61 protein-coding genes and 1 tRNA gene (1 of these 62 cut by a window edge) are annotated in these 55615 nt (G+C 74.7%); 15 read left to right on the forward strand and 47 right to left on the reverse strand.

Annotated elements, in window-relative coordinates; translation table 11 throughout:
• Positions 1 to 95 precede the first annotated feature (95 nt).
• The 12 genes from KC207_RS08365 to KC207_RS08420 all read right to left on the reverse strand — a co-directional run bounded on the left by KC207_RS08365 (position 96) and on the right by KC207_RS08420 (position 12079).
• The gene (locus KC207_RS08365; protein ID WP_249138646.1) at positions 96 to 1379 is read right to left on the reverse strand and encodes a hypothetical protein; all 1284 of its coding nucleotides are present in this window, start codon (positions 1377 to 1379) and stop codon (positions 96 to 98) included.
• A gap of 111 nt (positions 1380 to 1490) precedes the next feature.
• Entirely contained in the window at positions 1491 to 2414 is a 924-nt protein-coding gene (gene hemB, locus KC207_RS08370) for a porphobilinogen synthase (protein WP_249138653.1), read from the reverse strand.
• Positions 2415 to 2482: 68 nt separating this feature from the next.
• The gene (locus tag KC207_RS08375) at positions 2483 to 4102 is read right to left on the reverse strand and encodes a bifunctional uroporphyrinogen-III C-methyltransferase/uroporphyrinogen-III synthase (RefSeq protein ID WP_211602567.1); all 1620 of its coding nucleotides are present in this window, start codon (positions 4100 to 4102) and stop codon (positions 2483 to 2485) included.
• Complete coding sequence (gene hemC / locus KC207_RS08380; protein WP_211602568.1) at positions 4099 to 5049, reverse strand: hydroxymethylbilane synthase; 951 nt, start codon at positions 5047 to 5049, stop codon at positions 4099 to 4101. The genes KC207_RS08375 and hemC overlap by 4 nt, the downstream gene beginning before the upstream one ends.
• Entirely contained in the window at positions 5046 to 6356 is a 1311-nt protein-coding gene (locus KC207_RS08385) for a glutamyl-tRNA reductase (protein WP_211602569.1), read from the reverse strand. The genes hemC and KC207_RS08385 overlap by 4 nt, the downstream gene beginning before the upstream one ends.
• Complete coding sequence (locus KC207_RS08390; protein ID WP_211602570.1) at positions 6353 to 7018, reverse strand: redox-sensing transcriptional repressor Rex; 666 nt, start codon at positions 7016 to 7018, stop codon at positions 6353 to 6355. The genes KC207_RS08385 and KC207_RS08390 overlap by 4 nt, the downstream gene beginning before the upstream one ends.
• Before the next feature lie 132 nt (positions 7019 to 7150).
• The gene (locus KC207_RS08395; RefSeq protein ID WP_367616039.1) at positions 7151 to 7480 is read right to left on the reverse strand and encodes a glutaredoxin family protein; all 330 of its coding nucleotides are present in this window, start codon (positions 7478 to 7480) and stop codon (positions 7151 to 7153) included.
• A gap of 1 nt (position 7481) precedes the next feature.
• A complete protein-coding gene (locus KC207_RS17030) occupies positions 7482 to 9017 on the reverse strand; it encodes a lysophospholipid acyltransferase family protein (RefSeq protein WP_282958962.1) in 1536 nt (511 codons plus the stop codon).
• Positions 9017 to 10066, reverse strand: coding sequence for an NAD-dependent epimerase/dehydratase family protein (locus KC207_RS08405; RefSeq protein ID WP_211602571.1), 1050 nt, complete (start codon positions 10064 to 10066; stop codon positions 9017 to 9019). The genes KC207_RS17030 and KC207_RS08405 overlap by 1 nt, the downstream gene beginning before the upstream one ends.
• Positions 10067 to 10220: 154 nt before the next feature.
• A complete protein-coding gene (locus tag KC207_RS08410; protein WP_003792170.1) occupies positions 10221 to 10319 on the reverse strand; it encodes a 30S ribosomal protein bS22 in 99 nt (32 codons plus the stop codon).
• A 151-nt stretch (positions 10320 to 10470) separates the two neighbouring features.
• On the reverse strand, positions 10471 to 10671 hold the full coding sequence (locus tag KC207_RS08415) for a helix-turn-helix domain-containing protein (RefSeq protein WP_211602654.1): 201 nt from the start codon (positions 10669 to 10671) through the stop codon (positions 10471 to 10473).
• A 217-nt stretch (positions 10672 to 10888) separates the two neighbouring features.
• The gene (locus tag KC207_RS08420) at positions 10889 to 12079 is read right to left on the reverse strand and encodes an acetoin utilization protein AcuC (RefSeq protein ID WP_211602572.1); all 1191 of its coding nucleotides are present in this window, start codon (positions 12077 to 12079) and stop codon (positions 10889 to 10891) included.
• 71 nt (positions 12080 to 12150) lie between these two features.
• Here KC207_RS08420 and KC207_RS08425 point away from each other — a divergent pair, with 71 nt between their 5' ends.
• Positions 12151 to 12819 carry a potassium channel family protein gene (locus KC207_RS08425; protein WP_211602573.1) on the forward strand — a complete coding sequence of 223 codons (669 nt, stop codon included), beginning with the start codon at positions 12151 to 12153 and terminating at the stop codon, positions 12817 to 12819.
• A gap of 43 nt (positions 12820 to 12862) precedes the next feature.
• Here KC207_RS08425 and KC207_RS08430 read toward each other — a convergent pair whose 3' ends face one another.
• From KC207_RS08430 to KC207_RS08465, 8 genes are all read right to left on the reverse strand, one after another.
• Entirely contained in the window at positions 12863 to 13387 is a 525-nt protein-coding gene (locus KC207_RS08430) for a GNAT family N-acetyltransferase (RefSeq protein WP_211602574.1), read from the reverse strand.
• A 108-nt stretch (positions 13388 to 13495) separates the two neighbouring features.
• Complete coding sequence (locus KC207_RS08435) at positions 13496 to 14023, reverse strand: GNAT family N-acetyltransferase (protein WP_211602575.1); 528 nt, start codon at positions 14021 to 14023, stop codon at positions 13496 to 13498.
• On the reverse strand, positions 14016 to 14816 hold the full coding sequence (gene proC / locus KC207_RS08440; protein ID WP_211602576.1) for a pyrroline-5-carboxylate reductase: 801 nt from the start codon (positions 14814 to 14816) through the stop codon (positions 14016 to 14018). The genes KC207_RS08435 and proC overlap by 8 nt, the downstream gene beginning before the upstream one ends.
• A 43-nt stretch (positions 14817 to 14859) precedes the next feature.
• Positions 14860 to 15810: a proline dehydrogenase family protein gene (locus tag KC207_RS08445; RefSeq protein ID WP_211602577.1), complete on the reverse strand. Its 951-nt coding sequence runs from the start codon at positions 15808 to 15810 to the stop codon at positions 14860 to 14862.
• Positions 15811 to 15855: 45 nt separating this feature from the next.
• Positions 15856 to 16596: an ABC transporter permease gene (locus KC207_RS08450; RefSeq protein ID WP_211602578.1), complete on the reverse strand. Its 741-nt coding sequence runs from the start codon at positions 16594 to 16596 to the stop codon at positions 15856 to 15858.
• Complete coding sequence (locus KC207_RS08455; protein WP_211602579.1) at positions 16593 to 17333, reverse strand: ABC transporter ATP-binding protein; 741 nt, start codon at positions 17331 to 17333, stop codon at positions 16593 to 16595. The genes KC207_RS08450 and KC207_RS08455 overlap by 4 nt, the downstream gene beginning before the upstream one ends.
• Before the next feature lie 53 nt (positions 17334 to 17386).
• Positions 17387 to 18142 carry a sugar phosphate isomerase/epimerase family protein gene (locus tag KC207_RS08460; protein ID WP_211602580.1) on the reverse strand — a complete coding sequence of 252 codons (756 nt, stop codon included), beginning with the start codon at positions 18140 to 18142 and terminating at the stop codon, positions 17387 to 17389.
• Between the two features lie 71 nt (positions 18143 to 18213).
• Entirely contained in the window at positions 18214 to 19140 is a 927-nt protein-coding gene (locus KC207_RS08465; RefSeq protein ID WP_211602581.1) for a Ppx/GppA family phosphatase, read from the reverse strand.
• 67 nt (positions 19141 to 19207) lie between these two features.
• Between KC207_RS08465 and KC207_RS08470 the strand changes: the two genes are divergently transcribed.
• From KC207_RS08470 to KC207_RS08480, 3 genes are all read left to right on the forward strand, one after another.
• On the forward strand, positions 19208 to 20104 hold the full coding sequence (locus tag KC207_RS08470; RefSeq protein ID WP_249138647.1) for a DUF3109 family protein: 897 nt from the start codon (positions 19208 to 19210) through the stop codon (positions 20102 to 20104).
• A gap of 15 nt (positions 20105 to 20119) precedes the next feature.
• A complete protein-coding gene (locus KC207_RS08475; RefSeq protein WP_211602582.1) occupies positions 20120 to 20800 on the forward strand; it encodes a class I SAM-dependent methyltransferase in 681 nt (226 codons plus the stop codon).
• A 285-nt stretch (positions 20801 to 21085) separates the two neighbouring features.
• On the forward strand, positions 21086 to 21397 hold the full coding sequence (locus KC207_RS08480; protein ID WP_211602583.1) for a hypothetical protein: 312 nt from the start codon (positions 21086 to 21088) through the stop codon (positions 21395 to 21397).
• A gap of 45 nt (positions 21398 to 21442) precedes the next feature.
• Here the strand turns inward: KC207_RS08480 and KC207_RS08485 are convergent, their stop codons facing one another.
• The 4 genes from KC207_RS08485 to KC207_RS08500 form a co-directional block, all read right to left on the reverse strand.
• The gene (locus KC207_RS08485; protein WP_211602584.1) at positions 21443 to 23119 is read right to left on the reverse strand and encodes an HNH endonuclease signature motif containing protein; all 1677 of its coding nucleotides are present in this window, start codon (positions 23117 to 23119) and stop codon (positions 21443 to 21445) included.
• A 29-nt stretch (positions 23120 to 23148) separates the two neighbouring features.
• The gene (locus KC207_RS08490) at positions 23149 to 23739 is read right to left on the reverse strand and encodes a hypothetical protein (RefSeq protein WP_211602585.1); all 591 of its coding nucleotides are present in this window, start codon (positions 23737 to 23739) and stop codon (positions 23149 to 23151) included.
• 72 nt (positions 23740 to 23811) lie between these two features.
• Positions 23812 to 24276 carry an NUDIX hydrolase gene (locus KC207_RS08495; RefSeq protein WP_211602586.1) on the reverse strand — a complete coding sequence of 155 codons (465 nt, stop codon included), beginning with the start codon at positions 24274 to 24276 and terminating at the stop codon, positions 23812 to 23814.
• A gap of 5 nt (positions 24277 to 24281) precedes the next feature.
• Complete coding sequence (locus KC207_RS08500) at positions 24282 to 24911, reverse strand: flavin reductase family protein (protein ID WP_211602587.1); 630 nt, start codon at positions 24909 to 24911, stop codon at positions 24282 to 24284.
• Between the two features lie 54 nt (positions 24912 to 24965).
• On the opposite strand from KC207_RS08500, the gene KC207_RS08505 reads away from it, so the two are divergent.
• A complete protein-coding gene (locus KC207_RS08505; protein WP_211602588.1) occupies positions 24966 to 25331 on the forward strand; it encodes a VOC family protein in 366 nt (121 codons plus the stop codon).
• Positions 25332 to 25344: 13 nt separating this feature from the next.
• On the opposite strand, the gene nadC is transcribed toward KC207_RS08505, so the two are convergent.
• The 4 genes from nadC to KC207_RS08525 are packed head-to-tail and all read right to left on the reverse strand — an operon-like array spanning position 25345 to position 29772.
• The gene (nadC, locus tag KC207_RS08510) at positions 25345 to 26265 is read right to left on the reverse strand and encodes a carboxylating nicotinate-nucleotide diphosphorylase (protein WP_211602589.1); all 921 of its coding nucleotides are present in this window, start codon (positions 26263 to 26265) and stop codon (positions 25345 to 25347) included.
• Positions 26262 to 27968, reverse strand: coding sequence for an L-aspartate oxidase (locus KC207_RS08515; protein WP_211602590.1), 1707 nt, complete (start codon positions 27966 to 27968; stop codon positions 26262 to 26264). The genes nadC and KC207_RS08515 overlap by 4 nt, the downstream gene beginning before the upstream one ends.
• Positions 27965 to 28891: a pantoate--beta-alanine ligase gene (gene panC / locus KC207_RS08520; RefSeq protein WP_211602591.1), complete on the reverse strand. Its 927-nt coding sequence runs from the start codon at positions 28889 to 28891 to the stop codon at positions 27965 to 27967. The genes KC207_RS08515 and panC overlap by 4 nt, the downstream gene beginning before the upstream one ends.
• Positions 28888 to 29772, reverse strand: a complete 885-nt coding sequence (locus KC207_RS08525; RefSeq protein WP_211602655.1) for a Rossmann-like and DUF2520 domain-containing protein — start codon at positions 29770 to 29772, stop codon at positions 28888 to 28890. The genes panC and KC207_RS08525 overlap by 4 nt, the downstream gene beginning before the upstream one ends.
• 112 nt (positions 29773 to 29884) lie before the next feature.
• On the opposite strand from KC207_RS08525, the gene KC207_RS08530 reads away from it, so the two are divergent.
• Genes KC207_RS08530 through KC207_RS08550 form a run of 5 tightly spaced genes read left to right on the forward strand, consistent with a single transcriptional unit; the run spans position 29885 to position 33358 of the window.
• Entirely contained in the window at positions 29885 to 30283 is a 399-nt protein-coding gene (locus KC207_RS08530) for a hypothetical protein (RefSeq protein ID WP_211602592.1), read from the forward strand.
• Between the two features lie 3 nt (positions 30284 to 30286).
• Positions 30287 to 30496: a helix-turn-helix transcriptional regulator gene (locus KC207_RS08535; RefSeq protein WP_211602593.1), complete on the forward strand. Its 210-nt coding sequence runs from the start codon at positions 30287 to 30289 to the stop codon at positions 30494 to 30496.
• Positions 30489 to 31466: an SAM-dependent methyltransferase gene (locus KC207_RS08540; RefSeq protein WP_211602594.1), complete on the forward strand. Its 978-nt coding sequence runs from the start codon at positions 30489 to 30491 to the stop codon at positions 31464 to 31466. Before KC207_RS08535 ends, KC207_RS08540 begins: the two co-directional genes overlap by 8 nt.
• A gap of 4 nt (positions 31467 to 31470) precedes the next feature.
• Positions 31471 to 32646 (forward strand): NADH-quinone oxidoreductase subunit D, encoded by a 1176-nt coding sequence (locus KC207_RS08545; protein WP_211602595.1) that lies wholly within the window; start codon positions 31471 to 31473, stop codon positions 32644 to 32646.
• Between the two features lie 16 nt (positions 32647 to 32662).
• Complete coding sequence (locus tag KC207_RS08550; RefSeq protein ID WP_211602596.1) at positions 32663 to 33358, forward strand: nucleoside/nucleotide kinase family protein; 696 nt, start codon at positions 32663 to 32665, stop codon at positions 33356 to 33358.
• Here KC207_RS08550 and KC207_RS08555 read toward each other — a convergent pair whose 3' ends face one another.
• The 9 genes from KC207_RS08555 to KC207_RS08595 form a co-directional block, all read right to left on the reverse strand.
• Complete coding sequence (locus KC207_RS08555) at positions 33359 to 33844, reverse strand: DUF3180 domain-containing protein (RefSeq protein ID WP_211602597.1); 486 nt, start codon at positions 33842 to 33844, stop codon at positions 33359 to 33361.
• Positions 33841 to 34749 (reverse strand): dihydroneopterin aldolase, encoded by a 909-nt coding sequence (gene folB / locus KC207_RS08560; protein ID WP_211602598.1) that lies wholly within the window; start codon positions 34747 to 34749, stop codon positions 33841 to 33843. Before folB ends, KC207_RS08555 begins: the two co-directional genes overlap by 4 nt.
• A complete protein-coding gene (folP, locus tag KC207_RS08565; RefSeq protein WP_211602656.1) occupies positions 34749 to 35540 on the reverse strand; it encodes a dihydropteroate synthase in 792 nt (263 codons plus the stop codon). The genes folB and folP overlap by 1 nt, the downstream gene beginning before the upstream one ends.
• Before the next feature lie 41 nt (positions 35541 to 35581).
• Positions 35582 to 36202, reverse strand: coding sequence for a GTP cyclohydrolase I FolE (folE, locus tag KC207_RS08570; RefSeq protein ID WP_211602599.1), 621 nt, complete (start codon positions 36200 to 36202; stop codon positions 35582 to 35584).
• A complete protein-coding gene (gene ftsH, locus KC207_RS08575; RefSeq protein ID WP_211602600.1) occupies positions 36186 to 38291 on the reverse strand; it encodes an ATP-dependent zinc metalloprotease FtsH in 2106 nt (701 codons plus the stop codon). The genes folE and ftsH overlap by 17 nt, the downstream gene beginning before the upstream one ends.
• 163 nt (positions 38292 to 38454) lie before the next feature.
• Entirely contained in the window at positions 38455 to 39006 is a 552-nt protein-coding gene (gene hpt / locus KC207_RS08580; RefSeq protein ID WP_211602601.1) for a hypoxanthine phosphoribosyltransferase, read from the reverse strand.
• A 34-nt stretch (positions 39007 to 39040) separates the two neighbouring features.
• Complete coding sequence (gene tilS, locus KC207_RS08585; RefSeq protein WP_211602602.1) at positions 39041 to 40033, reverse strand: tRNA lysidine(34) synthetase TilS; 993 nt, start codon at positions 40031 to 40033, stop codon at positions 39041 to 39043.
• Between the two features lie 4 nt (positions 40034 to 40037).
• Complete coding sequence (locus tag KC207_RS08590) at positions 40038 to 41078, reverse strand: Rv3626c family coenzyme F420 biosynthesis-associated protein (protein ID WP_211602603.1); 1041 nt, start codon at positions 41076 to 41078, stop codon at positions 40038 to 40040.
• A gap of 41 nt (positions 41079 to 41119) precedes the next feature.
• Entirely contained in the window at positions 41120 to 42550 is a 1431-nt protein-coding gene (locus tag KC207_RS08595; RefSeq protein ID WP_211602604.1) for a D-alanyl-D-alanine carboxypeptidase/D-alanyl-D-alanine-endopeptidase, read from the reverse strand.
• An 80-nt stretch (positions 42551 to 42630) separates the two neighbouring features.
• Between KC207_RS08595 and KC207_RS08600 the strand changes: the two genes are divergently transcribed.
• The gene (locus tag KC207_RS08600) at positions 42631 to 43263 is read left to right on the forward strand and encodes an inorganic diphosphatase (RefSeq protein WP_211602605.1); all 633 of its coding nucleotides are present in this window, start codon (positions 42631 to 42633) and stop codon (positions 43261 to 43263) included.
• Between the two features lie 16 nt (positions 43264 to 43279).
• On the opposite strand, the gene KC207_RS08605 is transcribed toward KC207_RS08600, so the two are convergent.
• Both KC207_RS08605 and KC207_RS08610 read right to left on the reverse strand, forming a co-directional pair.
• Positions 43280 to 43777 (reverse strand): DUF427 domain-containing protein, encoded by a 498-nt coding sequence (locus KC207_RS08605; protein WP_211602606.1) that lies wholly within the window; start codon positions 43775 to 43777, stop codon positions 43280 to 43282.
• Positions 43774 to 44160, reverse strand: a complete 387-nt coding sequence (locus tag KC207_RS08610) for a hypothetical protein (RefSeq protein ID WP_211602607.1) — start codon at positions 44158 to 44160, stop codon at positions 43774 to 43776. The genes KC207_RS08605 and KC207_RS08610 overlap by 4 nt, the downstream gene beginning before the upstream one ends.
• Before the next feature lie 183 nt (positions 44161 to 44343).
• On the opposite strand from KC207_RS08610, the gene KC207_RS08615 reads away from it, so the two are divergent.
• On the forward strand, positions 44344 to 45408 hold the full coding sequence (locus tag KC207_RS08615; protein ID WP_211602608.1) for an epoxide hydrolase family protein: 1065 nt from the start codon (positions 44344 to 44346) through the stop codon (positions 45406 to 45408).
• An 89-nt stretch (positions 45409 to 45497) separates the two neighbouring features.
• On the opposite strand, the gene KC207_RS08620 is transcribed toward KC207_RS08615, so the two are convergent.
• Positions 45498 to 45574: transfer RNA gene (locus KC207_RS08620), tRNA-Thr, on the reverse strand.
• Between the two features lie 90 nt (positions 45575 to 45664).
• Complete coding sequence (locus KC207_RS08625) at positions 45665 to 47212, reverse strand: alpha/beta hydrolase (protein ID WP_211602609.1); 1548 nt, start codon at positions 47210 to 47212, stop codon at positions 45665 to 45667.
• A gap of 171 nt (positions 47213 to 47383) precedes the next feature.
• On the opposite strand from KC207_RS08625, the gene KC207_RS08630 reads away from it, so the two are divergent.
• Genes KC207_RS08630 through KC207_RS08640 form a run of 3 tightly spaced genes read left to right on the forward strand, consistent with a single transcriptional unit; the run spans position 47384 to position 48889 of the window.
• Positions 47384 to 47731, forward strand: a complete 348-nt coding sequence (locus KC207_RS08630) for a type VII secretion target (RefSeq protein ID WP_211602610.1) — start codon at positions 47384 to 47386, stop codon at positions 47729 to 47731.
• Between the two features lie 7 nt (positions 47732 to 47738).
• The gene (locus KC207_RS08635) at positions 47739 to 48494 is read left to right on the forward strand and encodes a hypothetical protein (protein WP_211602611.1); all 756 of its coding nucleotides are present in this window, start codon (positions 47739 to 47741) and stop codon (positions 48492 to 48494) included.
• A complete protein-coding gene (locus KC207_RS08640; RefSeq protein WP_211602612.1) occupies positions 48491 to 48889 on the forward strand; it encodes a hypothetical protein in 399 nt (132 codons plus the stop codon). Before KC207_RS08635 ends, KC207_RS08640 begins: the two co-directional genes overlap by 4 nt.
• A gap of 3 nt (positions 48890 to 48892) precedes the next feature.
• On the opposite strand, the gene KC207_RS08645 is transcribed toward KC207_RS08640, so the two are convergent.
• From KC207_RS08645 to topA, 6 genes are all read right to left on the reverse strand, one after another.
• A complete protein-coding gene (locus KC207_RS08645; RefSeq protein ID WP_211602613.1) occupies positions 48893 to 50035 on the reverse strand; it encodes a DNA polymerase III subunit delta' in 1143 nt (380 codons plus the stop codon).
• Positions 50032 to 50673 carry a dTMP kinase gene (gene tmk / locus KC207_RS08650; RefSeq protein ID WP_211602614.1) on the reverse strand — a complete coding sequence of 214 codons (642 nt, stop codon included), beginning with the start codon at positions 50671 to 50673 and terminating at the stop codon, positions 50032 to 50034. Before tmk ends, KC207_RS08645 begins: the two co-directional genes overlap by 4 nt.
• Positions 50674 to 50730: 57 nt before the next feature.
• On the reverse strand, positions 50731 to 52512 hold the full coding sequence (locus KC207_RS08655) for a gamma-glutamyltransferase family protein (RefSeq protein WP_249138648.1): 1782 nt from the start codon (positions 52510 to 52512) through the stop codon (positions 50731 to 50733).
• Positions 52513 to 52541: 29 nt separating this feature from the next.
• The gene (locus tag KC207_RS08660) at positions 52542 to 53333 is read right to left on the reverse strand and encodes a MerR family transcriptional regulator (protein ID WP_211602615.1); all 792 of its coding nucleotides are present in this window, start codon (positions 53331 to 53333) and stop codon (positions 52542 to 52544) included.
• A gap of 57 nt (positions 53334 to 53390) precedes the next feature.
• Positions 53391 to 53819: a VOC family protein gene (locus KC207_RS08665; RefSeq protein WP_211602616.1), complete on the reverse strand. Its 429-nt coding sequence runs from the start codon at positions 53817 to 53819 to the stop codon at positions 53391 to 53393.
• An 86-nt stretch (positions 53820 to 53905) separates the two neighbouring features.
• A protein-coding gene (topA, locus tag KC207_RS08670) for a type I DNA topoisomerase (RefSeq protein ID WP_437179131.1) crosses the window boundary here: on the reverse strand, positions 53906 to 55615 show its 3' portion. 1065 nt of this gene lie beyond the right edge of the window; the window shows 1710 of its 2775 coding nt (coding positions 1066-2775); the start codon falls outside the window, past its right edge; the stop codon is at positions 53906 to 53908.

A 55615-nucleotide genomic window follows, 5' to 3' on the forward strand; every position in this document is an offset into this window, starting at 1 on the left:
CCCCCCCGGCCCCCCCCCCCCCCCCCCCCCCCCCCCCCCCCGCCCCGCCCCCCCCCCCCCGCCCGGGGGGGGGGCCCCCGTCGTCGTCCCGGGGCTCAGTGGCCGCCGGCCTCACCGGTGACGACGGCCATCTCGACCGGGGCGTGGTCGAGGGCGTGGCGCGCGACCACCTCCCCCGAGGTCAGGTCCGCGACGACGAGCTCGCGCCGCTCGGCGTCCGTGACGTACGCGAGGTCACCGGCGACCTGGAGCACCGGCCCGGGCTCCTGCCAGTCCTCCTTCTCCTGCCACGGCGCGACGACGGGGATGCGCCGGTCGACGACGCCGGCCTCGACGTCGACGACCGCGAGCGAGCCGTCGTACGTCAGGACGACCCCCTCACCCATCGGGCCGCGGGCGAGCGAGCGGAACCAGTAGGCGGACCCGAGGTCGACGAGCCGCAGCGAGTCCTCACGGGTGTCGACCAGGGCGACGCGGGTCGGACGCTCGGGGTCGCCGTCCGGGTCGGTCTTGTAGTCGGTGAGCACGACCGAGGACACCGGGCTGCCCGCCGCGTTGCCCGTCCGCGCGTAGTCGTCCGGCGCCTCCACCTTGTGGAAGTCGCCGCCGCGGAAGACGACCGGTCCGTCCTCGCAGCCGAAGAGGACGACGTCGCCGTCGAGGTCCGGCGCCGCGGACGCCTCGCCGTGGACCCCGGGGCAGTCGGTCGTGCGGGCGAGGACCTCGTCGTCGCGCACGAACCGCACCTCGGAGCGCTCCTCCTCCGTGCCGTGCGTCATGACGACCCCGCCCTCGACGGGCACCGCGACGCCGTGGTGCGGGGAGGGGTCCGGCAGTCGCGTGACGTCGGCGTCGGGGTCCGCGACAGCGGCCGTGTCGAGCAGCTGCACGCTGCCCTCGCCGTCGGACCACAGCGCGGTCCGGCCGCCGTGGGGGACGACGTGCCCGGCGTGCGGTGCCTCGTACGTGACGTCGGTGAGGCCGGGGGTGAACTCGTAGGCGTGCGCGTGGTCGCCGTGCGCCTGCTCCTCGATGCCGGCGTCGAAGACGCGGAACGTGCCGCCGTCGGCGACGACGACGTGCCGGCCGTCCCCGGCGGCGCCGAGTCGGAGGAACCCCTCGCGGGCCTCCTCGTGGAGCACCTCCCCGGTCTCGGCGTCGAGCAGGGTGAGGCCGGCGTCGTGGGCGAGCAGGACGCGCGGGGTGACCGCGTCGACCTCGCGCTCGTCGCCGCCCACCGGCCCCGCGGCGTCGGGTCCGGGGGTCGCGGAGGGGTCGGTCGAGGACGTCGCCGTCGGGGACGTGCCGCAGGCGGCGAGGGCGAGGCCGGCCGCGAGGGCGACGGGCACGGACAGGGAGCGGTGTCGGATGCGATGCATGCGCCGGACTCTAGATCATAAAGAGAATCATTCTCAACACTATGGCGTCGGCAGCCGCGACACGGCGGCTTCGGGAGGCCCCGGAGGTGCCCGGGGGTTCCGGGCCGCCGCTCAGAGGCGGGCGGCGGCCTCGAGGGCGAAGTAGCTGAGGACGATCGAGGCGCCGGCCCGGCGGATGCCGAGGAGGGACTCCATCATGACCCGGTCCCCGTCGACCCAGCCGCGCTCCGCGGCGGCCACGATCTGGGAGTACTCCCCCGAGATCTGGTACGCCGCGACGGGCACCGGCGCGGTGGCCGCGGCCGCCGCGACGACGTCGAGGTGGGGCCCGGCCGGCTTGACCATGACGAGGTCCGCGCCCTCGGCGACGTCGGCCTCGATCTCCCGCAGGGCCTCGAGCCCGTTCGCCGGGTCCTGCTGGTAGGTCGCGCGGTCGCCGACGAGCGAGGACTGCACCGCCTCCCGGAACGGCCCGTAGAGGCCGGAGGTGTACTTCGCGGCGTAGGCGAGGATCGCGGTGTCGGTGTGCCCGGCGGCGTCGAGCGCGGCCCGGACGTGCCCGACCTGGCCGTCCATCATCCCGGAGAGCCCGAGCACCGGCGTGCCGGTCGCGGCCTGCGCGAGTGCCATCGCGGCGTAGCGGTCCAGGGTCGCGTCGTTGTCGACCGAGCCGTCGGCGGCGAGGACGCCGCAGTGCCCGTGGTCGGTGAACTCGTCGAGGCACAGGTCGGACATGACGACGAGGTCGTCACCGACGGCCTCGACGACCCGCGACAGGGCGACGTTGAGGATGCCGCCCGGGTCGTCCGCCCCGCTCCCCCGGCCGTCCTTGGCCTCGGGCACCCCGAAGAGCATCATCCCGCCGAGGCCGGCGTCGACGCAGCGCCGGGCCTCCTCGACGAGGGAGTCGAGGGTGTGCTGGACGACCCCCGGCATCGCCGCGACCGGCACCTGGTCGTCCGCGCCCTCGCGGACGAAGACGGGCAGGACGAGCTCCGCCGGGTGCAGCCGGGTCTCGGCGACGAGCCGCCGCATCGCCGGGGTGCGCCGCAGCCGCCGCGGCCGTCCCGTGGGGAACGGCGCGGCGGGCAGCCGCGGCTCGGTCACGTGGCGCGCTTCCGGCCGCTCGGGCGACGCTGGCTCGGGCGCAGGACCTCCTCGCCGGCCTCGCTCGCGGCGAGGGCCAGCGAGCGGCCGTGGTCGGCGAGGGCGTCGACGAGCGCCTCGGCCCGCGGTTCGGGCGCGAGGACGTCGACCCGCAGGCCGTGCTCCTCGGCGGTCTTCGCCGTCGCCGGGCCGATGCACGCGATGACGGTGCTCGGGTTCGGCTTGCCGGCGATCCCGACGAGGTTGCGCACCGTCGAGGACGAGGTGAACACGACCGCGTCGAAGGCACCCGCCTTGATCGCGTCGCGCACCGGCGCGGGCGGCGGGGCGGCCCGGACGGTCCGGTAGGCGGTGACGTCGTCGACCTCCCAGCCGGTGTCCTGCAGGCCGGCGACGAGGGTGTCGGTCGCGATGTCGGCCCGCGGGAGGAACACCCGGTCGATCGGGTCCAGGTCGGCGTCGTAGGGCGGCCACGCCTCGAGCAGCCCCTTGGCCGACTGCTCGTCGGTCGGGACGAGGTCGGGGTTGATGCCCCACTCGCGCAGCGCCTCCGCGGTGACACCGCCGACGGCTGCGACCTTGAGCCCGGCGAACGAGCGGGCGTCGAGGCCGAACTCGTCGAACTTCTCGCGGATGGCCCGCACGGCGTTGACCGAGGTGAAGCCGATCCACTCGTAGCGGCCGGTGACCATGCCCTTGACGGCCCGCTCGAGCTGCTGCGGGGTGCGCGGCGGCTCGACGGAGATCGTCGGGACGATCTCGGCCCGGGCGCCGTGGTGCTCCAGACGCGTCGTCATCGTCCCGGACTGCTCCTTGGTCCGCGGCACGAGGACCGACCAGCCGAAGAGCGGCTTGGTCTCGAACCAGGACAGGGCGTCGCGCATGACGACGGTGTCGCCGACGACGGCGAGGACGGGGTGCTGCCCGGCGGCCATCGCCTCGGGGGCCTCGGCGAGCGTCGTGACGACGGTCCGCTGGCTCGTCGTCGTGCCCCGCTCGGTGACGGCGACCGGGGTCGCGGCGTCGCGGCCGGCGGCGGCGAGGGCGCGGAGGGTGTCGGCGGCCTTGTCGGGTGCACCGAGGACGACGACCGTCGTCGCGGGGTCGAGACCGCCGGCGACGTCCGGCGAGGCACCGCCGGCGACGACGACGTGGACCGAGCTCGAGGTCTTCGCGGTGAGCGGGACCCCGGCGTAGGACGGCACGGCGGTCACCGAGCTGACGCCCGGGACGACCTCGAAGGCCACCCCCGCCTTGACGAGCGCCTGGGCCTCCTCGGCGAAGCCGTTGAAGACCGCGGGGTCGCCGTCCATGAGCCGGACGACGAGCCCGCCCGGGTGGGCCTTGGCCGTCCGCACGACGAGCTTGGCCCGGGAGGCCTGGGTCAGCCGCTCCCCCTGGTCGCCGTGGCCGGCGTCGACGATGTCGACGGCGGCCGGGGCGTGCCGGAGGGCGAGGTCGTCGCGGGCGACCTGGTCGACGACGACGGCGTCCGCGGCGGCGAGCAGGCGGCTCGCCCGCAGCGTGAGCAGGTCGGGGTCGCCCGGACCGCCGCCGACGAAGGCGACGCGCGCGGGGACGCGGGGAGGACGGGTGGTCGAGCGCGTGGGGCTCACTGGGCACGCTCCGTGACTGCTGGATCGGTGGACGTGGTCATCAGGTCGGCGGCGCCGTCCTCGAGGAGGAGACGGGCGAGCCGGAGGCCGAGGTCGTGGGCCCCGGCCGGGGTGCCGGTCAGCGACCGGCGCAGGTCGGACGAGCCGTCGGGCGCGGCGACGACCGCCCGCAGCGACAGCTCGTCGCCCTCGACACCGAGGACGACCTCGGCGAGCGCGCCGACGGGAGCCGAGCACCCGGCCTCGAGCTCGGCGAGCAGCGCCCGCTCCGCGGTGACGCAGGCGCGGGCGTCGGGGTCGTCGAGGGCGGCGACAGCGGCGGCCGTCGCGTCGTCGTCGGTCCGCACCTCGACGGCGAGGGCTCCCTGCCCGGGGGCGGGGAGCATCTGGATCGGGTCCAGCATCTCGGTGACCTCGGCGTCCCGGCCGAGCCGGCGCAGCCCGGCGGCGGCGAGGACGACGGCGTCGAGCCGACCCTCGTGGACGGCGGCGAGACGGGTGTCGACGTTGCCGCGCAGGTCGGCGACCTCGAGCCCGAGGCCGAGCAGCTCGAGCTGGGCACGGCGACGCGGGGACCCGGTGCCGACGGTGGCGCCGGCCGGCAGCTCCCCGAGGGTGAGACCGTCGCGCGCTACGAGGGCGTCCCGGACGTCCTCTCGGGCGGGGACCGCGGCGAGCGCGACGCGGGGGTCGGGGGCCGTCGGGAGGTCCTTGAGCGAGTGCACCGCGAGGTCCACCCGACCCTCGGCGAGCGCCTCGCGGAGGGCGGAGACGAAGACGCCGGTTCCGCCGAGCTGGGCGAGCGGGGTCGTGCGGTCGCGGTCGCCCTCGGTGCGGACCTCGACGAGCTCGACGTCGTGGCCGTGGGCGCGCAGGCGGTCGGCGACCCACGTCGACTGGGTCGTCGCGAGGGCGGAGCGGCGGGTGCCGAGGCGCAGGGCGGTCACGGCTCCTCCCCTGGGATCGTCGGCGGCGCCGAGACGAGGGAGACGTCGCGCGGGTCGAGGTCGAACAGCTCGGACAGGGCGCGGGCGTAGCTGCCGCCCTGGCCGTCCTGCGCGAGCTCCTTGACCCGGACCGTGGGGGTGTGGAGCAGCTTGTCGACGACGCGCTCGACCGCGCGGCGGACCTCGGCCCGCTCGCGCTCGCCCATGTCCGGGGTGCGTCGCTCGAGGCGGGCCATCTCGGCGTCGACGAGCTCACCGGCGCGGGTGCGCAGTGCGGTGACGGTGGGGGCGACGGCCTGGGTCTGTCGCTCGACGAGGTACCCGGCGACCTCGGCGGTGACGAGCTCGCGGGCCACGACGACCTGGGGGGCGGACCCGCCCTCGGCGAGGTCCTCACCGAGCTCGACGAGTCCGACGCGGACGACCCCGGGCAGGAGGTCGACGTCGAGGTCGACGTCGTGCGGCAGGGCGAGGTCGACGTACACCTGGGGGGCCCCGTCGCGCTGCGCGAGCGCGGTGCGGGCGTCGGCGGCCGTGACGATGCGGCCGCGGGCGCCGGTCGAGGAGACGACGACGTCGGCCGCGGCCAGCGCGGGCCCGAGGTCGGCCAACGGGCGCCACGTCCCGCCCACCCGGCCGGCGAGCGAGCGGGCGCGGGCCTCGGCGCGGTTGACGACCTCGACGGCGGCGGCGCCCTCGCGGACGGCGGTCGTCGCCGCGAGCGCACCCATGCCGCCGGCGCCGACGACCAGCACCCGCAGGCCCTCGAGTCCGCCGAGCGCGGCCGTCGCCCGGGCGAGGCCCGCGTGGACGAGGCTGCCGCTCACGACGTCGATGTCGGTCTCGGTGTGCACCCGCTTGGCGACCCGCAGCGCGCGCTGGAGCAGGGCGTTGAGCGACGGGCCGACGTGACCGGCGCCCTGGGACCGGGCGAGCCCGCGCCGGACCTGCCCGACGATCTGGGCCTCGCCGACGGCCATCGAGTCCAGGCCGCAGGCGACGGTGAAGGCGTGCGCGATGCCCCGGTCCTCGTAGTGGACGTACAGGTGCGGCTGGAGCCGGGACCGCTCGACCCGGCACGCGTCGGCGAGGGCGTGGGTGATGTCGACGAGCGCGCCGTGGAAGGTCAGCGACTCGGCGTAGACCTCGGTCCGGTTGCACGTCGAGAGGACCATGACCTCGGTGACGTGCTCGGAGGCGAGGATGCGCGCCTCGAGGGCGACCGCGCCGGCGTCGTCGAGGGCGACGGACTCGAGGAGGTCGATGGGGGCCCCGTGGTGGGAGAGGCCGAGGACGACGAGGCTCACGGCGCCACCGCCTCGGCGACGGCTCCGCGGTGGCCGTGGAAGGCGAGGATCTGCAGCTCGGTCGACAGGTCGACCTTGCGGACCGTGACGTCCTCGGGGGCGGCCAGGACGACCGCGGCGAAGTTGAGGACCGAGCGGACGCCGGCGGCGACGAGCCGGTCGCACGCGGCCTGCGCCCCGGCGGGCGGGGTGGCGATGACGCCGATGGCGAGCCCGTCGTCCCGCACGAGGGCCTCGAGGTCGGTCATCGGCCGGATCCGCTGGCCGGCGACCTCCTCGCCGATGACCCGCTCGTCGTGGTCGAGGAGGGCGATGACCCGGAAGCCGCGCTCGGCGAACCCGCGGTAGTCGGCGAGGGCGCGGCCGAGGTTGCCCATCCCGACGATGGCGACCGGCCAGTCCTGGGTGAGGCCGAGGGCCGCGGCGATCTCGGACGCGAGCCGCCCGACGTCGTAGCCGACCCCCCGCACGCCGTAGCTGCCGAGGTAGGACAGGTCCTTGCGGAGCATCGCGGAGCTGACCCCCGCGGCGGCGGCGAGCTCCTCGGAGCTGACGGAGGCCACGTCGTCGCCGGCGAGGGCGGTGAGGGCCCGCAGGTACCCGGGAAGCCGGGCCACCGCGGCGTCGGGCACGCCCCGGCGGGTGGCTTCAGCGGTGGACACGGGTGGTCACCGACTCCTTTCGCGGGCCGCGGGTCGGGCGGGCTGACGGGCGCTCTCGGCACCCGCGGACCCCACAACCCTACGACTTTGTGAAGGAGGGCACAAAGTCGCGCATCACCCCGGTGACGGACCTCACGGACGGGGTGTGCTATCGCCCCCCGGTGCCCCCGGAGGGCGCTCGCGCCGAGGCGCGGAGAGGGCGGAGCGCAGCCGGGTCGGGTCGACCCGCCAGAAGTCGTGCTGGCGTCCGTCGACGAGGGTCACCGGGACCTCCTCCGACCACCGGGCCCGCAGGTCGGGGTCGGCGTCGACGTCGACCTCCTCCCACGTCTCGTCGACGTCCGCGCACACCGCGGCGACGACCGCGCGGGCGTCGTCGCACAGGTGGCAGTGCTCGCGCCCGACGAGCGTGACGCGCGGCGGTGGGTCGGCGGCGGGGCCGTCCTGGCTCAGGGCGGCCACGTCAGAAGAACACCGAGCGGCGGTGCATCAGGAGGGTGTACAGCGTCTGCTGGATCGTCTCGCGGACCTGGTCGGTGAGGTCGAAGACGAGCATCGGGTCCTCGGCCGCCCCCGGCTCGTGCCCGGCGGTCTCGATCGGCTCGCCGAACTCGATGATCCACTTGCTGGGCAACGGGACGAGCCCGAGCGGGCCGAGCCACGGGAACGTCGGGGTGATCGGCGCGTAGGGGACGCCGAGGACGCGGGCGAGGGTGGGCATGGTGCCGAGGATCGGGGCGATCTCCTCGGCGCCGACGACGGAGCACGGGACGATCGGCACTCCGGCGGACAGCGCCGCCGCGACGAAGCCGCCGCGACCGAAGCGCTGGAGCTTGTAGCGCTCGCTGAACCGCTTGCCGGTCCCCTTGAAGCCCTCGGGGAAGACCCCGACGAGCTCGCCGCGCGCGAAGAGCCGCTCGGCGTCGTCGCTCGCGGCGAGGGTGGACCCCGAGCGCCGGGCGATCGTGCTGACGAACGGGGTCTGGAAGACCAGGTCGGCGCCGAGGGCCCGCATCGTGCGCCGCTGCGGGTGCTCGTCGTGGATGGCGAGCTGGACCATGAGCGAGTCGATCGCCACCGTGCCGGAGTGGTTCGAGACGACGAGCGCGCCGCCCTCGGCGGGGATGTTCTCGATGCCGCGGACCTCGACCCGGAACCAGTGCCGGTAGAGCGGCCGCAGCATCGGGTAGAAGACGTGCTCGGTGAAGTGCGGGTCGAACCCGAAGTCGTCGACCTCGTAGTCGCCGTCGAGCCGGCGCCGAAGGTAGGCCAGGACCTGCGCCACCCGACGCTCGACGTCCTCGGGGGCGACACCGGCGGCCTGGGCGCCGAGCCGCAGCGCCGACACGAGCGCCTCGACGAGCTCGGCGGGGTCGGGCAGCGGCGCGCCCGACGACTCGGGCTCCCGGACGACGGTGGGGTCGAGCGGGGCGGGCTCGGCGACCCGCAGGTGCGGGCGCCGGGCGGCTGCGTCGCGCCGGACCTTCTCGCGGGTCGAGGGTCGCGGGGCGGCGTCGCGCGCCCCCGCCTGGCTCGTCGCCCGGGCCGAGGGACGCGAGGTGACCTTCGGGGCGGGACGGTGCTTGCGGGACGCGGGGGCCGGGGCGGTCGGGGTGGTCGACGGCCCGGCAGAGGTGGCGGGCGTCGGAGCCGCCGACGCCGCCTTCGTCGTCGCAGGGCTCTTCGCCGACGCCCGCTTCGTCGTCGATGCCCCCTTCGTCGTCGACGCCCCCTTCGTCGTCGATGCCCCCTTCGTCGTCGACGCCCGCTTCGACGTCGGCGTCGCGCTCCCAGCGGTCGGAGCCGTCGCCTTCTTCGCCGGCGCCTTCTTCGCCGGTGCCGGCTTCGTCCCCGCCGAGGCCGCCCCCATCGTCGTGGCGTCCGTCGTGGCGTCCGTCGTGGCGTCCGGGTCGCCGAGGAGCGGGGTGGACCGCCGGCGCGCGCGCTCGCCCGTCGCCCGCTCCGCCCCCGCCGCGAGGCTGGACCGACGCGCCGCCATCAGCGACCACCCCCCGCGCCGAGGGTGCGCAGCAGCACCTGGCTCGCCGTGCCGGCGGCCCCGCTCACCGCGTCACCGACCGCCTGCACGCCCGGCGCGAACGGCGCCAGGCTCACCGCGAAGGCGGCGAACGCCTCCCGGCTCGTGTGGGCGGGGACGAAGCCGAGGCTCTCGCGCATCCGGGTCGTGTCCAGCCCTCGTCCGAACGCGAGGAAGGTCATCTGCTCGGGCGAGAAGTCGGCGAGCCCGAGCCGCCGGGCCACCCCGCCGGCGAGGCCGGCGCTCTGCAACGGCAGCGGCAGCACCGGCCGGCCGGCGAGCGCCGCCGCCTGGTAGACCGTGACGACCCCGTCGCCGGCCACGTTGACGACCCCGGTGCTCCCGCCGACGGCCGCGACGACGAGGGCCTCGATGGCGTCGTCCTCGTGGACGAACTGCATCCGGGCGTCGTACCCGAGCGGCACCGGCACGACCGGCAGCGAGAAGTAGTCGGTGATCGAGGTGCGGATCCGCGGGCCGACGACGTTCGCGAAGCGCAGCATGAGGATCTCGGTGTCGGGCCGGCGTCGGGCGAAGCCGCGCACGTAGCCCTCGACCTCGATGGAGTCCTTGCCGAAGCCGCCGCGCGGGGTCCGGCGGGCCCCCATGTCCTCGGTGAACATCGCCGGGTCGCCCGGCGTCGAGCCGTACACCGCCGCAGAGGACTTCACGACGAGCCGCTCGACGGTCCGGGACTTCTGGCAGGCCGCGAGGAGCTGCATCGTCCCGATGACGTTGATCTCCTTCTGCGGGGTCCGGCCCCCGACGAAGGTCGGCGTCGCGATGACGTTCATGTGGACGACCGTGTCGACCCCGGCGCCGTCGATGACCCGGCCGATCATCGGGTTGCGGATGTCGGCGCGGACGAACTCGACGTCGCCGATGTCGTGGGGTGGGGGGATGACGTCGACGCCGACGACCCGCTCGACCCCCGGGTCGGCCGCGAGCCGCCGGGCGAGCAGGCCGCCGAGGTACCGGGAGACCCCCGTGACCAGGACGACTCTCGCCACCGTTCGCTCCTTCGGTCCGACCCCGCGCCGCCGCGGCGCCCTGGGACCCGAGCCTACCGAGTCGACGCCACGTGCAGGAGGGCCACCTCCCGCCGAGACAGCGAAGGTCCCCGGCCGTGCCGGGGACCTTCGACGTCTCAGAGGTGACGCGTGGTCACTTCTTGTTGCGACGCTGGTGACGCGTCTTGCGCAGCAGCTTGCGGTGCTTCTTCTTCGCCATCCGCTTGCGCCGCTTCTTGATGACTGAACCCATGGGATGTCCTCAGTGAGTGGTGCGGGTGCGACGGCCCACCCTACCCAGGGGGCGGCGGGCGACCCAAACCGTGACCGGGACGAGCGAGCGGGACCGCGACCGCGGTCCCGCTCGGTGCTCTTGCCGACCTGCCGGTCGGGCGGTCGTCGACTCAGGCGGTGTCGACGTAGGAGCCACGCAGGTAACGGTGGACCTCGTCCTCCGGGACCCGGAACGACCGGCCGACGCGGATCGCCGGCAGCTCACCGGCGTGGACCATGCGGTACACCGTCATCTTCGACACGCGCATGATCGTGGCGACCTCGGCGACGGTGAGGAACCGCACCTCTCCGAGCTGACGCTCCGTGGACATCGTGACCTCGAACTTCCGCATGATCGCAGCGCCGGAGGTCAGTCCCGGCTTGGCTCCCTGCGTCGTGCTGTCGCAACCTTAGGGGCAGTTGTGACGGCTGGGAAGGGGAACGGGCGGATTGCCGTCCGTTTGTCCAGCCGACACGCCGAACGATCGAGCGCTGGACGTCCGCGCGGCGCCCGGATCGGCGACGTCGGGCCCGCTGGGGCGTCGATCGTCAGTCGAACCAGGGGTCGAGCCCGTGGAAGGGGAAGACGGCCTGCCGGGTCGCGAAGACCGACCGGTCGAGCGGGTGGTCCGGGTTGTGGCCCATCTGCCACGGCTGGACCCAGATCGGCAGCCGGTCGGCCGGCAGGTCGCCCATCCGCCACGGCGCCTCGCGCCCGAGGAGGTGCCGCACGTGCTCGCGCCACTCCTCCGGCACCGGGGTCGAGGGCTCGAGCGGGACGTGCGCCGCGATGGCCGTGAGGTGGGTCCACGAGCGCGGGACGACGTCGACGAGCTCGTAGCCGCCCCCGCCGAGGGCGACCCAGCGCCCGTCGCACACGTCGTGGGCGAGGGTGTGCAGCTCGTCCTGGGCGCGGCGCTGGGCGTCGACCGTCACGGCGAGGTGGGCCAGCGGGTCCTCGAGGTGGGTGTCGCAGCCGTGCTGGGTGACGAGCACGTCGGGGGCGAAGGCCCGCACGACCGGGGGGACGACGGCGTCGATCGCCCGCAGCCACGACGCGTCGGTCGTGCCGGGCGGGAGCGCGACGTTGACGGCGCTGCCGCGCGCGTCCGGTCCGCCGACGTCCCCGGGCCACCCCGTGCCCGGGAAGATGTGCCGGCCGCTCTCGTGGAGGGAGACGGTGAGGACGCGGGGGTCGTTCCAGAACGCGCGCTCGACACCGTCCCCGTGGTGGACGTCGACGTCGACGTAGGCGACCCGCTCCGCGCCGTGCTCGAGCAGCCAGCGGATCCCCACCGTGATGTCGTTGTAGATGCAGAACCCGCTCGCGTGGGTCGGCATCGCGTGGTGCAGCCCGCCGCAGTAGTTCACCCCGTGGTCGGTCTCGCCCTCCCACACCTCGCGGCACAGGTCGACCGTCCCCTGGACGATCCGCGCGGCCGCCTCGTGCATCCCCGCGAAGGCGGGGTCGTCCTCGGTGCCCAGCCCTCGGTTCGGGTCGGCCGCGGACGGGTCGAGCGACGCGGCGCGGACGGCCTCGACGTAGCCGGGGTCGTGCCCCGTCGCGAGCAGCTCGTCGGAGGCGACGTCGGGCGCCCGGACGTCGACGCGGTCGAGCACGCCGAGCGAGCGCGCCAGCCGCGTCGTGAGGTCCAGCCGCACGGGCCCCATCGGGTGGTCCGGGCCGAAGTCGTAGGCGGTGAAGACGTCGTCCCAGACGACACTCGTCCGATGGGCCATGGTCGAACGCTACTCGGTGGGTGGCCCGTGGCAGGCTGGGTCCCCGCACCGACCACTCCCCGGGAGGACCCATGGGCAAGAGCTCGCGCACCGACGACGAGGTGCTCGTCATCGGGCTGGGGCGCTTCGGCTCGGCCGCCGCCCTCGAGCTGCGACGGCTCGGTCACAAGGTCACCGCCATCGAGAAGGACGGCTTCCTCGCCGAGAAGTTCCTCGGCCGGATCAGCCACATCGTCCACGGCGACGCGAGCGACGTCGGGGTCATCCGGGACGCGAAGGCGGGCCGCTTCCGGATCGCCGTCGTCGCCATCGGGTCCTCCGTCGAGGCCTCGGTGCTCGCCGCCGCCAACCTCGTCGACGCGGGCGTCCCGGCCATCTGGGCCAAGGCGCTCTCCCCCGAGCACGCCCGCATCCTCGACCGGATCGGGGTCCACCACATCGTGCGGCCCGAGGCCGACACCGGCCGCCGCGTCGCCCACCTCGTCGGCGGCCGGATGCAGGACTACATCGAGTTCGACGACGGGTTCGCCATCGTCAAGATGCGCCCGCCGACGGAGACCATCGGGTTCACCCTCGAGCAGAGCCAGGTCCGCAGCAAGTACGGCGTGACGGTCGTCGGGGTCAAGGCGCCCGGCGAGGACTTCACCTACGCGGTGCCGTCGACGAAGGTCTCGGCGCACGACACCCTCATCGTCAGCGGTCCGACGACCCTCATCGAGCGGCTCGCCGCCAGGCCGTGACCCCGGTGGGCCGCGTCCGTCGGTCCGCTCGTGTCGGGGACCGTCAGAGCGTCGGGATGCCCCCGCGGTCGCCGGCGAGCGAGAGGGTCATCGCGACCTCCTCCTCGCCGTCGTCCTCCGAGCGCACCCGCATCGGGCGGCGGTTGCCGGTGGGCCGGAAGCCGAAGCTGCTCGCGAAGGCGACGGCCCGGCCGTTGTCGGTGCCGACCCAGTAGTAGAGCTGGCTGCGACCCTGCTCGGCCGCGACGAGGGCACCGGCCCGCACGAGCCGGGCGGCCACGCCGCTGCCGCGGGCCTCGGGCCGGACCCAGAGGCCGAAGAGCTGGGCGATGCCCTCGCCCTCCTCGTACGTGCCGACGCTGGCGATCCCGAGCGCCTGGCCGTCGCGCTCGGCGAGCAGCCGGGTCGAGCGCTCCATCCGGGCGCGCCAGAAGTCCTCGCCCTCGGACTCCTCCGCCTCACGGGTGGCGACGAACGCCTCCGGCGACTCCCCGAGGGCGGTGAGCCGCATCGACCGGTACTGCTCCCACTCCTCGACGCCCAGGGGGCGGACCGTGATCTCGCTCATGGCGGCACTCTGCCACGACACCCGCGGGGGTCGGCAAGCAGGGCCGACCCGACACCGGCCGTCCACGCGCCGGTCAGCCGCCGTCCATCCGGGGCGCGGGCGGCGACCTCAGACCGGCTCGAGCGACCGGGACATGCGCACCTCGACGCACGTCGGGTCCCACGGCATGACGTTCTGCTCGCCGGTGAGCGCGAAGCCCTGTCGGAGGTAGAACCGGCAGGCCCGGACGTTCTCCCGCGCCACGTCGAGGGTCAGCCGGCGCGTGCCCTCCGCCCGGGCGTGCTCCACGAGGGCCGCGACGAGCGCCTCGGCCGCCCCGCTCCCCCGATGGCCGCCGGTGACCCACATGCCGACGAGGTGCGCCTCGTCCGCCGGCTGGTCCTCGGCGTGCCACAGCCCGACGGTGCCGACGGGACGGTCGTCGTCCCACGCGAGCCACAGCGTCGGCCCGGTCGCGACCATCGTCCGCCAGTCCTCGTCGGTGCGTCCCGCGCTCTGCGCGTACGTCGTCCAGAAGGCCCGGGGGCTGTCGATGAGCGCGGCCTGCCGCACGGCCCGGTAGTCCGTCCACGTCGCGTCCGTGACCCGCTCGACCCGTAGCGACGGCGCGAGCCCGGGGACGGCGTCGTCAGCCACCCGCGAGCTCGCGGCTGCGGGTCGCGGCGGCCTCCATCGCGCTGATGAAGGCGGCCCGCACCTTGTGGTCGTCCATGACCCGCAGCGCCGCGGCGGTCGTCCCGCCGGGCGAGGTCACCTGCTCGCGCAGGACCGTCGGGTGCTGGCCCGTCTCGCGGATCATCGTCGCGGCCCCGTACAGGGTCTGGACGACGAGGTCGGTGGCCGTCGAGCGGGGCATCCCGAGGACGACGCCGGCCTCGATCATCGCCTCGACGACGTAGAAGATGTACGCCGGACCGCTGCCGGAGATCGCCGTGACGGCGTCGAGGAGGTACTCGCCCACCTCGACGACCTTGCCGGTGGCGGCGAGCAGCTCACGGGCCTCGGTCAGCTGCTCCGCGGTGCACGTCGAGCCGGCGGCCACCGCGGCCATCCCCTCGTCGACGAGGGCCGGGGTGTTCGGCATGACCCGCACGACGGCCCGTCCCGCCGGGAGGCGCCCCTCGACGAAGGCCGTCGTGATCCCGGCGGCCAGGCTCACGACGAGGTCGTCGTCGCCGACGTGCGGCGCGATCTCGTCGAGGAGCGCACCCATGTCCTGCGGCTTGACGACGAGGACGAGGGTGTCGGCGGCGGCCGCCGCGTCGGCGTTGTCGAGGACCCGGACGCCGTAGCGGCCTGCGAGCTCGGCGGCGCGGTCCGGTCGTCGCTCGGTGATGACGAGCTCGCCCGCCGGTCGTCCCGCCCGCAGCAGCCCCGAGAGGAGCGTCTCGCCCATGACACCGGCACCGAAGATCGCGACCGTTCCCATGGGGCCCGACCCTAGCGCCGCAGCGGGTGCGCGGCCGGGGTCGTCACCCGTTGGACGCGAGGGAGCGGAGGAAGAAGCGGATGTTCGCGGGGCGCTCGGCGAGCCGACGGACGAGGTAGCCGTACCAGTCGTCGCCGAACGGGACGTAGACGCGCATCTGGTGACCGCGGTCGGCGATCCGCTTCTGCTCGAGGTCGCGGACGCCGAGGAGCATCTGGAACTCGTAGGAGTCCGGGCTGCGGCCGTGGTGCCCGGCGAGCGCGCGGGCGATCTCGACCAGGCGCGGGTCGTGGGTCGCGACCATCGGGTAGCCCTCGCCCGCCATGAGCACCTTGAGACAGCGGACGTAGGACAGGTCGACGTCCTCGCCGTCCTGGAAGGCGACCGACTCCGGCTCCTTGTAGGCGCCCTTGCACAGCCGGACCCGGCTGCCCTCGTGGGCGAGGTCGCGGCAGTCGGACTCGGTACGGTGCAGGTAGGTCTGGAGGACGGCGCCGACCCACGGGAAGTCCTGACGCAGCGCCCGGAGCGTCTCCAGGGTCCGGTCGGTCGTCGTGTGGTCCTCCATGTCGAGGGTCACGGTCGTCCCGACCCGCTCGGCGGCCTCGCAGACGGCGCGGGCGTTCTCGAGCGCGACGGCGTCGCCGTCGCCGGGGATCGACTGGCCCACCGCGCTGAGCTTGACGCTCACCTCGGCGGCGCCGAACCGGGCGAGGTCGTCCTCCGCGAGCGCGTCGAGGAGGGTGACGTAGGTGTCGCGCGTGCGCTCCGCCTGGGCGCGGTCGGTGACGTCCTCGCCGAGATGGTCGATCGTCACGAGCCGGTTCGTCGTGCGCAGCCGGGCGGTCGTCGCCACCGCCTCGTCGACCTCCTCCCCCGCGACGTACCGGTTCACGACGGCCCGGCTGACCGGTGCGGCGACGACGGCCGACCGCACGGTGTCGGACTCGGAGATCTGCAGGAGGGCTCCACGGAGCAGGTCTGAGGCGTCCACGTCCGTCAGGCTATCCGCAACGTCCCACCCGGCACGAGGGCCGCGTCACGGGGTTCGACGGCGCAGGGTGAGGCTGCCGAGGACGAGCGCGACGACGATCCAGACGGCGATGACGCCGAGGCTCGGCAGGACGTCGCCGAGCGGGTCGGCCCTCGCCCCCACGTCCTGCATCGCGTCGACGGCGTAGGAGAGGGGCAGGACGTCGGAGACGGCCTCCAGCGGCCCCGGCAGGGCGTCGCGGGGCAGGATGAGACCGCAGAGGAGGAACTGCGGCAGGACGAAGGCGGGCATGAACTGCACGGCCTGGAACTCGGTCCGCGCGAAGCCGCTCGCGAGCAGCCCCAGGGCGGTGCCGAGCACCGCGTCGACGAGGGCGATGACGACGAGCAGCCACAGCGGCCCGGCGATGTCGAGGCCCGCGACGAGGACGGCGAAGGCGGTGGCGACGACGGCCTGGAGGACGGCGACGACCCCGAAGGCCAGGGCGTACCCGAGCATGAGGTCGCCCTTGCCCATCGGGCTCGTGAGGAGCCGCTCGAGGGTGCCGGACGTGCGCTCGCGCAGCGTCGCGATGCTCGTCACGAGGAACATGACGACGAACGGGAAGACCCCGAGGAGTGCCGGGCCGATCCGGTCGAAGACCCCGCCGGGGGCGTCGGCGTAGACCCAGGCGAGGAGGCCGAGCAGGACGCACGGGACGACGACGATGAGCGCGACGGTGCGGTGGTCGGCCCGCAGCTGGCGCAGCACCCGGCCCGCGGTCGCCAGGGTGATCCGTGGGTTCACGACGGCTCCCGGGAGTCGGCCTCGTCGACGAGGGCGAGGAAGGCGTGCTCGGCGTCCTCCGCGCCGGTGCGGTCCAGCAGGTCCGGGAGGGTGGAGTCGCTGAGGACGCGTCCCGCGCGGAGCAGGACGAGCCGGTCGCAGCGGACGGCCTCGTCCATGACGTGGCTCGAGACGAGGACGGTGCGGCCGCGGGCGGCCAGGCCCCGGAAGACGTCCCAGAGGTCGCGGCGCAGGACGGGGTCGAGCCCGACGGTGGGCTCGTCGAGGACGAGGACCTCGGGGTCGCCGACGAGGACGCAGGCGAGGCTCGCCCGGGAGCGCTGGCCGCCGGAGAGCCGGTCGACGCGGGTGCCGGCGTGGTCGGCGAGCGCGACCGCCTCGATCGCCGCGTCGGCCTCCGCGCCCGTACGCCCGAGGACCCGCCCGAAGTACCGGACGTTGTCACGGACCGTGAGGTCCCCGTAGACGCTCGGCGCCTGCGTGAGGTAGCCGACCCGGTGACGCAGGACCGGCGAGCCGGCGGGCTCCCCGAGGACCGTGACCGAGCCGCCGTCGGTCACCTGGACGCCGACGACCGCGCGCATGAGGGTGGACTTGCCGCCACCGCTGGGCCCGAGGAGGCCGACGACCTGGCCCGCGGGGACCCGCAGGTCGAGGTCGGGCAGCACCTCGCGGCCGCCCCGGAGGACCCGGAGGTGGTCGACGACGACGGCGTCGGACGTGGCGGGACTGCTCACCCCGCCACTGTCCCACCACGCGGGCCCGGTGTCAGGGCCCGCGCGGAGGCCGGTCAGGCCCTCGGCGCGGCGAGGTGGAGCCGCGCGAAGGCGAGCGACTCGGCGAGGTCGAGCTCGCGCCGGGTCTCGTCCCGCTTGCGGGTCGTCACCTCGACGACGACCGAGCCGGCGTACCCGTCGGCGGCGAGCCGCTCGAGGACCGGGCCGCAGGGCTGGCTGCCCCGTCCGGGCACGAGGTGCTCGTCCCGGGCCGAGCCGGAGCCGTCGGCGAGGTGCAGGTGGGCCAGCCGCGGCCCGAGCCGCTGCACCATGTCGAGGGCGTCCGAGCCACCCGTCGCGGCGTGCGACAGGTCGAGCGTGACGTGGTCGAAGGGCTGCTGCACCGGGTCCCAGTGCGGCAGGTAGGCCTCGACCTCCCTGCCACGGGGCCCGCGCCAGGGGTACATGTTCTCGACAGCGAGACGGATGCCGCTGTCGTGCTCGCGGACGGCGACCCCGTCGGCGAAGCCCCGGGCGTACTCCCGCTGCCATCGGAAGGGCGGGTGGAGGACGACGGTGTCGGCGCCGACGTCGTGGGCGAGGTCGATCGAGCGGTCGACCTTGCCCCACGGGTCGCGGCCCCAGACCCGCTGGGTGACGAGGAGGGTCGGGGCGTGGATGGAGAGGACCGCGACCCCGTCGTGCTCGGCGAGCCGGCGCAGCGCCCCGGCCTCCTGGGTCATCGGGTCGGTCCAGACCATGACCTCGACGCCGTCGTAGCCGAGCCGGGCCGCCGTCGAGAAGGCCGCCGCGACGCCTTCGGGGTACACCGACGCGGTCGACAGACCGACCCGGGGGGCCGGGGCGTCCGGGCGGGGGCGTCGGCGGGGACCTCCGGTGCTCACTGCATCCGGTCGAGGTGCCGCAGGAGGATGCCCTCCCGGAGCGCCCACGGGCAGATCTCGAGGCGGTCGAGGCCGAGCAGGTCCATCGTCGCCTCGGCGACGACGGCCCCGGCGAGCATCTGCCGGGCGCGGGCCCGCGACACCCCCGGGAGGTCGGCCCGCTCGGCGGCGGTCATCGCGGCGAGCTCCGGCAGCTTCTCCGCGAGCGTCTCGCGCGGGAGGAGGCGCTCGGCGTACATCCCCTCCGAGCTCGGCGCGGCACCGCAGATCCGGGCGAGCGAGCGCATCGTCTTCGACGTGCCGACGGCGCGGTCCGGGGTGCCGGCCTTGGCGAGGGGGCGCAGCTCCTTGGCGATCGTGGCGCGGACGTGCCGGCGCATCTCGCGGACGTCGTCGAGCGCCGGCGGGTCGCCGGGCAGGTGGTCGCGGGTGACGCGGCCGGCGCCGAGGGGCATCGAGACGGCGACGTCCGGCTCCTCGTCCATGCCCATCGCGAGCTCGAGGGACCCGCCGCCGATGTCGGCGACGAGGAGGGTGCCGGCGGACCAGCCGAACCAGCGCCGGACGGCGAGGAAGGTGAGACGGGCCTCCTCCTCGCCGGTGAGGACGTCGAGGGAGACACCGGTGCGCTGCGCGACGTGGGCGAGGACGTCGGTCCCGTTCGGCGCCTCGCGCACCGCGCTCGTGACGAAACCGCGCAGGTTCTCCACGCCCTGGTCCTCGGCGACCTCGAGGCACTCGGCGACGAACTGGGCGAGCCGGTCGCGGCCCTCGTCGGCGATGCGACCGTCGTCGGTGACGTGCTCGGACAGCCGCAGCTCGATCTTGTGCTTGCTCGCCGGCAGCGGCTGGGCGCCCGGGTGGGCGTCGACGACGAGGAGGTGGACCGTGTTCGATCCGACGTCGATGACCCCGAGGCGCATGGGCCCACCGTAGCCGTGCGGCGTGTGCCCCCGGGGTCCCGACGGGTCCGGTGCATAGGGTGGGGCCGTGCCCGAAGCGCCCCTCGACATCCCGCGGACCTGGGCCGAGTTCGCCGACCCGGCCGAGCCGGGCCAGCGGTTCCGGGTCGACCTGACCTTCCTCACCTCGAGCTGGACGTGCATCTTCGGCGCCGGCTGCCGGGGGATCTACGCCGACCGACCGGACGACGGGTGCTGCACCCTCGGAGCGCATTTCACCGACGACGACGACGTCGAGCGGGTCCGCGCGGTCGTCGCCGAGCTCGGCGAGGACGAGTGGGAGCACCACCCCGGTCACGGCAAGCGCGGCGACAAGGACCCGTCGCGTCTCTCCGCGTGGACCGAGAAGGAGGACGGCGCCCGCAAGACGAAGGTCGTCGACGGGGCGTGCATCTTCCTCAACCGGCCCGGCTTCCCGGCGGGGGCCGGGTGCGCGCTGCACCAGCACGCCGTGCTCACGGGGACCTCGCCGCACGCGGTGAAGCCGGACGTCTGCTGGCAGCTGCCGCTGCGCCGTACCTACCGGACCGTAGAGCTGCCGGACGACACGTCCTACCTCGAGGTGACGATCGCCGAGTACGACCGGCGGGGGTGGGGTCCCGGTGGCCACGACCTCGACTGGTACTGCTCGTCGAACCCCGAGGCGCACGTCGGCCGTGAGCCCGTCTACCGCGGGAGCCGCGCCGAGCTCGTCGAGCTCATGGGGCAGGCCGGCTACGACGAGCTCGTCCTGCGCTGCGAGGCGCACCTGAGCACGGTGCGGCAGGCGCGGGCCGCGGGCTCCCGCAAGGTGCTGCCGCTGCTCGTGCACCCAGCGACGGCCGAGGCCGGGACCGTCGGGGGGCGGCGGGAGAAGGTGAAGCGCCGCCGCGGGTCGAGCGCCCTTCCGGACGGCGCGAACGAGCCCGCCCACCCGGTGGACTGAACCGCGGCCACCGACGTGATCCGCAGCCCCAACATCTGGGACAGCCCCGAGGTGTACGAGCTGGAGAACCTCGCGTCCGACCGGGCCGGGGTCATCGACGGCCGGATCGCGGCGCTGCGCGTGCTGCGCGGCGCCGACCTCGTGGACGTCGGCTGCGGGTCGGGCTTCCACCTGCCCCGGTTCGCCGACCGCGGGGCACGCGTCGTCGGGGTCGAGCCGCACCTGCCGCTCGTGCGGCGGGCCAGGAACCGGCTCCGCGCGCGGGGGTCGCGCGCCCGGGTCGTCGCGGCGGGAGCGGAGGCGCTCCCGTTCGCCGACGCGTCGGTCGACGTCGTCCACGCCCGCTGGGCCTACTTCTTCGGCCCCGGGTGCGAGCCCGGGCTCGACGAGGTGTCCCGTGTCCTGCGGCCGGGCGGGGTCGTGTGCCTCGTCGACAACGACGCGACGCGCTCGACCTTCGGCGCGTGGTTCAGCCGCGCCTACCCGGCCTACGACCCCGTGGCCGTGCAGCGGTTCTGGGACCGGCGGGGGTTCACGACCGAGCCGCTGACGATCCGGTGGACCTTCGACCGGCGCGAGGACCTCGAGGCGGTCGTGCGGATCGAGCTGCCGCCCGCTGCTGCCGACGCCGCCCTCGCCGGGCACGAAGGGCTCGAGGTCGACTACGCCGTCGCCTTCCGCTGGCGCCGCGCCTGACCGGGCGAGACCACGCAAGCGTCGGCACGCCTCACGGAGAGCGGCCACGACGTCCGGTTCTCCGTGCCGAGCCGTCACTGCGCCCGACCCTCCCACCGGCCAGCCACCACCGCGCCCGGCCTTTCCCACCGACAGCCACCACCGCGACCACCGGTCTGCTCGGGTGGCGCCGTCGCTCCCCGGCGGGGGTACGGTCGTCGGATGGGGCAACCTCGGTCCGGCAGGGACCGCCGTGGCCCCGGCCGCGGCAGTCTGCTCCGTCGGGCGGTGGCGACCGTTCTCGCGGTGGCCGCGGTGAACCTGGGCTGGCTCCTCTGGGCCGCGATCGATGAGGCCGCCGTGCCGAACCCGTCCGCCCTTCCCGCCTTGCCGGCGGGTGCCACGGTCCTCGAGCGGAGCGTCGACTGCGGCTCGGGCGGCTGCTGGCGCGAGCTGGTCCTCGATACCGGTGACCGGCCCGCCACCGATCTCACGAGCGAGCTGGACCTCGACGAGCCACGATGCCGGCCGTCCCTGCCGGTCCCGCGGCGGGTCTGCACCGACGCGACCGCGGGTCCACGCGACCGACTCGTCGTGCACGCGCGGTTCGCCTGGTGAGCGCCGAGGACCGGCCCGCTGGCGGGTCCACGGGCAGGTCGACGATCAAAAAGGTGGGACGTCCGGTCGAGGTGGCGGCCGGCCGGCTCGTGGACGGTGGCGTGGCAGGTCCACCAGCCGGGAAGGCCCTCTCAGCACGTGGACGTCGACCCGACACCCGTCACCGGGCGCAGCCGGTGCCGCCCGGCTCCGTCGAGGGCCCTGACGCGAGGGGACCAGGAGGTGCTCGAGCGCGTACTCGACCGGGCTGAAGAGGTCGCCGCCGCCGTCCGGGGCACCGGCCTCGCTCGCCGGGTCGGTCCCGAGGTCCGGCAGGACGACCGGATCGAGCCGGTCGAGGGGTGCGGTCATCCGCGTCCGGCCGGTCGGGTCGGTCCACCGGGCCGTCCCGTCCGGCGCGAGGACCACCCGCCAGCCAGGTCTCTGCTTGACCCGGTGGTGTCGACGGCACAGGCAGACGAGGTTGGCGGCCGACGTCACGCCTGCGGGCCAGGGCAGGACGTGGTCGAGGTCGCAGAAGCGTGCGGCGACGTGGCACCCGGGGAAGCGGCACCGGCCGTCCCGGTCCCGGACCAGCCGCGCGAGCCGCCGTCCCAGCCGGTAGCCGGAGCTCCGCAGATCGTCCCGAGGATCGACGACGCCTCCGGACCCCGGGTCGCACACGAGGTTCTTCGAGGACTCCGGGTCCCGGATCCCGCGGGGAGGGCCGCCGCCCTCCCCGCGGGACGCCGGAGGGGCATCGGCGCACGACCCTGCGCCGTGCGCCGGCGACCCGAGCCAGCCCCGCGGGACGAGCATCGGCTCCGCCGGCCGTGCACCCCCGACCTCGACGAGGTCGGAGGCGGCGTCCGCGGGGCAGGCGCCCGGCGAAGCACCTGCCTCGGCCGGCACGGTGAGCCGGACGTCGACGTCGACCGTGGCCGCACCGGTGACGAGGTCGGTGAGTGCCTTGGCCCGGGCCCGGTCGACCCGCGAGCAGGTCCCGTCGGCGACGTACCGCTGCGCGAGGTCGTCGATCGCCGCCCACGCCACCAGGGCCTCCTCGGAGGGGAACGTCCCGTGCCACGTGTCGACGCCCGGCTCGCCGGCCCAACGCTCCAGGCGGGACTCCGACCGTGCCCGGACCGCGCGCTGCCGCAGCAGGTCGGGCGAGATGCGCGCCAGCATCCGGCGCACCCGACGGCGCAGTCGTGGACCGTCCTCGACGCCCAGGTACTCCTCCAGCCCCGTGACGACCGTCGCCGCGACCTCGGCAGGGCACTCCTCGAGCTCGGTGGCGACGACCCCCGCGCGGTACGGATCGAGCCGACCCGACGCCATCGCGAGGTGCAGCCCGGCGAGCCCCGTGGCGGTGTCCGTCCCCTCCGGTCCGTCCGCCGCGAGCCGCACGGCCGCCCGGACCCGGCGCTCCGCCTCGACCTGGGTGACGACGAGAGCCCCGGACACGAGCGCGGGGGCGTCGAGGGCGACGTGACCGGGGGCCCGATGGGTCTCGATCTCCTCACCCGACTCGAGGGTCTCCGGCTCGATCGCCGCCAACCGGACCGTTGCGACGTCCTGGGCCGCCTGCGCCGTGTCCACCAGGGCCTGCAGCGCCTCGAGCGCCTCGACCCACTCGGCCCGCGACCCCACGGTCTCGCTCGGCCCCGCGGCGGCACCGAGCACCCGCGTGGCCCCACGCGCGGCCGCGGTCACCTCCCGCGGCCCGATCCGGTCCCCCATCGCAGCCCCCTGCTCTCGATGCCCCGAGCCTAGAGCCCTGCACCGACAGCGCCCTTCGACCCAGGACCGTCGGCGCTCGGCACGATCCGGTGGTCGTCGGGCGCTCCCGGCTTCGGCACCGGCACCCGTTCCTCCCGCCACCCGGCGACCCCGGGCAGGTCGTCGGCCAGCCGTCGCCAGAACCACGCCGCCGCCGTGTTGTCGTGCTGCCACGCGACCGTCCACGGCCCCGGGTGCCGCGCGAGCGCCGCCGTGACCATCCGCCCACCGAGCCCGCCGCCGCGCACGACCGGGGACACCCAGGCCGCGACGATGTGGATGGGGCCGGCCACGAGGCCGTCGAGGACGACGAACCCGACGGGCGCCGCCTCGCCGGTGGCCGGGTGCGGCTGCAGGGCGAGGTACGCGGCGACATCGGCGTCCTCACCCGTGGGCAGGCCCCTCGTCGAGTACCGGCCGTCGGCGTACGGCAGGCCCCGGACCACGGTCGCCAGATCGTGCCGGAGCAGCTGCCACAGGCGCGCCAGCACCCGGTGATCGGCATCGTCGACGACCAGCCGCAGGTCGATCCCCTCGGTGCTCACCGTGCCCTCCGTGGCCTCCGTTCCCTCCGCGCTCACCGCAGCATCGTGGCACCCGGCAGCCGTGACGGCACCCCACGGCGCCCCGCGACCCACACCCCGGCGTGGCGGTCAGCCCAGCCGGGTCGGCCCCTCGTGCGCGACCACCGTGCGCACCCGCTCGAGGTGCCGCTCGGCCATCGGCGGCAGTGCGTCGAGCCCGAACCACCCGACCTCGACCGACTCCTCGTCGCCCACCCGGGCCTCGCCCGCGACGTACCGGCACCGGAAGACGTGGTCGACGTACTGCGTCCGGTCGCCGTTCGGGTACTCGACGACCGGCGTGACGTCGACCCGGGCGAGCAGGTCGACCGCGCACTCGACCCGCGTCTCCTCGAGGCACTCGCGGACCGCCGTCGTCGCCGGGTGCTCCCCCGGGTCGCAGATGCCCGTGACGGGGGTCCACTCCCCCGTGTCGGACCGGCGCACGAGCAGCACCCGGTCCTCGTCGAGCACGACGGCGGTCATCCCGGGCAGCCACAGCAGGTCGTGCCCGACGCGCTCGCGCAGCCGGAGGATGAAGTCGGGGGTCGCCACGGCGCTCAGCCCTCGTACCGCGGCCGCTCGATCGAGCGGACCTCGCCGAGCCGGCCCCACTCGTCGGCTCCGAGCCGGGACAACGGGTCGAGCCCGCGGACGTCGACGTGCGGCCGGCCCTGCATGTCCGCCGACGCCGCCACGTCCGACGACACCGCCGCGTGGACGACGAGCCCGACGACGACGAAGCAGTTGCCCGTCGGCCGCACCTCGTGCAGCCGGCACTCGAACGCGACCGGCGACGCGGCCACCCTGGGCGGCGCGACGACGAGCGAGGTCTCCCGCTCGACCCCCTCGGCGTCGAACTCCCCGAGCTCCGGCGGGTAGTCGGCCGACGTCGCGTTGACGACCTCGAACAGCGGCTCCGGGGTGACGTTGACGACGAACTCCTCCGTCGCCTCGATGTTGGTCAGGGTGTCCTTGCGCCCGACGGAGGTGAAGGACAGCATCGCCGGGTCGGTGCTCGCGACGGTGAAGAACGAGTGCGGCGCGAGGTTGTCGACCCCCTCGGCCGACCGGCTGCTCACCCAGGCGATGGGGCGGGGCACGACCGACGCCGTCATGAGCCGGTAGCCGGCCCTCCCCGTGACCCGTCCGGACTCCGGACCGTGCTGGAACGGCAGCTCGTGGCGCATACCGACGACCCTAGGTCCATTCCCGGGCGGCATCGGCGGCGGCACCATGGGGAGGTGCTCACCCGCTTCGTCGCCACGGTGTCCTACTCCGACGTCGCGGTCGGGCTCGACCTGTTCCGGGACGGGCTCGGGATGCGGGTCGTCCATGCCGACGGGGCGATGACCGTCCTCGAGCGCGACGGCGCCAAGATCCAGCTCGTCGACGACGCCCACGCTGCCCGGCACTCCGAACGGCCGGAGCTCGGCCTCCAGACCGACGACGTGCAGGCGGTCTTCGACGACGTCTCCGCCCGCCGACCGGACCTGCTCCACCCGAACCTACCGAGCCCGCGCCGCCGCCCGTGGGGCGCGGTCGAGTTCGCCCTCCTCGACAGCACGACGGTCTGCGTCGCCGTCCGGCAGTGGGTCGCGGACGACTGACGCCGCGGGCCGGTCAGCCGCCGGTGACGTCGAGGTCGAGCGCGATGTCGACGATCGGGGACGAGTGCGTGAGCGCCCCGACGGAGAGGTGGTCGACCCCGGTCTCCCCGTACTCCCGCACGACGTCGAGCGTCAGCCCGCCGGTCCCCTCGATCTCGACCGCCTCGCCGGTGGCCCGCACGGCCGCCACCGTCTCGCGAAGCAGGTCCGGCGACATGTTGTCGCACAGGAGGAAGCGCGCCCCCGCCGCGACCGACTCCAGCGCCTCGGCCGTCGTCGTCACCTCGACCTGCACCTCGACGTCGGGGTACGCGGCCCGGACGGCGTCGTAGGCGGCGGTCAACCCGCCGGCGGCGAGCTTGTGGTTGTCCTTGACCATCGCGACGTCGTGCAGGCCCATCCGCTTGTTCGTGCCGCCGCCGCAGCGCACGGCGTACTTCTCGAGCGCGCGCAGCCCGGGCGTCGTCTTGCGCGTGTCGAGCACCGTCGCGCCGGTCCCCTCCAGGGCGTCGGCCCACCGGCGGGTGTGGGTCGCGACCCCGCTGGTCCGCGAGAGGACGTTGAGGACCGTCCGCTCCGCGACGAGGAGGGTCCGCGCCGGTCCCCGCACCGTTGCCAGGCGGTCCCCGCGCGCGAACCGCTCGCCGTCCGCGCGGTGCGTCTCGACGGCGGCCGCGCCGGTCCCCAGCCGCCGGTCGACGGCGTCGAGGACGAGCCCGACGACCGGCAGGCCCGCGAGGACCCCGTCCTGCCGTGCGACGAGGTGCGCGACACCGCGCTGGTCGGCGGGGATGGTCGCGAGCGTCGTGACGTCGCGTCCGGCGCCGCCGTCGGAGGTGCCGAGGTCCTCGTCGAGCGCGCGCTCGACGACGATCCGGGCCTCGTCCTCGGGGAAGCCGAGGCCGGCGCCCGGACCCGCCCACCGGTCGGTCATGACATCGCTCCCGTCGGGGCCTCGAGCGCCCGCTCGGTGACGAGGAGCCGGCCGTCGGCGCCGCGGGAGACGCCCTGGTGGACGAGCCACCGGTCGTCGTCGTGGTCGGGGTGGTCGCGCCTCACGTGCCCGCCGCGGGTCTCCTCCCGGCGATGGGCGAGGAGCGCGAGGGTCTGCCCGAGGTGGAGCAGGTTCGTGGTCTCCCACGTCATCGGCCCGGGGGCCGCCGCGCTCGGCGGCAGCGCCGCGAGCCCGGCGAGGTCGGACGCCGCGCGCGCGGTGGAGGCTGCCGTGCGCAGCGCCCCGCACCCCCGGGTCATCGACCGCTGGACGGTGATCCGGTGCCCGGCGTCGAGCAGGTCGTACGGCACGTCGGTGGCGGCCGCGGGCACCCGCCGCGGCAGCTCGCCCGCGGCGAGCCGCTCCGCGACGTCGTCGGCGATCCGGTGCGCGAAGACGAGGCCCTCGAGCAGCGAGTTGGAGGCGAGCCGGTTGGCGCCGTGGACCCCGGTGCAGGACACCTCGCCGCACGCGTAGAGGCCGTCGACCGTCGACCGGCCCCGCAGGTCGGTCTCGACGCCCCCGGACGCGTAGTGCTGGGCCGGGGCGACCGGCAGCAGGTCCGTCACGGGGTCGACGCCGAGCTCCCGGCAGCGCGCGACGATCGACGGGAAGCGCTCCTCGAGGAACGCCGCCCCGAGGTGCCGGGCGTCGAGCCACACGTGCTCGAGCCCGCGGGCGTCCATGACGTCGAGGATCCCGCGGGCGACGACGTCCCGCGGCGCGAGGTCGGCCAGCTCGTGACGGCCCTCCATGATGCGGGCGCCGGTGTCGTCGACGAGGACGGCACCCTCGCCCCGCACGGCCTCGGAGATGAGCGGTTGCTGTCCCGTCGAGCCCTCCCCGAGGTAGAGGACCGTCGGGTGGAACTGGACGAACTCGAGGTCGGTCACCCGCGCGCCGGCCCGCAGCGCGGCCGCCATGCCGTCCCCGGTCGCGACCGGCGGGTTCGTCGTCGAGGTGTAGATCTGGCCGAGACCGCCGGTCGCGAGGACGACGGCGCGGGCGTGGGCCGCCCCCACCCCGTCCTTCTGCCCCTCCCCGATGACGTGCAGCGTCACCCCGCAGACGGCGCCGTCGTCCGCGGTGAGCAGGTCGACGACGAGGGCGTGCTCGACGACCTCGATCCCCGGGTCGTCCAGCACCCGCTGGAGGGCGGCGATGAGGGCCCGCGAGATCTCCGCCCCGGTCGCGTCCCCACCGGCGTGCGCGATCCGGTCCCGGTGGTGACCGCCCTCACGGGTCAGCTTGATCTCGCCGTCGGCGTCGAGGTCGAAGTGCGCCCCGAGCCCGACGAGCTCGCGGACCCGGTCCGGTCCCTCGGTGACGAGGGCCCGCACCGCCTCGACGTCGCACAGCCCGACCCCGGCGACGAGGGTGTCCTCGAGGTGCTCCTGCGGGGTGTCCTCGGGAGCGAGCGCCGCGGCGATCCCGCCCTGCGCCCAGCGCGTCGAGCCGGCCGACAGGACGGTCTTGGTCACGAGGAGCACCCGGTCGACGCGCTCGCGCAGCCGGAGCGCGCACGTCAGCCCGGCGATGCCGGACCCCACGACGACGACGTCGGCCTCCGTCGTCCAGCCGGGGTCGCCGGCCGCGAGGCGGCGGGGCAGCACGGGCCCGGCCGTCCCGTCGTCGGGCGTCACGGGGCGTCCTTCCCGTGCGGGTCCTCCGAGAAGACGTCGAGGCGTCCGCCGCCCGGTCCGACGCGCAGCGGGGTGTTGTCGATGAGCCGCGTCGTCCCGACCTTCGCCGCCACCGCGAGCAGGGCCTCCCCGCGGTACCACTCGGGGACGTCCTCGAGGGTCGTCGGGTGGACGAGGACGAGGTAGTCGACGAGCGCGAGCGGCTCCCCGACGAGCACCTCCCGGGCGGCCCGCCGCACGGCCGACGGCCCGTAGGTCGCGGCGTCCGCGCCGGCCTGCAGCGCGCGGCTCAGGCACAGGGCCGTCTCACGGTCGGAGTCGGTGAGGTAGGCGTTGCGGCTGCTCAGGGCGAGCCCGTCGGCCTCGCGGACCGTCGGCACCGGGACGACCTCGACGGGGAGGTCGAGGTCGCGGACCATCCGCCGGATGAGGAGCAGCTGCTGGGCGTCCTTCTGCCCGAAGTACGCGCTGCGCGCCCCGGTGAGGTGGAAGAGCTTGGCGACGACGGTGAGCACGCCGTCGAAGTGACCCGGTCGCGCCGCGCCCTCGAGCATCGCACCGAGCGCACCGGACGACACCCGGATGCCCGGGTCGCCGTCGGGGTAGACGACGTCGGGGCTCGGGGCGAACACGAGGTCGACGCCGGCGTCGGTGCAGATCCGCATGTCGTCGTCGAACGTGCGCGGGTACCGGGAGAGGTCCTCGCCGACGCCGAACTGGAGCGGGTTGAGGAAGATCGTCACGACGACGTGCGCGTGCCGGGCCCTGGCCTGCTCGATGAGCCGGGCGTGCCCCTCGTGCAGCGCCCCCATCGTCATGACGACGCCGACGTCGCCGGAGGTGAGGTCGGCGCGGGCGGCGGACAGCTCGTCGCGGGTGTGCGCGACGGCGGGCGCCGTCCGCGCGGGGGTCGTGGTCGTCACTCGGGCTCCTGGTCGGAGAGGGCGTCGAGGAGGGGCTCCGCCGACGTCGCCCGCAGCCGGCCGGCGTCGAGGGCACGCAGCGCGGTGGCCCGGGCAAGCGCCACGTAGGTCCTCCGGATCTCGGGGGCGAGCCGGTCCAGCTCGCCCAGGTGGTCCCTCACCGTACCGACGTCGCCGCGGGCGACCGGGCCGGTGAGGGCGGCGTCACCCGCGCGCAGGGCGTTGTCGAGCGCGGCGTGCAGGAGCGGCGCGAGCACCTGCCGTGGCTGGTCCACGCCCGCGCGGCCGAGGAGGTCCAGCGCCTCGGCCGTGAGGGTCACGAGGTGGTTGGCGCCGTGCGCGAGGGCCGCGTGGTACGCGACCCGGTCGGTCTCGTCGACCCACACCGGGGTCCCACCCATCTCGAGGACGAGGGCCTCGGCGACCGGACGGACGGCCGCGTCCACGGTGACGCCGAAGGCGCAGTCTGCGAGGCGGTCGAGGTCCATCGCCGTGCCGGAGAACGTCATCGCGGGATGCAGGGCGAGTGGCATCGCGTGGTGCTCGCGGACGGGGTCGAGGACCCCGACGCCGTGCCGCCCGCTCGTGTGGACGACGATCTGACCGGCCTGCCAGCCCCCCGTCGCCGCCAGCCCACCGACGAGGTGCGGCAGCGCGTCGTCCGGGACGGCGAGGAGGACGAGCTCGGCGCCGGCGACGACGGTCGGGACGTCGGCGACGGGCACCCCGGGCAGCAGGGCGCCCGCACGGGCGCGGCTGGCGTCGCTCACGGCGTAGGCCCCGGTGACCCGGTGCCCGGCGCGGGCGAGCGCCGCACCGAGCACGGCGCCGACGCGACCGGCCCCGACGACGCCCACCGAGAGGCGTGCGGGATGCTCCATGCCCTCCACGACCGAGCACGCTACCGGCCGGGCCGGACGCCCCTCACATGTCAAGGTGCTTTGTCGACAAGCACGCTTGACATATGGCAAGCGTGCTTGTCATGGTGGACCCATGAACGCCATCCGACACCTCACCTGGTTCAACCGCCTCTTCCTCGTCGTCATGGTCGGCGGTGCCGTGTGGTGCCTCGCCGTCGGCATCTGGTGGTGGACGGCCCTCCTGCTCGTCGGGGTCGCCTACCTCGCCGTCGCCTACCGCCAGGCGCTGCGCGGCGGCGGCACCGACCGCAGCCGGGTCAACGCCGTCCAGCCCTTCGACGAGCGCGAGAGCGCCGCGTCCACGTGGGCCTTCAACGTCACCGGCCAGGTCGCCGTCCTCGCGCTCATGGCCCTCTTCGTCGCGCAGACGGCGATGCAGGGCGGCCAGCCCGACACGATCGTCGTCCTGCTCCTCCTCCTCGTGGCCGGGACGTGGGGTGTGGCCATCCAGGTCGCGACCCGGAGGGCCTGAGCCGTGGACAACGAGATCCGCCGCCTGCGCGGCGAACGGGGCCTGTCGCAGGCGGCCCTCGGTGAGGCGCTCGGCGTCTCCCGCCAGACCGTCAACTCCCTCGAGGCCGGCCGCTACGACCCCTCCCTCCCCCTCGCCCTCGCCCTCGGCCGCTTCTTCGGGATGCCCGTCGAGGACCTCTTCCACCTCCCCGACGGGGGCGACGGTGGGTGACCTCCTGCCCTGGCGGCTGGCGTGGCAGGTCGCCCTCTACGGGAGCGACGGGTTCTACCGTCGGGCGTCCGGCCCGGCGGGGCACTTCACGACCTCGACCCACGGGCCGCACGCGGCCGTCCTCGCCGAGGCCCTCGGCCGGCTCGCCGACCGCGAGGGCGCCCGGCACGTCGTCGACGTCGGCGCCGGACGCGGAGAGCTGCTCACCGCGCTGCACGCCGCCCGCCCCGACCTGCACCTCACCGGGGTCGACGTCGTCGCCCGCCCCGAGCGCCTGCCGGGCGGGGTCGCGTGGCTCGTCTCCCCCGGCGGGTCCGACCTCCCGGCGGAGCTGCGGGACCTCACCGACGTCCTCGTCGTCGCGAACGAGTGGCTCGACGTCGTGCCGTGCACCGTGGCGACCGTCCGGGGCGGCCGCCTCGTCGAGGTCGACGTCGACGTCGCGACCGGCGCGGAGGCACCCGGCGGCCCGCTCGACCCCGACGACGAGGCCTGGGCGGCGGCGCACTGGCCGGCCGACGGGCTGCCCGACGGCGCACGCGTCGAGGTCGGGCTGACCCGGGACCGGGCGCACGCCGACCTGCTCTCCCGCGTCCGCAGAGGGACGGTCCTCGTCGTCGACTACGCCCACGACCGGGTCACCCGCCCCCTGCCGGGCACGCTCACCGCCTACCGGGACGGCGGGATCGTCGACCCGGTGCCGGACGGCTCGTGCGACCTCACCGCGCACGTCGCCCTCGACACCCTCGACACCGACCGCGTCGTCACCCAGCGGGAGGCCCTGCGCGCCCTCGGCGTCACCGGGACAGTCCCCGACCACTCCCTCGCCCGCACCGACCCGCTGGGCTACCTCGGCGCCCTGTCCCGGTCCTCGGCCGAGGCCTCGCTCCTCGCCCCCCGCGGCCTCGGAGGGTTCGGCTGGGCGCTGACCCGCCTCCCCCGGTCCGGCGCGACGGGTGCGGCAGACTGAGCGGATGAGCACCGACGCGTCCGGCCCCCGCGCGCTCGACGTCGCGGTCGGCGCGGGCGGTCTCGCGACGGCCGACATGGTGCTCAACATCGGACCGCAGCACCCCGCGACGCACGGCGTCCTGCGGCTCAAGGTCACCCTCGACGGCGAGCGCATCGTCGACGCCGAGCCCGTCGTCGGCTACATGCACCGCGGCGCCGAGAAGCTCTTCGAGGTCCGCGACTACCGGCAGATCACCGTGCTCGCGAACCGGCACGACTGGCTGTCGGCGTTCTCCTCCGAGCTCGGCGTCGTCATGGGCGTCGAGGCGATGCTCGGGATGGAGGTGCCGGAGCGGGCGGTGTGGCTGCGGACCCTCCTCGCCGAGCTCAACCGGGTCCTGTCGCACCTGATGTTCCTCGGCTCCTACCCGCTGGAGCTCGGGGCGATCACGCCGATGTTCTACGCCTTCCGCGAGCGCGAGGACCTCCAGGCGGTCATGGAGGAGGCCTCCGGCGGCCGGATGCACTACATGTTCAACCGGGTCGGCGGCCTCAAGGAGGACGTCCCGGCGGGCTGGCTCGGCCGGGTGTCCGGGGCCGTCGCCGCCGTCCGGCGCCGGCTGCCGGACCTCGAGTCGATGCTCGTCGGCAACGAGATCCTCGAGGCCCGCACCCGCGGCGTCGGCGTCCTGGACCGCGACACCTGCCTCGCCTACGGCGTGTCCGGCCCCATCGCCCGGGCCAGCGGCCTCGACCTCGACCTGCGCCGCGACGACCCCTACCTGGCCTACGGCGAGCTCTTCGCGCCCGGCGGCCCCGGACGCGTCGTCACGCGGAGCGCCGGTGACTGCCTCGCCCGGCTCGAGGTGCTCCTCGAGCAGGTCCACGTGAGCCTCGACCTCGCCGACGCCTGCCTCGACCGGCTCCGCACCCTGCCGCCCGGCCCGGTGAACCAGCGGCTGCCGAAGGTGCTCAAGGTGCCCGAGGGCGAGCGGTACACCGCGACCGAGAACCCGCTCGGGCTCAACGGCTACTACCTCGTCTCCCGCGGCGAGAAGACCCCGTGGCGGCTCAAGCTCCGCTCGGCGTCGTTCGGCAACGTCCAGGTCCTCTCGCAGGTGCTGCCCGGCTGCGTCGTCGCCGACATGGTCGCGGTGCTCGGGTCGATGTTCTTCGTCGTCGGCGACGTCGACAAGTAGGCCGCGAGGAGTCCCGGTGCGCCTCTCCCCGTCGACGTGGCAGCAGCCCGTCCCGGCCGAGCGGACCACGCCCCGCACGGCGCTCCTCGACACGCTCGCCGCGGAGGTCACCGTCCGCCCCGGGCGCCTCGTCGTCGCCGTCGACGGATCGACCGGCGCCGGCAAGACCTCCTTCGCCCACGAGCTGGGGCTCGCCCTCGAGCGGCACGGCCGGCCCGTGCTGCGCGCGTGCCTCGACGACCACAAGCGCCCGTGGTCCGAGCGCCACCGCTACGACCGCACGTCCGGCGAGGGGTACTACCGCACCGCGACCGACCTCGACCGGGTCCGTATGAGCCTCGTCGGCGCCTTCTGCGACGGACCCGACGTCGCCCTCTGCGGCATCGACCCGCTGACCCAGGTCGACCACCGCGAGGACCGCACGGGGGTGGGGCCGGACGACGTGCTCGTCGTCGACGGCGTCTTCGTCCTGCGCCCGGAGCTGCGCGACCTGTGGGACGTCGTCGTCCGGCTCGTCGTCGACCCCGACGTCGCCCTCGAGCGGGCGGTGGGGCGCGACACCGGTCGCGAGGGGTACGCCGAGGCCCGGACGCTGCACGTCGAGCGGTACGGCGCCGCCGACACGGTCTACCGCGCGGAGGCCGACCCCGACGCACGTGCCGACGTGCTCGTCGACAACACCGACCTCGACAGGCCGGTCCGGCTGCGCTGATCAGCGCCCGGTCGGCCGCTCGTCGAAGCGCGGGTCGTCCTCGTCCTCGTCGATGCGGCACCACGACTGCGCGACCATGCCGGCGACGGCGAGCAGTGCCGACGCGAGGACCGCGGCCCCGAACGGCAGCAACCGGTCCCGGTTCGCGACGAGGTCGAGGTCGGTGAGCAGCTGGAGCAGGTGGCCGAGGTACCAGCCGGCCGCCGCCGCCCCGGTGAGCGCGGAGGCCTGGGCGAGGACGACGGTCCGGGCGGCCCGCAGCCCGTCGACCGCGGTCCGCCGTCCGCTCGCGAGGTGCCGCCGGACCGGGCGGGCGACCCAGAGGACGAGGCCGCCCATGACGACGAGCAGGAGGTCGGCCGGCCACGGCGGCACCGGCAGCAGGCTGCCCCCACGGGTGATGACCGTCGCGACGAGGAACCCGAGCACGAGGAGCACCCCCACGACGACGAGCAGGCCACGGACGGTCACGCCGTGGCGCATCATCGCTCGTCCTCGGGGCGGGACGGACCGCGGCGGACGATCCCGCCGGTGTCGACGCGCCGGACGAGGTCGGCGACCCGCACGACCTCGCCGGCGACCCGCAGGACCGCCTCGGCGTCGGCGTCGAGCCACGGCACGAGGACGAACCCGCGCTCGTGGGCGCGGGGGTGCGGCAGCGTGAGCACCGGGTCGTCCGAGACGACGTCGGTGTCGAAGACCGGGTCGCCGTACTGGACGACGTCGAGGTCGAGGGTGCGCGGCCCCCAGCGCACCTCGCGGACCCGGTCGTACTGGAGCTCGAGGGTCTGCAGCTGCTCGAGGACCGCGTTCGGGGAGTCGTGCGTGGTCCCGACGACGACGGCGTTGACGTACGTCGGCTGGCCGGCGGGCCCTCCGACCGGTGGGGTCTCGAAGATGTGCGAGGCCGCGGTGACCTGGAGCACCCCGAAGCCGTCGAGCTCCTCGACGACGTCCTCGACCGTCTCCTGCGGGCTCGTCCCGCCGCGGGCGAGGTTGGCCCCGATGGCGACGACGACGGGCACGGCCGGGCGCCGCCGGACCACCGTCACGGCGACGTCACCGAACGGCACCGGGACGGGCGCCTGCGGCTTGTGGACCGTGACGGCCACCTCGTCGACCCGCAGGTCGCCGAGCACGTCCTGCGCGATGACGGTCGCGAGCCGCTCGATGAGGTCGTACGGCTCCCCCTCCACGCGGGCGACGACGCCCTGGGCGAGCGCCCCGTAGTCGACGGTGTCGACGAGGTCGTCGGTGCGGCCGGCCCGGGACAGGTCGAGCTCGAGGCGCAGGTCGACGACGAACTCCTGGCCGTCGCGCTTCTCGTGGTCGAAGACGCCGTGGTGGCCGGTGGCGCGCACGCCCTTGACCTCGATGACGTCGAGCTCCATCACACCCGCCCTCCGAGGGCCGCCGTGACGTCGAGGGCGTCGACCGCCCCGGCGACGTCGTGGACCCGGACGCCCCAGGCACCGTGCAGGGCGGCGTGCGACGTCGTCACGGCCGTCGCGACGTCGCGCTCGAGCGGGGCGCGCTCGTCGCCGTCGGCCCGTCCCACCCGGCCGAGGAAGGTCTTGCGGGAGGTCCCGACGAGCACCGGCAGCCCGAGCGCCACGACCTCGTCGAGGCGGCGCAGCAGCTCCCAGTTGTGCTCCGCGGTCTTGGCGAACCCGAACCCGGGGTCCAGGACGATCCGCTCCCGGGCCACCCCGGCGCCGACGAGCGCGTCCACACGCTCACCGAGGGCCCGGCAGACCTCGGCGACGACGTCGTCGTACACCGCGCGGGACTGCATGTCGCTCGCGTGCCCCCGCCAGTGCATCGCGACCACCGGCACACCGCGGTCGGCGACGAGCGGCACCATGTCGGGGTCGGCGAGACCGGCGGAGACGTCGTTGACGAGCGTCGCCCCGGCGTCGAGGGCCGCGGCGGCGACCCCCGCGCGCATCGTGTCGACGGACACCGGCCCGCCCTCGGCGAGCGCCTCGACCACCGGCAGCACCCGGCGCAGCTCCTCGGCCTCGCTCGGCCGCTCCGCGCCGGGTCGGGTCGACTCCCCGCCGACGTCGAGGACGTCGGCGCCGCGGGCTCGCAGGTCCCGTCCGTGGGCCACCGCGGCCTCGGGGGCGAACCACTCGCCGCCGTCGCTGAAGGAGTCGGGGGTGACGTTGACGACCCCCATGACGACCGGTCGTCCCGGCCGTCCCTGGGGCAGGGCCTGCGTCACCGCTTGCCGCCGAGCAGCAGCGACATCGCCTCCGCCCGGGTGGCCGGGTCGCGCAGCTGGCCGCGGACGGCCGAGGTGATGGTGCGCGAGCCCGGCTTGTGGACCCCGCGCATCGACATGCACAGGTGCTCGGCCTCGAGGACGACGATGACGCCCTGGGCGTCGAGGTGCTCGACGAGGGCGTCCGCGACCTGGGTCGTGATCCGCTCCTGCACCTGCGGGCGCTTGGCGAAGACGTCGACGAGCCGCGCGAGCTTGGACAGCCCGGTGACCCGTCCGTCCTGGGCCGGGATGTACCCGATGTGGGCGACCCCGTGGAAGGGGAGCAGGTGGTGCTCGCACGTCGAGAAGACCTCGATGTCCCGGACGAGGATCAGCTCGTCGTGGTCGATCGGGAAGGTCGTCGACAGCACGTCGGCCGCGTTCTGCCCCATGCCGGAGTACAGCTCGGCGCACGCCCGGGCCACCCGTGCCGGCGTCTCGAGCAGGCCCTCACGGTCGGGGTCCTCCCCGACGGCGAGGAGCAGCTCACGGACGGCCGCCTCGGCGCGGGCGGTGTCGATGCGGTGCGCCCCCGAGGCGCTGGGCGTCGTCGTGTCCTCAGGAGGGGTCGACACGCCCACCGTCCGGCACCTCGACGATCTCGGTGGGCGGGTTCTCGTCCGGCGTCGTCTTCGCCCCGACCTGCGCCTGCCGGTCGATCGCGGCCTCGGTGGCCGGGTCGCCCGGGGTGACCGAGGCGCCGTTCGGCGCACCCGAGCCGTTGCGCTCGGCCATCGCGGCCTCCTCGGCCGGGGTGAGGACCGGAGGGATGTCCGACAGCGTCCGGTGCTCGCTCGACAGCCACGTCGGACGGTGCGGGCGCTTGACGACGTCGGAGAAGATCTCGGCGAGCTCGGCCTGGTTCAGGGTCTCCTTCTCGAGCAGCTCGAGGACGAGCCGGTCGAGCACCGTGCGGTTGTCGTTGACGACGTGCCACGCCTCGTCGTGCGCGGAGTCGATGAGCCTGCGGACCTCCTCGTCGACGACGGAGGCGACCTGCTCGGAGTAGTCCCGCTCGTGGCCCATGTCGCGGCCGAGGAACGGCTCCCCGCCCGAGGACCCGAGCTTGATGGCGCCGACCCGCTCGCTCATCCCGAACTCGGTCACCATCTTGCGAGCCATCGCCGTGGCCTTCTCGATGTCGTTCGCGGCGCCGGTCGTCGGGTCGTGGAAGATGATCTCCTCCGCGACGCGGCCCCCGAGGGCGTAGGCGAGCTGGTCGAGGATCTCGTTGCGGGTCGTCGAGTACTTGTCGTCGGTCGGCATGACCATCGTGTAGCCGAGGGCCCGCCCACGGGGCAGGATCGTCACCTTCGTCACGGGGTCGGTGTGGTTCATCCCGGCGGCGACGAGGGCGTGCCCGCCCTCGTGGTACGCGGTGATCTTCCGCTCCTGCGCCGACATGATGCGGGTGCGCTTCTGCGGCCCGGCGATGACCCGGTCGATCGCCTCGTCGAGGACCTCGTCGTCGATGAGCTTCTTGTCGGTGCGCGCCGTGAGGAGCGCCGCCTCGTTGAGGACGTTCGCCAGGTCGGCACCGGTCATGCCGGGCGTGCGTCGGGCGACGGCGAGCAGGTCGACACCCGCGGCCATCGGCTTGCCCTGGGCGTGCACCTCGAGGATGCGGTGCCGCCCGATCATGTCCGGGTTCTCGACGGCGATCTGCCGGTCGAAGCGGCCCGGGCGCAGCAGCGCCGGGTCGAGGATGTCGGGACGGTTCGTCGCGGCGATGAGGATGACGTTCGTCTTGACGTCGAAGCCGTCCATCTCGACGAGCAGCTGGTTGAGGGTCTGCTCGCGCTCGTCGTGGCCGCCGCCCATGCCGGCGCCGCGGTGACGGCCGACGGCGTCGATCTCGTCGACGAAGACGATGGCGGGGGCGTTGGCCTTGGCCTGCTCGAAGAGGTCGCGGACGCGGGAGGCGCCGACACCGACGAACATCTCGACGAAGTCCGAGCCGGAGATCGAGTAGAAGGGCACGCCCGCCTCACCGGCGACGGCCCGGGCGAGGAGGGTCTTGCCGGTACCGGGCTGGCCGTAGAGCAGGACGCCCTTGGGGATCTTCGCGCCGACGGCGAGGAACTTCGCCGGCTCGCGGAGGAAGTCGACGATCTCGTGCAGCTCCTCGGTGGCCTCGTCCGCTCCGGCGACGTCGCTGAACGTGACCTTCGGCATGTCCTTGCTCGCGAGCTTGGCCTTGGACTTGCCGAACTGCATGACGCGCGAGCCGCCGCCCTGCGCCTGGGTCATCAGGAACCAGAAGAGACCGACGAGCAGCAGCACCGGGAAGAAGCTGATGAAGATCGTCCAGAACGCACTGTCGCCCTCGCGCCGGTCGTTGTACCCGTCCGGCAGGTTCTCGTCGAGGGCCTCGACGAGGCGGTCGGCGCGGGCGTCGACGTACTCCGCGCGCACCTGGGTGGCGTCGCTGATGTTCGCGTCCTCGTCGCTGAAGGACTGGTCGTCGCGCAGGTCGAGGGTGATGACGTTGTCCGTCGTCATCTCCGCCTGCTCGACCGCCCCGTCGGCGATGAGCTGTTCGGCCTGCGAGGTGCGGATGGTCGTGTAGCCGTCGTTGTTGCCGACCGTGAAGACGAGCAGCACGAGAACGAGTGCGGTGAGCACCCAGAAGATCGGTGCCCGGAAGAGACGTTTGGCGTTCATGTGGCTGCGGAGCGCGTGCCCCGACCCTCCTGCTCGTTCGGGTGGTGACCGGGCGACCTCGCCTGCCCGGACCGGTACACGCTAGCAACGAGCCCGTCCCCGCCCGTGTTCCTGCGGTGGACGCAGGTCCGGACGGTCGAGGCGGTCCCGCCGGTCGGCGCGCTCAGCTGTAGACGTGCGGGGCCAGGGTGCCGACCACCCGCAGGCCCCGGTAGGCCTCGGCGTAGTCGAGGCCGTAGCCGACGACGAACTCGTTGGGGATGTCGAAGCCGACCCACTGGACGTCGACGTCGACCTTCGCGGCGTCCGGCTTGCGCAGGAGCGTGCAGATGTCGACCGACGCGGGGCTGCGCGACTCGAGGTTGGACTTGATCCAGGACAGCGTGAGCCCGGAGTCGATGATGTCCTCGACGATGAGCACGTGCCGGTCGGTGATGTCGGCGTCGAGGTCCTTGAGGATCCGCACGACACCGCTGCTCTTGGTGCCGGAGCCGTAGGACGACACGGCCATCCAGTCGACCGGCACGCTCGTCGGCAGCGCGCGCATGAGGTCGGCCATCACCATGACCGCCCCCTTGAGGACGCCGACGAGCAGCAGGTCCTTGCCCTCGTAGTGCTCGGTGATGTGCGCGGCCAGCTCGTCGAGCTTCTCGAGGATCTCGTCCTCGGTGATGAGGACTCGTTCGAGGTCGGCTCCCATGTGGGCGGCGTCCACTGCGGCTCCTGGGTGGGGCGGGCGGGGGTCGGGGCTATTCAACCGGAGGCGGTGGGGTGGCCGACACCCGCCCGCCTCTCCGGGCGACCCGCAGGTCCCCGGGGACGTGGACGGGGCCCTGACCGCGCCACTGCGTCACGAGGCGGTCGCACGCGTCGACGTGCCGCGCGGACACCCGGCCGGCGGGGGCGCCGGCGGCGACGAGCAGCCGTCGCCAGACCCGGGTGCGCACGGCGGGCGGCAGCACGACGAGCGCGGCGACCGGCCACGGCCCCGCCCCCAGCGGCGCGGCCGCCGCGTCGGCCTCGGCGTCGAGGTGGTCGGCGTCCACCCGGAGCAGGGCGGCGCTGCGGGCCAGCGCCGTGGACAGGCCCGGCCCGAGGTCGGTCTCGAGATCGGCGAGCGCCCGGCGCACCCGGACGCGGGCGAACGTGGGGTCCTCGTTCATCGGGTCCTCCCACACCTCGAGGCCCTCGGCGCGGCAGGCGGCCCGGGTCTGCTCGCGGGCGAGGTCCAGCAGCGGGCGCCGGTAGCGGCCGCGGGCCGCGGGCATCCCCGCGAGGGAGCGGGCGCCGCTCCCCCGGACGAGCCCGAGGAGCACCTGCTCGGCCTGGTCGTCGCGGGTGTGGCCCAGCAGGACGAGGCGGGCACCGTCGCGGTCGGCCGCCTCGTCGAGCGCGGCGTAGCGGACGTGCCGGGCGGCCGACTCCAGCCCGTCGCCGGTGTCGACGACCTCGACCCGCGCGACGAGCACCGGCTCGAGCGCCAGCGCGCGCAGCCGCTCCCCGACCCTCGTGGCCACGGCTGCCGAGCCGTCCCCGAGCCCGTGGTCGACGACGACGGCCCCGACACGCAGCCCGGCCCTCTCCCCCTCGAACCGCGCGGCGTCGGCGAGCGCGGTCGAGTCCGCGCCTCCGCTGCACGCGACGAGGACGAGGTCGCCGGGGTCGCACTCCGCGAGGACCGTGCGGACGGCGGAGCGCACCGCGGCCACCGCCGGGTGCGGTCGGCCCCAGGCCCGGGTCATCGGCTCAGGCGTGGACGCGGCGGACCCAGGCCTTCGGGTCCGCGATCTCCCGCGGCTGCGGCAGGGTGTCGGGCGAGGTCCAGACGGCGTTGAACCCGTCGACCCCGACCTCTGCCTGGACACCGCGGACGAACTCCGCGCCGTCGCGGTACTGCCGCATCTTCGCCTCGAGCCCGAGGAGCCGGCGCAGCAGCCGGTCCGGGGCGCCGGCGCCCTTGCGCCGTTGGGTGAACTTCCGGCGGATGTCCTCGACGGACGGGATGTGCGCCGGCCCGACGTCGTCCATGACGACGTCGGCGTGCCCCTCGAGGAGGGACATGACGGCGGTGAGCCGGGCGAGCTGCTCGCGCTGCTCGGGGGTGACGAAGAGCTCGGTGATGCCGGTGCTGCCCTCCGCGAAGAGGTCCGGGAGCCGCTCGGTGACCCGGGAGGCGATCTCCTGGAGCCGCTCCTGGTCGGGCGCGAGGTCGACGGCGAGGGTGCGCGCCTGGTCGACGAGGTGGTCGCGCAGCCACGGCGTCGCGGTGAACTGCACCCGGTGGGTCTCCTCGTGCATGCAGACCCACCGGCGGAAGTCGGCCGGGTCGACGCCGAGGTCGCGGGCGACGGCCATGATGTTCGGGGCGACGAGGAGGAGCGCCGGGGTGCCCTGCGGGGCGATGTCGTACTGGCCGAGCACCTTGGTCGCCATGAAGCCGAGCATCGCGCCGGCCTCGGCGCCGGTGACCTTCCCGCCGAGCGCCTGCGCCGCCGGGCCCGGGGTCACGCCCCGCGAGCCGACGATGTGCTCGACGGCCGGCTCGAGCAGCGCGGCCATCGAGTCGACGTTGACGCCGATCCACGTCGCGCGGTCGACGACGAGCGCCTCGGGCGCCTCGGGCGGGGTCTGCATCCGCGCCGTCTCGGCGACGGGCTGACGCGCACCGCGGGCCGCCGCGCGGATGGCCTCGACCTCCGCCCGTGCCTCGGCCGGCGACACGACCGGCCCGGCCGGGACGAGCGCCCGGCCCGTCGTCTTCGCGAACTCCCAGTCGACGTAAGCCACGGGCCCACCTTCTCATCCCCCGACGACGGCGGGGGTCCTCGTCACCGGCAGCCGCAGCGCGTCACGGCGGCGACGACCGCGTCGAGCGCCTCGCGGGCCCGCGCCGTGCCCTCGAAGGTCCGGGGGAAGCCCTCGCTCTGGACGACGACGACGAGCGGGCGGCCGTCCGTGGTGACGGTCGTCCCGGCGAGGGAGGACCCGGCCCGCAGGGTCCCCGTCTTGGCCCGCGGTACCCCGAGGACGTCCTCGTCGTCCTCGAAGCGCCCGGCGAGCGTCCCGGTGAGCCCGGACACGGGCAGGTCGGCGATCACGAGGCGGAGCGGGTCCGACTCCCCCGTGACCGCCCGGACGAGGACGGCCGACAGGGTCGCGGGGCTCACGGCCTGGTCCGGGCTCAGCCCGCTCGCGTCGTGCAGGACCATCCCGTCGACGGGGACCGCGTCCGCCTCGAGCCGATCGCGGACGAACCGTGGGGTCGAGCGGGGGTCGCTCGTGTCCCGTCCGGCCGTCGCGGCGGCACGCCGGACGAGGGACTCGGTGAGGGCGTTGTCGCTGAGGTCGAGGGCCCGGTCGAGGAGGGCCGCGACCGTGGCGGACTCGACCCGGCCGACCTCGGTCGCGGCGTCCGGGGCGGGGCGGGTCCAGGTGTCCCGGAAGCGGAGCCGGGCGGTGACACCCTCGTCCGCGAGCCGGGCGACGAAGGCACGGGCGACCTCGGCCGGGGGGTCGGCGGCGGCCGGGTCGCCGACCGCCGCGCGCTGGGTCGCGAGGCCGGTCATCGCGACGGGCCCGGCGAACCCGTCCCGGACGTCGTTCGGGTTCCACGTCGGCGGGACGAGCGGGCCGGGGGCGAAGGACAGGTCGAGCCGCAGCCGGACGTCGGTGCGCTCGCCCAGGGCGTCCGCGACCTGCGCCGCGAGGTCGGCGAGCCCCGCGCGTCCGGCGACGGCGTCCTCGTCCCCCGCCCCGGGGTCGAGGAGGGTGTCGCCGGCCACGACGAGCACGAGGTCGCGCGCGCCGGGCGCCACGAGGACCGTCGTCGGGATCCGGGCGTCGAGGTCGAGGGTGTCGGCGACCGCCGTGGCCGCGAGCAGCTTGGCCGTCGAGGCGGGCACCCGGGGGATGTCGGCGTCGAGCCCGTAGAGCTGCTCGCCCGTGACGCCGTCACGGATGCTCACCCCCAGGTCGCGCTCGAGCGCCGGGTCGTCGGAGGCGGACGCGACCGCCTCCGCGAGGCCGTCGGCGGTGGGCACGGGGGCGTCGGCGCCGTCGGACGTGAGGAGGTCGCCGGGGTCGGCCGATGCCGGGAGGGCCCACGGCGGCGGGCTGCCGGTCGGGGTGGCGGTGGGCGCCGGGGCTGCGGTGTCGCGGGTCAGGACCCCGGGGACGACGTCGTACACGTCGGCGGCCGCGTAGCCCCCCGCGGCGACGAGGAGGACGCCGGTCGCGGACGCGACCATGACACGTCTCACCCCGGCTCCCTTCGTCGTCGTCGTGGTCGATGGGCCAGACTGTGCAGGGTAGGTCACAGGAGCAGAGGGAGCGGTCCACCGTGGAGTTCGACGTCACCATCGAGATCCCCAAGGGTCAGAAGAACAAGTACGAGGTCGACCACTCGACGGGACGCATCCGGCTCGACCGGATGCTCTTCACCTCGATGGCCTACCCCTCGGACTACGGCTACATCGAGGACTCCCTCGGTGAGGACGGCGACCCGCTCGACGCGCTCGTCCTCCTCGACGAGCCGACCTTCCCCGGCTGCATCGTCCGCGCCCGCCCCATCGGGATGTTCCACATGCGCGACGAGGCCGGCGGCGACGACAAGATCCTCTGCATCCCGGCCGGCGACCCGCGCAAGGCACACGTCGCCGAGCTGAGCGACATCACCGAGTTCGACCAGCTCGAGATCCAGCACTTCTTCGAGACCTACAAGGACCTCGAGCCGGGCAAGTCGGTCGAGGGCGCCCACTGGGCCGGCCGCGAGGAGGCCGAGAAGTGCGTCGAGGAGGCGCTCGAGCGGGCCAAGGCCGCCGGGCTGACGACGGCGCGGTGGCGCTGGCCGGCCCACGACGAGCACCTCAACGGCTCCGAGGACTCCGCGCACAGCCCCGACGAGATCGCCGAGGCCTCGCAGAAGGCGCGGGACGCGGTGGCGACGAAGGACAACCCGCTCAGCGACGACTGACGTCGGGGGCTCCCGGTCACCAGCCCCAGGTGCCGGGCTCGCCCTTGAACGGGCCGACGACCCGGCTGGTCACCCAGCCGCCGTAGAAGCCTCCGGCCTGCGGCTGCACGACCTCGTCGTCGACGACGCAGCGCTCGACGGCGCCCGGCATGACCGCGACGTGGTCGAGCAGCACCTCGAAGCCCCGGGTCGGGTGCGGGTAGGTCCACGCCGCCCGCGGGGCCACGGCGTCACCGGCGACGAGGTCGAAGTACGCGGCCTCGCCCTTCCACTCGCAGAACGTCGTCCCGTCGACCGGGCGCAGGGCGCCGGGGGCGACGTCGGCGAGGGGCAGGTAGTACGTCGGCGGGTGGCTCGTCTCGAGCACGCGCAGCGTGCGGGTGGACGCCGCGACCCGTTGCCCGCCGAGCCACACCTCGACCGACTCCCGGCTCGCGTCGACGGCCGGCGGCCGCGGGTAGTCCCACACCGACTCCTGGCCGGGGCCGGGGCGCTGCGGCCGGGGCCGGCTCACACCGCCCCCTCGTCGTCGAGGGCCTCGCGGATCGAGGCCTCGAGCGCGTCGACCGAGCCCTCGGCCGCGGCGATCGTCAGCGGTGGCACGAGGGTCGTGAGCGAGCCGTCCCGCCGCTTGCCGATGAGCACCGGGAGGCCGGTGGCCTCGATGAGGTCCTTCTCGCCCTCCGTCGTCTCGTTGCGGTGGGCCAGCCGCACCGGGACCGGGAGGCGGCCGACCATCTCGTCCCAGGCCGGGCGCCTGCGGATGCCCCCGTGGGTGACGTCGCACAGCGAGCAGTCGGTGCTGCCCATCGCGTGGCCGAGGACGTAGGCGATCTCCCCCAGCACCCCTCCGTCCGCGTTGTAGACCCCGACGACCTCGACGACCGGCTCGCTCATCCCGTCAGGCTAGAACACCGCGCGCAGTGGACCCCCGCGCCGTGCGGGTCAACAGGGACCGGCGGACCGCAGCAGGACCGGGCCCGTCACGCAGCGCGGGACCACCCCGGACGTCGGCGGCTCGTGGGCGGCATACCGCACGAGGAGATCGCCGTCGGGCGTCGCCCCCGATAGCGTTCGGACATGACTGACGCGCCGCAGCCGGTGGACGACGAGGTCCTGAAGGACCTGCGGCAGCGCCTGCGCGCCTTCCGGGCTCCGGCGCTGCCGGACGTCCAGGGATGGGGGCGCGGGACGTGCGCCGGTCGTCTGGGCGAGCTGGTCGTCGAGTGGGCCGAGCGGTTCGACTGGAGGTCGCACGAGGCACGTATCCGCGCGTTGCCGTGGGTCCGAGCGGGTGGCATGCGCGTGATCCACCAGCGCGCGGCCGACGCTGAGGCGCCGGTCGTCGTGCTGCTGCACGGCTGGCCCGACAGTGTGCTGCGCTTCGAGCGTGTCCTGCCCCTGCTGACCGATGCTCATCTCGTGGTGCCGGCGTTACCCGGCTACCCGTTCTCCTCCCCTGCGCAGGGGATGGCGACGGCCGAGATGGGTGATGCGGTCGCTCGCGCCATGGCCGACCTCGGGTACGACCGCTACGTCGTGTCCGGGGGCGACATCGGGTCCAACGTCGCCGAGGCCCTCGCGGTCCGTGATCGTGACCGGGTCGCCGGCCTCCACCTGACCGACATCTCGTCCGCACGCGTGCAGGCGATCGAACCGCGCGATCTGACCGGGGACGAACACGCCTTCGTCGAGCAGATGAGTCGCTGGTATGCCTCGGAGGGCGGGTACATGCACCAGCAGTCCACGAAGCCGCACACCCTGGCGCCCGCCCTTGCCGACTCCCCCAGCGGCCTGTTGGCCTGGATGCTCGAGAAGCTGCAAGCGTGGACCGATGACTTCGAGACGTCCTTCACCGACGAGGAGGTCTTGACCTGGGTCACCGCTTACTGGGTGACGAACACGATCGGCTCGTCGTTCTCGCCCTACGTCCAGCCGCGTCTCGCGCCCACCAGGGTGGACGTTCCCGCGGTCTTCACCTTCTTCCCGAAGGATCTCGTCCCGGCTCCACCACGGTCGCTGGTCGAGCGCACGTTCGACGTGCACGGATGGGACGAGCCGTCGCGCGGCGGTCACTTCGGCGCGTGGGAGGATCCGACCGTCTATGCCGCGGGGGTTCGGGCCGCCCTTGGCCTGGGTGCCTGACCGGCTACCGTCCCCGTCAGCCGGACCACCGCGTGCGTCCTTGCTGCGGACACGACGAAGGCCCCCTCGGGTCGAGGGGGCCTTGCGCGTGGAGCCGCCTGTCGGAATCGAACCGACGACCTATTCATTACGAGTGAATCGCTCTGGCCGACTGAGCTAAGGCGGCGTGCACCCGAGGGCGCGCGGACGAGTATAGGCAGCCGGTGCGCCCCGCCGCGAATCCGCCACCGGCCCGGGTCCGCGGCCGGGCCCCGGTTCAGCAGGTGAGCCCGTCCTCCGGCACGGTGCCCTCGAGGTAGTAGGCGTCCACGGCGTCGTCGACGCACGCGTTGGAGCGGGTGTACGCGGTGTGGCCGTCGCCGTCGAAGCTGATGAGTGCGGCGTCGTCGAGCTGGTCCCGCAGCTGCACGGCCCACTCGTACGGCGTCGCCGGGTCACGGGTCGTGCCGATGACGACGATCGGGTCGGCCCCGGTCGCGGAGATCTCCTGCGGCTCGCCCGTCGGCGGGACCGGCCAGTAGCCGCAGGGCATCGAGCTCCACATGAGGTAGCGCCCCCACGTCGGCGCCGCCTCCTCGGCCTCGTCCGCGAGCCGGCGGTGCTCCTCGACGCTGTCCGACTCGGGCTTGTCGAGGCAGTTGACGGCGTAGATGACCTCCATGATGTTGCCCGCGTACCCGCCGCCCGGGTTGCGGTCGGCGTACTGGTCCGCGAGCTGCATGAGACCGGTGCCGTCGCCGTCGAGGGCCTGGCCCATCGCGTCGACGAGGATCCGCCACGATCCCTGGTCGTACATCGCGGCCGCGATGCCGAGGGAGGCCCACCCCTCGGTGAGCTCCGGGACGGCGCCGTCACCGGTGCGCCCCAGCGGGTCCGCGTCGACGTCGTCGAGGAACGCCCGGAGGTTGTCCATGACCTCCTCGCGGGAGGTGCCCAGCGGGCAGTCGCCCTCGGCGACGCAGTAGGCCGCCCACTCCGTCGTCGCCCGCTCGAACCCGCGCGCCTGCCCGAGGTTGATCTCGTCCGAGGTGAGGTCGGGGGCGACGACCCCGTCGAGGACGAACCGACCGACCTGCTCGGGGAACAGGTCGGCGTACGTCGCCCCGAGGTAGGTCCCGTAGGACTTGCCGAGGTAGGTGAGCTTCTCCTCGCCGAGCAGGGCGCGCAGGACGTCCATGTCGCGCGCCGCGTCCCGCGTCGAGACGAACGGCAGGAGGGGGCCGGCGGTGCTCCCGCAGGAGCGCGCGAAGTCGGCGGACCCGGCGGCGAACGCCTCCTCCTCGGCGGTGTCGTCGGGGGTCGGGTCGGACCCGAGGAAGTCGTCGAGACCGGCGTCGGTGACGCAGTCGATCGGGGCGGAGCGCCCCACCCCGCGGGGGTCGAACCCGACGACGTCGTAGGCGGCCCGCACGTCGGGCCCGACGATGAAGTCCGCGGCGCGCGCGTACTCGACGCCCGAGCCCCCCGGACCCCCGGGGTTGACGACGAGGGAGCCGACCCGCTGGGAGGACCGACCCGCGGGCACGCGCAGCAGCGCGATGTCGATCGTGGCGCCGGACGGGTTCTCGTAGTCGATGGGCACCGTCATCGTCGCGCACTCGGCCCCCGAGCAGTCGGACCAGTCGAGGGACTGGGAGTAGAACTGCTCGAGCGCCTCCTGACCGGTCGGTGGCGCCTGCGGCGTCACCGTGACGTCGGGGCGCCCCTGGACGCGGTCCCGGACGTCGTCGACGACCGAGCAGCCGGAGAGCACCAGCCCCACGACGACGGAACCGACGACGGCGACGAGGCGGCGCGAGGTCATGCCCAGGACGATAGGCGAGGCACCTGCGCGACCCCGACCGCACACGGTCACGATCCGGCAGCGATCCACGGCCGTCCCGCGCCCGGACACCGCTCCCGGGGAGTGCTCCCCGTTGCGGCCTCGGCCCCGCTGCCGGAGGCTGGGCCGGGGAACGACGAGGAGGAGACACGCATGGGACACATCGGCGACCGGACGACGGGCAGCGACCCCGAACGCTTCCGGGTCGAGGTCGGCGAGCTGAGGAAGGTCGGGCGGCAGCTGCGCGACCTGGGGTCGACGGGTGGGGAGGCCGCGACCTACGCGTCGACGCACGTCGACTTCGACCCCTCCGGTGGCGCCGTCATCGAGCGCTTCGTCGACGTGACGACCGGGATGGACACCGGCGTGCGCGACCTCATGGAGGACATCCAGCGCTCGCTGCACGGGTCGGGAGCGGAGCTCGTCGCCTCCGCCGACCGCTACGAGCGGCTCGACGAGCGTGCCTCCCGCCGCCTCGACCGCAACTACTGGAAGGACTGAGGTCGCCGTGCAGCACGCAGGAGGCAGAGGAGGCGGTGGGGTCGCCGACCCGACGGGGTGGCTCATGGAGCCGGTCCCGAGGAACCCGGTGCCGACGACCTTCGACGCCGCGCTCAACATGGCGAGCTGGTTCTCGCTCGGCCACTGGGCACTCGTCGCCCTCGACAAGGCGGACGGCAGCTTCGACCTGCAACAGCAGGTGCAGGAGTGGCTCGTCGGTGACTGGGAGCACGTCGCCGTGGCCGCGGCCGCGATGCGCAACCTCAAGGGCTACGTCGAGTCCGTCGAGCGGGGCGTGACGGTGTACGCCGACGCGGCCGACCGCGTCTGGGACGGCCGGGCCGCCGAGGAGGCGGCCGACTACTTCCTCGACGTCGCCGCGTCCCTGCAGGACGCCGCCAACAAGCTCGAGATCGCCGCGAAGGGGTACGACGACGTCGCCGACGGGGTGTACGGCGTGGCCAAGGACGTCGGCACCCTCGTCGAGACGCTCATCGACCTCCTCATCGCCGCGGGCGTCAGCGCGGCCGCGACGGTCGCGGGGTCCTGGACGCTCATCGGAGCGGCCATCGGCACCGCCGCGACGTTCTACGGCATCACCCGGATCGTCGAGACCATCCAGCTGATCATCACGACCATCAAGGGTGCGATGACCTTCGTCGACGTGTTCTCCGACGTCGTCCTCGGCCTCCTCGGGTCGGCGGGCGACTGGCACGAGGTGACGGTCCCGGCGTCGTTCGACAACCGGGTGGTCGGCGGATGAGCGACACCCGCGACCCGCGCGACGCCGGCGCCGACGGACCCGGCGGCGACGGGCCGCTGCTGCCCGGGGCACCCCTGCCCGACGAGGTGCAGCGGCACCTACGCCGGTCGATGGAGATGCTGCGCGAGCGTGCGGACGACCCGGCGGTCCGGCGGCGGATCGACGACGTCCTCGCCGGGCGCGCCTCGCTGCGCGACCTGGCCCGGGACGACGGCTTCGACCGCTTCATGGAACCGCTCGTGCGGCGCGGGATGCAGCGGCTCGACGAGCTGTCGCCGCAGGAGCGCGAGGCCGCCGAACGCGGTGCCGCGGCGCTGGCCCGCGGGGAGAAGGTGCCCGAGCCCGACGCGGACCGCGCCTCCCGTCCCCGGCCACCGGACCTCGGGACCTGGTGACGCTCAGCGCGCCGGCAGCCGGAGGTCGAGGGCCATCGCCTCGATCGCGAGCAGCGGGGCGACGTTCGCCTGGATCCGGTCGCGGGCGGTGCCGATGGCGTCGAGACACGTGAGCAGCCGGTCGGCGGGGAACACCTCGGCGACGCGCGAGACGACCTGGCGGCTGTCCTCGTTGACGAGGGCGCTGCCAGCCCCGGTCCGCAGGACGAGCGCGTCGCGGTAGACCGACAGCAGGTCGACGAGGGCCCGGTCGACGACGTCCCGGGTGAACCGGGTGGCCCGGGCCTTCTGGTCCCGTTCGAGCGAGGAGATCTGCGAGCGGATGTGCGGCGGCTGGGTGCGGGCGGTGGGGTCGGCCCCGAGGAGCTCCATGAGGCGCTCGCGCTCGGCGGCGTCCCGCTCGCCGGAGGCGGCCTCGGCCTCGGCCTTCGCGATGTCGACGATGTCGGCGGCCGCCCCGAGGCACTCGCCCACCGAGGTGAGCTTCGTGGGCAGCGTGATGACGTCGTGACGGCGGATCCGGGCGTGCTCGTCCCGGGCCAGGCGCCGGGCCAGGCCGACGTGCGACTGCGCCGCCCGCGCGGCGTAGAGGGCCATCGCGTGGTCGATGCCGTCGCGCCGGGTCAGCAGGTCGGCGACGGCCTCGACGGACGGCGTCCGCAGCCGCACGTGCCGCGAGCGCGACCGGATGGTGATGACGACGTCCTCGACCGAGGGGGCGCAGAGCATCCACACGGTCCGCTCGGTCGGCTCCTCGAGCGCCTTGAGGAGGGCGTCGGCGGCCCGCTCGGTGAGCCGGTCGGCGTCCTCGACGACGATGACCCGGTAGCGGCCGACCGACGGGCGGTGGGCGGCGAGCCCGACGAGGTCACGGGCCTGCTCGACCTTGATCGACAGCCCCTCGGTGGCGATGACGTCGACGTCGGCGTGGCTCGCGTCGAGCGCGGTGCGGCACTCCCGGCACTCGCCGCACCCGCCCGTGGGGCACTGGAGGGCGGCGGCGAAGGCGCGGGCGGCGACCGACCGGCCGGAGCCGGGGGGCCCGGTGAAGAGCCAGGCGTGGGTCATGGCCGCCGGCTCGCGGACGGCGCGCTCGAGGGTCTCGACGGCCCGCTCCTGGCCGATGACGTCGCGCCAGACGCTCACGGCGCCTCCCCCGGGTGGTCCGTCGCGGTGACCCGGTCGAGGGCGGCGAGCACCTGGGCGTGGACGTCCTCGGGCGGGGCGGTGCCGTCGACGACGAGGTAGCGCTGCGGGTTGCCCCGCGCCATCGCGAGGAAGTGCTCGCGGATGGCCGCGTGGAAGGCGTCGGCCTCGGACTCGAGCCGGTCGTGGGTGTCGCCCCGGCGGCGGCGCCCCTCCTGCGGGTCGACGTCGACGACGACGGTGAGGTCGGGGACGAGGGAGCCCACGGCCCACATCTGCAGGTCGTGGACCTCGCCCGCGCCGAGGTCGCGTCCGGCGCCCTGGTAGGCCACGGAGGAGTCGGTGTACCGGTCGGTGACGACGACCTGCCCGGCCTCGAGCGCCGGCCGGAGGACGAGGTCGACGTGGTGGGCCTTGTCGGCGGCGAAGAGCAGCGCCTCGGCGCGGGGCGAGACGTGGTCGCCGTGCAGGACGAGGTCGCGGATCGCGGCGCCGAGGTCGGTGCCCCCGGGCTGCCGGGTGACGAGGACCTCGCGCCCGCGGGCGCGCAGGGCGTCCGCGAGGAGGTGCACCTGGGTGGACTTGCCCGCCCCGTCGCCGCCCTCGAAGGCGATGAAGACCCCGTCCCGTGCGCTCACCCGCCCGAGCCTAGGCCAGCGGTCCGTCACCCCGGAGCGAGGCCGTCGACGGGGCGCTCAGCGGCCGACCGCGTACCCCTGCGCTCCCCGGGGGTTGGCGCCTGCCCGCAGCATCCCGTCGGGGTCGCGGCTCACCGCGCAGAGCCGGCCGAGGCTCCAGCCGCCGGCGACCCGCACGTCGTGCCCCCGGGCGGACAGGTCGTCGCGCACGTCGGCCGGCACCCGGTCCTCGACGACGAGGACCCCCGGCTCGCTCCCGCGCGGCCAGAACGACCCGGGAAAGCTCGTCGTGTGCCACGCCGGGGCGTCGATCGCCTCCTGGAGCGGCATCCCGAGCCCGAGGTGACGCAGCAGCAGGAGCAGCTGCCACTGGTCCTGCTGGTCGCCACCGGGCGAGCCGCACGCGAGGTACGGCCGCCCGTCCCGCAGCACGAGGGTCGGGGTGAGCGTCGTGCGAGGCCGCCGGCCCGGGACGAGCGAGGAGGGCAGACCCTCGTCGAGCCAGAACATCTGCATCCGGCTGCCGAGGCAGAAGCCGAGCTCCGGGATCGTCGGCGCGCTCTGCAGCCAGCCCCCGCTCGGCGTGGCCGAGACCATCGTCCCCCAGCGGTCGACGACGTCGACGTGGCAGGTGTCCCCGCGCGTCGTGCCCCGGGCGTCGACCGTGGGCTCACCGGTCGTCGCGTCCCCCGCGACGGCGGGCCCGCCGCCGACGACGTGCGCGGCCAGACGGGGCGCCCGTCCGTCCGGCGACCCGGGGCGCAGGTCGTGGGACGCACGCTCCCCGACGAGGGCCGCCCGCTCGCGGGCGTAGCCGTCCGACAGGAGGGTCGCGAGTGGCACCTCGTCCGAGTCCCCGTACCAGGCCTCCCGGTCGGCGAACGACAGCTTCATCGTCTCCGCGACGAGGTGGATGCCGTCGTCGGTCGCCGGGTCGGGCACCTCCCCCGGGGCGAGCGCGTCGAGGACGGCGAGGGTCTGGAGCAGCCCCGGCCCCTGTCCCCACGGACCCGTCTTGCAGACCGTGTGGCCGTGCCACTCCCGGGTGACCGCCGGCTCCCACGTCGACTCGAACGCGGCGAGGTCGGCCCCGGTGACGAGACCCGCGTGCCGCTCGCCGCTGGAGTCCCGGAAGGCGCGCGCGGAGAAGGCGTCGACGGCCTCGGCGACGAAGCCCTGGGACCACGCCCGCCGGGCGGCCTCGGCCTGGGACGCCGGGTCACCGCCGGCGGCCTCCGCCTCGGTGAGGAGCCGCTCGAGGGTGTCGGCCCACGCGGGGTTGCGGTGCAGGCTCCCGGGCCGGGGCGCCCGGCCGGCGTCGAGCCAGAGGTCGGCCGAGGTCGTCCAGTCCTCGGTGAAGAGGTCCGCGACCCGCTCGACGGTGGCGCTCACCCGCTCGAGGACCGGGTAGCCGTGGCGGGCGTAGTGCACCGCGGGCTCGAGGACCTCCCGCAGCGGCATCGTCCCGTGGTCGCGCAGGAGGACGAGCCACGCGTCGACGGCGCCCGGGACGGCGGCCGCGAGCGGACCGGAGCCCGGCACGAGGTCGAACCCGAGGTCCCGGTAGTGGTCCGCGGTCGCGGCGGCCGGGGCCGGTCCCTGACCGCACAGGACCCGCGGGGTGGGGTCGTCGGCCGTGACGAGCAGGAGCGGCATGTCGCCGCCCGGGCCGTTGAGGTGGGGTTCGACGACGTGGAGGACGAAACCGGCGGCGGCGGCAGCGTCGACCGCGTTCCCGCCGCGCTCGAGGAGGCGCATCCCCACCTGGGAGGCCAGCCAGTGGGTCGAGGAGACCATCCCGAAGGTGCCCTCGAGGGTGGGGCGCGTCGTGAACGTCATCACCCCACCCTCGCACCCGGTCGTGCGGCTCAGTCCCCTTCGTGCCGGTCGGCGTTGGCGTGGACGGCGTCGCGGACGTAGCGCGCGAGCCCGGGGGCGAGGTCCTCGTACGTCGCGGTGAACCGCGGGTCGTCGACGTACAGGTCGGCGAGGTTCCGGTGGAAGGCGTGGTCGAGGTCGTAGAAGCGGCGCTCGATGTGCTCCCGATGTGCCTCGGCGGCGTCCATGGCCCGCTCCGACGTCGGCGGCTCCCCGGCCTCGAGCGCGGCGACGAAGGCGGCGTTCAGCGCGTCCGCCTCCTCCTTGACCTGCGTCCAGTCGTCCTTCGTGTACCGCTCGGTGCGGGCCGCGGACTGCCGCCACGCGTCGGTGTCGCCCCAGCGCTCCTGCGCCTCCTCGCGGTACTCGTCGCTGAAGCCGTCGCCGAAGATCTCCTCGAGGTCCTCGCGGGTGGCCGGCTGCTCGTTCATCTCTCGCTCCAGTGCTCGGTCGATGGCCGCGACGAGATCGGTGAGCTCGCCCAGCCGGGACACGACCACGTCGCGCTGCCGCCGCAGGTGCTCCGCGGGCGTCCCGTCGCCGTCGAGCAGCGCCCGCACCTTCTCGAGGGGCAGGTCGAGCCGGCGGTACGTGACGACCGTGGCGAGCCGGCTGAGGTCCGCCGACGTGTAGAGCCGGTACCCCGCGGCGGTCCGCGCGGACGGGACGACGAGGCCGACGGCGTCGTAGTGGTGCAGCGTGCGCACCGTGACGCCGAAGGTCTCGGCGACCTGTCCGACGGTCAGCTCCACCCGGTCAGTGTGCGGTGTCGTCGTGGTCATGTCACCCACGATCCGGCCTCACGCGGCGTGAGGGTCAAGCCCGGTGCGTCGGCGGCCTCAGAGCGGGCTGGTGAGCTCGAGGTTGATGTCGTCCGGGTCCTGGACCGACAGGATGGCCATGCCCGCCTCGGTGAGCTCGACGACCTCGCCGTGGTCGACGCCGGCGTCGGTGAGCGCCTCGGCGGCGGCGTCCAGGTCGGCGCGGGACTCGACGGCGAAGCTCACGTGGTCGAGGCCGGTGCGCTCGGCGCGGAACGCCTCGTCGCCGACGGGCCGCAGGCCGAGGAGCGTGCCCTGCGGCAGCTCGTAGACGACCCCGGCGTAGAACTTCTCGGGTGAGGCCTCGATGCCGGGGTCACCGCCGTACTCGCGGGCGTCGATCGCCTTGGGCCAGCCGAAGACCCGGTCGTAGAAGGCGACGGACCGGTCGATGTCGGTGACGGTGAGACGGACGTGGGCGAAGCCGGGGCTCGTGACGATGGCCATGCCGCCACGCTACGTCGTCCCACCGACGCGGCGACCGCCCACCCCGAGCCCCGCTCGTCGCCGGCGGGCCGGCGAGCACCGGACCGTCACTTCCTCGCGGCGGCCTTCGTCGTCGACGTCTTCTTCGCGGCCGTCTTCGTCGCGGTCTTCTTCGTCCCCGATGCCTTCTTCGTCGTCTTCTTCGCCGCGGTCTTCTTCCGGCCGCCCTTCTTCGCCGGTCCCCTGGCCCGCTTGTCCGCGAGCAGCTCGAAGCCGCGCTCGGCGCTGATCTTCTCGGGGTCGTCGTCCTTGCGCAGCGTCGCGTTCGTCTCGCCGTCGGTGACGTAGGGCCCGAACCGGCCGTCCTTGACGACGACGGGCTTGCCGGACACCGGGTCGGTGCCGAGCTCGGCGAGCGGCGGCTTCGCCGCCGCCCGGCCGCGCTGCTTCGGCTGGGCGTAGACCGCGAGCGCCTCCTCGAGCGTGATGTCGAAGAGCTGCTGCTCGCTCGTCAGCGACCGTGAGTCGGTCCCCTTCTTGAGGTAGGGCCCGTACCGTCCGTTCTGGGCGGTGATGTCGTCGCCGGACTCGGGGTCGGTGCCGACGACCCGCGGCAGGGACAGCAGACGCAGCGCGGTGTCCAGCTCGATCGTCGCGAGGTCCATGTCCTTGAAGAGGGACGCGGTCCGCGGCTTGACCTTGTTCTTGCCCTTGCCCTGCTCCTCCTCGGGGATCACCTCGGTGACGTAGGGGCCGTACCGCCCGGCCTTGGCGACGATGTCGCGGCCGGTCCCCGGCTCCTGGCCGAGGACGCGCCCGTCGTCGGCGGCCTGGTCGAGCAGCTCGCGCGCCATCGCCGGGGTCAGCTCGTCCGGCGGGACGTCGTCGGTGATCGACGCGCGGCGGGGCTGGGTCTCCCCGGACGCCGCGGCCTTCTCGTCGGTGACCTCGCCGGTCCTCGGGTCGATGCCGGCGGGCACGGTCTCCTCGACGTACGGGCCGTAGCGCCCGACGCGGACGACGACGCCGTCGCCGATCTCGATCGTGGAGATCGCCCGGGCGTCGATGTCGCCGAGGTCCTCGACGAGCGAGCGCAGCCCCTCGGCGGAGGTCGCCTCGTCGCCGAAGTAGAACCGCTTGAGCCAGACCGCGCGCTGCTCGTCGCCGCGGGCGATGGCGTCGAGGTCCTCCTCCATCGTCGCCGTGAAGTCGTAGTCGACGAGCCGGCCGAAGTGCTCCTCCATGAGCCGGGTCACGGCGAACGCGAGCCAGGACGGCACGAGGGCGCTGCCCTTGGCGCTCACGTAGCCGCGGTCCTGGATCGTGCCGATGGTCGACGCGTAGGTCGACGGGCGGCCGATGCCGCGCTCCTCCATCGCCTTGACGAGCGTCGCCTCGGTGTAGCGGGCCGGCGGCGAGGTCTCGTGGCCGTTGGCCTCGGCCCGGCGCACGTCGAGCTCGCGGCCGGCGCCGAGCTTCGGCAGGCGGCGCTCCTCGTCGTCGCGGCGGGGGGCGTCGCGGCCCTCCTCGTAGGCGGCGAGGAAGCCGCGGAAGGTGATGACGGTGCCGCTGGCGGACAGCTCGACCTCGCGGGCGGGCGCGCCGTCGGGCAGCGTCGCGGTGAGCCGCACGGAGGCGGTGGACCCGCGGGCGTCGGCCATCTGCGAGGCGACGGTCCGCTTCCAGATGAGGTCGTAGAGGCGGTACTCCTCGCCGCGCAGCTCGCCCTCGACCTGCTTCGGCGTGCGGAAGCGGTCGCCGGCGGGGCGGATCGCCTCGTGCGCCTCCTGGGCGTTCTTGACCTTCTTCTCGTAGCG

This window comes from Phycicoccus avicenniae (assembly GCF_018139485.1).
Classification (GTDB): domain Bacteria; phylum Actinomycetota; class Actinomycetes; order Actinomycetales; family Dermatophilaceae; genus Phycicoccus; species Phycicoccus avicenniae.

Bases quoted from the DNA above. Each gene is read 5' to 3' on its own strand.
- ftsH (WP_211602600.1), bottom strand. From the start codon at position 38,291: ATGAACGCCAAACGTCTCTTCCGGGCACCGATCTTCTGGGTGCTCACC.
- KC207_RS08630 (WP_211602610.1), top strand. From the start codon at position 47,384: ATGGGACACATCGGCGACCGGACGACGGGCAGCGACCCCGAACGCTTC.
- KC207_RS08425 (WP_211602573.1), top strand. From the start codon at position 12,151: ATGGGCAAGAGCTCGCGCACCGACGACGAGGTGCTCGTCATCGGGCTG.
- KC207_RS08640 (WP_211602612.1), top strand. From the start codon at position 48,491: ATGAGCGACACCCGCGACCCGCGCGACGCCGGCGCCGACGGACCCGGC.
- KC207_RS08615 (WP_211602608.1), top strand. From the start codon at position 44,344: ATGACTGACGCGCCGCAGCCGGTGGACGACGAGGTCCTGAAGGACCTG.
- KC207_RS08465 (WP_211602581.1), bottom strand. From the start codon at position 19,140: ATGCGCCTCGGGGTCATCGACGTCGGATCGAACACGGTCCACCTCCTC.
- KC207_RS08665 (WP_211602616.1), bottom strand. From the start codon at position 53,819: ATGGCCATCGTCACGAGCCCCGGCTTCGCCCACGTCCGTCTCACCGTC.
- KC207_RS08500 (WP_211602587.1), bottom strand. From the start codon at position 24,911: ATGCGCCACGAGCTGCCGTTCCAGCACGGTCCGGAGTCCGGACGGGTC.
- hemB (WP_249138653.1), bottom strand. From the start codon at position 2,414: ATGCGGCGGCTCGTCGCCGAGACCCGGCTGCACCCGGCGGAGCTCGTC.
- KC207_RS08625 (WP_211602609.1), bottom strand. From the start codon at position 47,212: ATGACCTCGCGCCGCCTCGTCGCCGTCGTCGGTTCCGTCGTCGTGGGG.
- KC207_RS08415 (WP_211602654.1), bottom strand. From the start codon at position 10,671: ATGTCCACGGAGCGTCAGCTCGGAGAGGTGCGGTTCCTCACCGTCGCC.
- KC207_RS08555 (WP_211602597.1), bottom strand. From the start codon at position 33,844: ATGATGCGCCACGGCGTGACCGTCCGTGGCCTGCTCGTCGTCGTGGGG.
- folP (WP_211602656.1), bottom strand. From the start codon at position 35,540: ATGGGGGTCGTCAACGTCACCCCCGACTCCTTCAGCGACGGCGGCGAG.
- KC207_RS08410 (WP_003792170.1), bottom strand. From the start codon at position 10,319: ATGGGTTCAGTCATCAAGAAGCGGCGCAAGCGGATGGCGAAGAAGAAG.
- KC207_RS08525 (WP_211602655.1), bottom strand. From the start codon at position 29,772: ATGGAGCATCCCGCACGCCTCTCGGTGGGCGTCGTCGGGGCCGGTCGC.
- KC207_RS08660 (WP_211602615.1), bottom strand. From the start codon at position 53,333: ATGACCACGACGACACCGCACACTGACCGGGTGGAGCTGACCGTCGGA.
- proC (WP_211602576.1), bottom strand. From the start codon at position 14,816: ATGGGAACGGTCGCGATCTTCGGTGCCGGTGTCATGGGCGAGACGCTC.
- KC207_RS08610 (WP_211602607.1), bottom strand. From the start codon at position 44,160: ATGAGCGAGCCGGTCGTCGAGGTCGTCGGGGTCTACAACGCGGACGGA.
- folB (WP_211602598.1), bottom strand. From the start codon at position 34,749: ATGGAGCTCGACGTCATCGAGGTCAAGGGCGTGCGCGCCACCGGCCAC.
- KC207_RS08545 (WP_211602595.1), top strand. From the start codon at position 31,471: ATGAGCACCGACGCGTCCGGCCCCCGCGCGCTCGACGTCGCGGTCGGC.
- KC207_RS08365 (WP_249138646.1), bottom strand. From the start codon at position 1,379: ATGCATCGCATCCGACACCGCTCCCTGTCCGTGCCCGTCGCCCTCGCG.
- KC207_RS08430 (WP_211602574.1), bottom strand. From the start codon at position 13,387: ATGAGCGAGATCACGGTCCGCCCCCTGGGCGTCGAGGAGTGGGAGCAG.
- KC207_RS08420 (WP_211602572.1), bottom strand. From the start codon at position 12,079: ATGGCCCATCGGACGAGTGTCGTCTGGGACGACGTCTTCACCGCCTAC.
- nadC (WP_211602589.1), bottom strand. From the start codon at position 26,265: ATGACCGACCGGTGGGCGGGTCCGGGCGCCGGCCTCGGCTTCCCCGAG.
- KC207_RS08485 (WP_211602584.1), bottom strand. From the start codon at position 23,119: ATGGGGGACCGGATCGGGCCGCGGGAGGTGACCGCGGCCGCGCGTGGG.
- KC207_RS08655 (WP_249138648.1), bottom strand. From the start codon at position 52,512: ATGACGTTCACGACGCGCCCCACCCTCGAGGGCACCTTCGGGATGGTC.
- KC207_RS17030 (WP_282958962.1), bottom strand. From the start codon at position 9,017: ATGGCGGCGCGTCGGTCCAGCCTCGCGGCGGGGGCGGAGCGGGCGACG.
- tilS (WP_211602602.1), bottom strand. From the start codon at position 40,033: ATGACCCGGGCCTGGGGCCGACCGCACCCGGCGGTGGCCGCGGTGCGC.
- KC207_RS08530 (WP_211602592.1), top strand. From the start codon at position 29,885: ATGAACGCCATCCGACACCTCACCTGGTTCAACCGCCTCTTCCTCGTC.